Source organism: Pseudoalteromonas sp. MMG033, assembly GCF_057197785.1.
In genome coordinates this window covers 1495001-1552671 of record NZ_CM170070.1, presented here as the reverse complement: position 1 = coordinate 1552671, position 57671 = coordinate 1495001, and the positions used below count along the sequence as shown (strand labels likewise).

Genomic DNA, 57671 nt, shown 5'->3' with positions numbered 1-57671 from the left:
GGATATCTGCAGCCAGTGCCATTTGGATCACATCTTGACGAAACTCAACTTGCTGAACTCGGATCGGCTCCATGGCGGCTGGAAACGTCGCAATCCCGTCAACTCGGGTTCGCACCTTTTCAACCACATCGCTTAAATCAGCGCTGGTGTCAATTTCTAACTGCACACTACCGCTGCCACGGCGCGCTCGATAAACGCCTTTGTCGATTTCAGTCACATCTTTCAAAGATTCTTCGATCTTGATAAGAATGCTTTCTTCAATTTCCTGCGGCGATGCACCGGGGTAACTTGCATTAATGCTGACAAAATTCAGCTCGATACTCGGAAACATTTGTCGCTGAATCGTCAAATAGCTCACAATACCCATTATCAGGATAAAGACCATCATCAGATTCGCCGCGACGGGGTTATGCGCAAAATAGGCAATTAACCCCTTTTGGGATGTTTTGATTTGCTCACTCATAGTTCATTCCCTGCTGTTACAGCTTTCCCGCATTATCAGACTCTGTCTCATTTTCTTTAGGGCCTGCAACTTTAACAGCCATACCGCGTTGCGGGTATTCAGGTAGTGTCACCACAACTTTATCGCGATTAGATAGCCCTTCACCCACTAGGTAGTACATGCCTTCTTCACGGATCACTTGCACAGGACGCGGCTCTAGTTGTGCTTCTTCATTAAGTAACCATACGGTCTGGTTATTCACTAATTCCTGCGGAAGGCGATAGATCTGGCGTAACGTCTCACCCTTAAATTGAACCTGTACATATGTACCAAACTTCACTTTAGGCTTGCTGCTGGTTAAACCGTACGGATCATCAATACGTACCACTAAACTACTCATACGTGTTTGCTGATCAACCACACCAAGATCACGGTGGATATAAGCATCACGAGTAAAGCCATTCACGCCTTTTTGCGTCAATGTGGCCCTTAAACCAGATACTTGTTCAGGTAAAAAGATTGAGTCAAAGCCCGCGATAGGGATCACCACTTCAGCTTGCTCAATGTTGTTTAATTGTGCCACCGGACTGCCAGTACTGACAAATTGGCCTAACCCCACTTCTCTCGATACAATTAATGCATTAAAAGGGGCTACTACATCACAATTATCTAGATCACGCTGCGCTCTTTTTAACGCCGCTTTTGCCGACTTCACCGCGGCATGTGCACTCAGCAACTGAGGCTTGCGCAAAAATAAGTCCGTGTGCTTCTTGTTAGGAAAACGCTTCGCTTCGTCAGCCGCAACATCTGCCAAAGCTTGCTCTTCGATTAACTGAGCTTGCGCACTCGATAAAGCAGCTTCCGCCTGCAACACCGCTGCTTCATAGTTATCTTTTTCAATACGCAGTAATACATCGCCTTTACTGACAATGCCGCCGGTGACAAACTTTGGATGCCAATACTCAATTTCTCCCGACACCTGCACGGATAACATAGTTTGGTCTAATGGCACGACTTCACCATAGCTATTGATCACAACTTGATGATCTTGTGCTTCAATCGCTTCAACTTCAACAATTGGTCGCGTATCCACTACGTCAGACTCATCATCATTTTTGGCCACGGCGTTTATGCCCATAAACCCAATGATACCAATACCCAACGCGGCGAAGGGTAATATCCATTTCAGTATTTTTGCTTGCATGACTGTACCTATTGATAATTTCCTAGCGCTATATTAACAAGATTTCCCCCCCCTAGGGTGTGACATTTGTAAGAATCTGTTACAACCTTTCAATATTTTTTCAACTGACCTCTCAGGTGATTAATCTCTATAATAAACAATACGATAAAAGATAAAATCACAGCACATAGGTAACTGAAAAGCAGGCTGCTTGCCATCGTGGGTAAGAAAGCTCCCAAACCGAGCGTTACACTTGTTGCGATTAACATGGCGGCACCAAAATGCGCCAAACGACTGTGTATTTGCTCGATAATTAACTGCAGGCGCGTTGCACCAACTTGTTGTTTTATCAACAAGACTGGTTGCTGGGCCAAAGCAAGATTACCAAGCAACCCATATAACCCCACAAGTACTTGCATAATCATTAAAAAGCTTAGCCCAAGTCCACTATAAAAGCTCAGTACAGCCGCCTGATTCAATCCAGATAAATGAGTTGCTAAACCGAGCGCCTCGCGGACACTTTGCCCATGTGCCTGTTGCTGTAAAACTTGAGATAGTTCTAATTTTGACATGGATTGATTAGGTTTAAACCTAATCACCATATTCCCCTCAAAGTAATCATGTGGAAAATACACGGTCGCAGGCGCACCTTTGCCGTGACTATAAATATTGTCTACGATACCCAACAACTTAATAGGCTGACCGCTTCGACCATAGAGGCTCAGTCCAATGTTTTCGACCCCAATACCGAGCATCTCTGCAGCAGCACGATTTATGATGACCGATTCTCGTCGAGCGCTATCTAACCGTGTGAAAGTATCGCCTGCAATAAGCGGTATCCCAAGCAGCGTAAAATAACCTTCCCCTACTAACTGTGAATGCATCGTTACCTGTGCAGACTTCACGGGCTGCTTGCCAATTTGAGCCAAATAGCTGGTATCAAAAGGATTTAAGCTACTCAAGGCAACAGCAGCGACTTTAGGGTGAGCGGAAAGTGCTTGAATATTAGATAAAAAGAGTTGTTTGCGCTCTGAGATAGCGGCTTCATCTTGGCGCCAAGACACCTGATGACGGGCAACAAACACGGTACCCTCTACATCGATACCTGAAGGGGTCTGCATTTGACTGCCGAAGTAATTGGCCGACCAAGTACCGATGCACAATACAACCATGCCAATGCTCAACTGAGTGACCAATATACTGACGCTAAACCACTGAGGCAGTTGCTTTTCTTGACCTTTTCCTGCACCTTGCAAATTCTGATAGAGGCTTGTAAATGGCAGTTGCTTAAAACCAAATACAGCAAACCCTAGCGCCAATACGGTGGCAACGGCGAACATCATGACATAGTGAACAAAATTAACCTGTAGCCAATCTAAGTGGGCAATCGATTGCCCACCAAACATCTGGATCGTAAATACCCCCAGCTCAATAAGCACTACAGCGCACATCGCCGAGAGTAGAAACAATACAATTACCTGCCAGTAATGTGCCAGACGCAATGTGGTCAGTGGCGCACCCAGTGTCGCTTTAAGTACAAGTTGTGCTTGTTGCTTTTTGATGTCTAGCAAATAGAACGTCAGCAAATTAATCAAGGTGATCAATAAGAACGCACCGCCGCTCAGCAGCAGCCAATCACTCGACTGCTGTATATCTCCTTTTAAATATTGCTTTAACGCATCATATTCAAAGCGCACATGGTTATTAAGAGCACTGCCAAAATCCACTAATCCAGCACGAAACTGGGTATCTAGATACGCTGTGATATCAGGTGATATGGATTGCCCTATTTGCGCTGTCGCCGAACGTCCAACAACAAACGTATTATACCGCACCGAAATATGCGCTTGTGACATCGCGTGTGTATCTATTGTGTGTCCAAAAGAAACATAGACGTCAGAGTATCGATTAGGCATGTAAATCTGCGGCTCAGTTTGAGTGCAAGCAACCACCCCAACCACCTGAAAGGTCTGCTGATCTAATTGCATACTATACACTTGTTTATGATTCTGCTGCTCTAAAAGCTTTGGCATATAACGCTTAGCAAAGCACTCACTGACAACCGCTTCAAATGGTATAACGCCATCAGCTTGCCCTTGACTAAAGTAGCGCCCCTGTACCAACTCTTGCTCAAACAAGGTAAAAAACGCTGGCTCCGCATAAGTTAGATTTAACTTAGGCTGGCTGGTATGATTCATATACAGTGCATCGCCGTAGTGTAGTGGCGTCGCCATAGATAACCGAGTGTCATGCTGGGCGATATATTGGGCTGCGACATTGGAAAGCGCCTTATCCATCACCACACTGTCTTTATCATCAACCATGCTACCGTGTAACCAAATCAATTGATCAGGCTGTGCATAGGGTAGCGGTGCATATGCATGCCAAGCGATTAAGCTGACCAAGGCACCACCGGCAAGCGCGCTGGCAAGCAGTACCACAAATAACACCGTAAATCTCAGTTTGTTAAATAGCGCTTTAATTGAGCTAATATTTTCCTGCATCATATTCATCTTTTCCAAGCCCTCCTGTGGATCTCAAAAGCCAATTTATAGAGGGCCGAAGACCGTATTTGCCATACCGGATGATCTGCTCACCGTGGTTAACAGTTCACCATCAAATAACTGGACACGACGTGATGCCATATCAGCATAACGCGGATCATGCGTTACCATGCAAATCGTGGTGCCCTGCTGATGCAAGTCACTGATGAGCTTCATCACCGCATCACCACTTTTGGAGTCTAAGTTGCCTGTTGCTTCATCCACCAACAAAATACTGGGTTGCGTCACCAATGCACGTGCGATAGCCACTCGTTGCTGTTGTCCACCTGAGAGCTGATTTGGGCGGTGGGTACTGCGATGAGGTAAACCGACTTTTTCCAAGCAGGATTGCACCCGTTGCTGAGTGTCATGCCGATTGATTTTGGGCACTCTGTAGCGTAATGGCAGCGCCACATTATCGAATACCGACAGTCCATCTACGAGATTAAATGATTGGAAGATGAAGCCAATATGCAGGTTTCTTAATCTAGCCGCCTGATCGAATGTGAGATTATCGACTTGTTGACCCGCCAATAAGTAGCGACCTGATGACGCAGGCTCTAACAGTCCCATCAAAGACAACAAAGTAGACTTACCACATCCAGAAGGACCAGATATGGAAACAAACTCTCCCTTACCCACTGTCATATTGATATTTCTAAGTGCATGAGTTTGAAAATCAGCCGTGGTGAATACCTTACCAATTTCCTGCATTTCAATAATATTTTGCATCTTCCTTCCTACTGAATAACCACGACTTGTCTTGCTTTTGCCAGCGCATCGAGATCTGAAATGACCACGGACTGCCCTGCTTGCAAACCACTTTTTACTTCCACATAACGCTCACTGCGTTGCCCTAACTGCACCTCAACAAGCTCTGTGTGACCAGTCTCAAGCACTTTGTACATATCAATAGACTGTGTACTTAGCCCCATAACCGGCGTGCGAATATAATGGGTGTTGTCTATTGTGTCGATGACAATAGACGCTGTAATGCTTTGCTTGGGCCGCAGATCCAAATGCTCATACTCGGGCAAACTCACTTCTACTTTAACACTGTGCTGAGAGACCACAGGATCAATCCGCAGCACCTCACCGTTTAATACAGCCTCACCAACAAATACATCTACTGACTGGCCAACTTGTACAGCACCAGCTTGAGACTGGCTCACTTGCAACTGTGCTATCAGCCCTGCTTGGTCGCCTAAGGTTGCAATATGATCACCCATCGCAATGCGCGTGCCTAATTCTAAAGACATGCGCTCAATGACACCGTCATTCGGTGCGGTGATCAAGAGCATGGCCACTTTGGAGGCCAATGATGCCAGCTCTTGTTGTGATAAAGCGACCCGCTTTTGCATCACCTGCAATGTGCTTTGGTGCAGTGTTTGTAACTGTGATAAACGCGTCTTAGCATGGTCAATTTGGCCTGTCACACTGCGCAGTTGTGCCTGTGTTTCAAGAAATGATAATTGAGAGATAATCCCCTGCTCAGCAAGGTCTTTTTGCGCTTGAAAACGAAAAGACAGAGTGGCCTGCTGTCCTTCGAGCTGACTAATGGCTGATCGCTCAACCAGCAGCTCCCGCTGCTGGCGCAGATCCAATTGCTGTAGCTCAGCTTGCGCTTCAGCCGTTTGTTGCTGCGCACGCTTATAGTCCAATTCTAAGTCTGCGTTTTCCAAACGGGCAATCACGGTACCCGGCGCTACGACATCACCCGGTTTGTGCTTAATGTCTATCACCACGCCTGGGCTTGTTGCCGTGATAATTTTTTGCTCAGCACTGACCAAGGTGCCAAATGCATCGACGGTTACCGACAACGCACCATACTTGACGGTATCAATCATCAGTGAGTGTCGCTCTAAATATGTTTTTTTATCCAACAGTGATGCCCATAGCGCGGCAATTATCACAGCGCAAGCCAACAAACCGACCGCCCACTTATGGCGTAGAGGAAAAGACGTTGTTTTCGGTACTGGTATATCCATGTAGTTCTTCTCGTAAGTCATGCGTATCAAAAAAGGATACTTACTGAAGATAAGGAATAGCGAAAACCATACCAAAAATAAAAAACAACAATATCAATAAGTTAAAAATTTACAGCATGATATTTACCTCGAAATCGAAGCAATCTCAATTCGATTCCGAAATCGGAAAAATAAGAAGGCTTATCAAAAGCATAAAATCCACATTGCCCATTTTTTCACTTCACGCCTTTGCACCCAGCAATAAAAAGAAGAAGACATGCCGATTACCAACTGGTACGTGTCCGGACCTGTTGATAAAAACTCATTAATTTTAAATTCACACAACACGCGTATCACACGATATATCTAAAATAATTTATCACCGATTGTCTCTTAAAACTGTATATATTTGATGATATTGAGGAATAAAAAGCATAAGCAAACAATGCCATGAAAAGCGGCTTGCTCATATTCTTGTACAACTAGGCGAAGCCTGAATATATAACCGCCACCGAAATCCTTATGTGCTTGAAATTGAATAACAGTATGACCATCCGGTGTTAAAAATAAACACCATAAAAATATTTTATTATCAATTTCTTTACAATTGCGATTTATAAGATTACCTTGTTTGTTGTTGTTTAAATATTACTCAACACAACTAACAAGGAACATAAATGAAAACTCGTTATTTACTATCTGCGCTAGGACTTGCCTCTGCGAGCTGCTTTGCGCAAACCACCGCACTCACCGAAGCACAAATGATGCAATATACTAGCAAAGCCAGTATGGCCACCATTGGCCAACGTGCTGAACTAAATGTGGTGATCCAGCCTCAAGCAACGGCAACAATGACAGCCAACAGTGTCAGCCAAACCATCACCCAGACAGTGACACACCCCAATGCCAGCTATATCAAACTGCATTTCAAAAACATTAATTTGGCCGGTGGTGGCAAGCTAGTGGTGCGCTCAAAAGATGGGAGTGAGCGCTATGAATACACAGAACACAATATGCGTGCAGCAACGCTTTCCCAAGCTGATGATGGTGTCACAAGTTTCTCTGCCATGTCTATCTCTGCTGAAACAGCAGTCGTAGAATACACACCTGGCAACCAAGTTACGACAAACCAAAGTGCCATCATCGACTACTATGACCACGGCACTGAAAACGAACCTCAGCTTGCGCCTGCAACCGATGTTGGGATCAGCTCTACATGTGGTGCGATGGAAAGAAAAGATGTGCAGTGCTGGGCCAATACTCATCCAACCGAATTTGAGCGCAGCCGTCCTGTAGCACGCCTACTGATGAACGGCAGTGGCCTGTGTACTGGCTGGCGTGTAGGTCCAGATAACCGCATGTTTACCAATAACCACTGTGTTGAGAGTGCATCTGAACTCAGCAATACCGAAGTATGGTTTAACTATCAGCACACCTCATGTAATGGCTCAACACGTGAAACCGTTGTCAAAGTAACAGGTAAAGATTTCCTATCGACAGATTACACGCTCGATTATACGCTTTTCACCATCAATGATTTTGCAAAAGCACAGCCGTTTGGCTACTTTGGACTTGATGTACGAAATGCCACACAAGGTGAGCGCATTTACATTCCTCAGCACGGCTCAGGTAATCCAAAAGAGCTGTCTATTGAATCAGATCGCGATACCGACGGGCTCTGCTCTGTCAATAATGCCAATGCCAACGGACGTGGTACAGGCACTGATTTAGGCTATTACTGCGACACCATTGGTGGCTCCTCGGGCTCTCCAGTATTGGCAGCAGCAACCAACAAGGTTATTGCACTGCACCACCTTGGCGGTTGTCATAACAAAGGGGCGAAAGTCAGCCTGATCTGGCCAAAAGTCGCCAGTCATTTCAACAATCAGATCCCGGATGGGGATAACAACAGCGATCCAATGCCAGTCGCTCAGTTCACCGCAGATTGCACAGCATTAAGTTGTACTTTTGATGGCAGCGCATCCAGTTCACCTAATGGCGCAATTAGCCAATATGAATGGAGCTATGGGGATGCATCTAGCAATGGCTTTGGTGCCAATGTAACGCATGATTATGTATCTTACGGTCAGTACACGGTTTCACTAACAGTCACGGATGCAACTGGTGCATCGGCGACAACCTCGAAGCAAATTCAACTGGTTGACCCAAATGACGACCCAGCCAAACTTATCAATGGTGTCGCAAAAGAAGGATTAAGTGGCGATAGACTCGCAACTGCGTTTTATTATTTAGACTTACCTGCAGGCGCGTCTAATGTGCAAATCAGTATTTCTGGCGGTTCAGGGGATGCCGATTTGTATGTTAGAAAAGACAGCAAGCCGACCACCTCAACCTATGATTGCCGTCCTTACAGATGGGGTAATAGCGAGTCTTGTAGTATCACAGGTGGCGCAGGTAAATACTGGGTGATGATACGAGGCTATAGTGCATACGCGAACCTGAAGCTGGTAGCGACCTATACGGAATAAACTCTAGCTATTTTCAAACCAACCAATTAAGCAAGGCGAGCAACAGCTCGCCTTTTTCATGCTCAAAGCTATGTTTTTACCAAGGGTGCCAAAGCCCCAGCCAAGTTCGCCACTCTTTATCATGTTGATGTGCAGACAAACGCGCAAACCCAATATCAAGGCGCATATTTGAAATGCCCGCAGGTGCATAGTTAGCCGCACTTCCCAAGACGCGCTCACTCAACTCAAGTTGCCATTTTACTCCCCAGCTATTGGCTACACGCATGCTGTCTAAGTGGTGCTGCGCATAATATAGACGTGGCCGCCCAGTACGCCAACTGGTTGCAAACTCATAGCCTAAGTAATGGTTTCCAGTATCAAACCAAAAAGGCAGCGCGGCAATAGGCTGCTGACTTGCACCCACGCCTGTATACAGGCTATTAGTCGCAAATCCACCAATCTCCATGACTCTATGCTGGCGATAGCGGTTGTCAGCACGGACATAAACGGGCCAACCCCACAATACTGCTTCACTGTTAAATTGGATGTCATGACCGGCATTCTCTCCCCACACTTTGGCACCATCGAGCGCCGCATTAAAGGCAAACTGCTGTTGATTGTGATGAAAAGACACGCGTTGACCTAGCCAATAACTATACGCAGTCTCGTGATATCGGTGTTTTTCTACCACACCACCTAAATAAGGTTGCCAGCGCCACTTTTGCCAAACATGTGCCAAAGACACATCTAATGTGTTAGACCACCCGTGTTGCGCTTGCAGCCTCTTAGGTTTAATGCTTTGCGCTGCGATATCTAACTGATGCAGTTTCAGCTGATTACGGAGTTTTATGTCATCGCGTTGATACGCAAAATCAGCATACCCCCCGAGTAATACGTCATCAAATAGTGACTTACTCACGCCGACTTGCCAGCTCTGCTGTTTAAGTATGTCCGCCCCAGTGAGTGCGAAGCTCACCAATTGCGTACTGGCTGATGCACTTTGCGCAGAAAGTGCCAATGACCAGTCCTGTGGCTTTGGTGTATACGGCCCAGTAGACCATGATGTGGGTAATTTGTTGACCTGCTCTGGTGCTTTGAACTGCGGTGCAACAAATGGCGCCGGCTTTGTGGCTTTTGATTGTTGAGCTTTAAGTGTATCTATCTCTGTCAAGGCGCTCAGCTTTGTGCCATAAGGTGTGCTTTCAATAAACCAAAGTTGTGAGCCATACTCGCCCACAAGCGCTTCAACAACGTGCTCACCTAAACTTAATTGCACCAATTGCTCATTGGCTAGGTGATAGTAATACACACCTAAAGCCCCTTGATAACCCGCAATGAAATACAAACCCGTGCCTTCATTATCCCATCGCGGTGATGTCACATATTGGGCTTTGTCTGGGACAGGCACTGCAATATGCTCTGCATTCAAGGCATGGCTCTTGGCAACATATAATCGCCATAGACCGGCTTGATCCGTTTTTAAGTAAGCGAGCTGCGCTCCTTTGGGGCTCATGAGCGGATAATCATACACGGTATCCAGCTCATGTGATGACAGTGGCGTCTCCTTTTGATCAGACAAGTTGAGCTGAATTAATTGCGAATAACCATGCTCAACTCGCTCGGCAATGAGTGTTGATGTGTCAACTAGGGTGAAACGACGTATCCCCAGCGTATTCGTTATTTGCACCACTTTGTCCGCTGCAATTTGCCATTTAAACAAAGCATTTTGCCAACCATGGGGGACTTTTTGTCTTGCAACAAAATAGATGGTGTCTTCATCAAACCACTGAGGATGGTAAATTCCGGAAAAATTTACCGGCACCAAAGACGCCAGCTTCTTTCGGGCAAATGAATCAGGCCGTTTATCTGGAATGTCTTCAGGATCAGCCTTGAGCAGTGCCGCTTGACGCTGCTCAAACTCTGCAATAGCAGCCTGATTTTCTTCACTTTGATATACATTTAATGTGATTTCTGATGAAGGACTCGACTCCACGGCCAAAAATTTTTGCTTGTTCGTTGAGAGCTGAACATCACGCGCTGCAAAATCAAATTGCATCACTTCTTGGCTATCCACCAGCGGTGCTTGAGGCGCTGATAACATTACTTGATGGGTATACTCGGCGATAAAACGGCGATAAAGCTGCAGCGCAGATCTGCCAAATACACCAGCAAATGCAGATTCAAAATTACGGCCCTCAACGGCATTAACGCGCGTCCAAACCGCATCTAGGGTCGCTTCATCATATGCTTGCTCCAACCAAGCAAGAAACCGAGCCCCGAGCAAGTAGGCCATGGCACTTGCGCGATAGCTGCCATCTCCATCACTCAATGAATGATAAGGTAGTAATGCCCCTTGGCGTGCATAAGCACGCAACAGTGCTTCACTGTAATTGTCATACAAACGTCCCTTACCTGTTAACTTAGATTCCTGCAACGTTGCATAGCCTTCAGCCACCCAGCGCGGCAACACGGCGCTTGCCAAGTCATAACTGTCACTCAGATCTCGTAGTGTCTGCTTTAATGTATGGCGACTGGGCTGAGACAAATGTACCAGATGAATATATTCGTGAAGCACTAATAACTTCAGCCAGCTTGGGCTATGTGAAATCGCCATATCGGATTGCGGCGGCGTAACATATAAAGCCATAAAAGGACTATCAGAGCTTGGCAGCGCGAAGCCATTGGGTAAGTTAAAGGGGTCTATGACAATGGCATCAACCGTCACATCCAGCGCTCGGTTTTGCTGCGCTAGAACACGCTGTCTCACCGCTTCAAGCTCAATGGCAGCTGCACTCGCCCAAGTATGATGCTGCGGCTGATAGTGCACGCGAAAATGCGGGCTTTGAATTGATTGCCAATCCTGTGTCTTTGCCAAAACGGGCACACATACACAAAACACGAGTGCGATTAAAACACCATATATCCTGCTATACATCGAAAATCCTTGGTACGACCTTACTGTTTAGTAGACCTTATGCCAATTTTCGACATCAAGAAAGAACTAATCGTTGCGCGCCATCGCGCCGAGTGAAGTAAATAAAGTTAAAATTGCACCGACGACAACAAAAGCCACCATGGAAAACAAAGCGCTGAGCCCCAAGGTAAACTTTGCGGTTGCCATGGCCGCAGCAACAGCCCAAACGCTCACTCGACTGAGCCAACGCTTGGTTTGCAAAGGCAATTGAAGATGCTTTAAGGCAAACGTCATAACAAGAAAAGCGATAAACGGATATAACACCAACACAATACACTCCTCAGGTAAGTCAAATGCAGAAACGTCCTGTTAGACTGTCTCTGACTCTCGATTCATGTCAATTATATGGTAATGATAATTATTATCAACTAGGGAGGGTGATTTTTACTTCTGCTCCCTGTAAACCATTGCTTACTATCATACTGCCATCATGCTGCTCAATGATGCGCCTACTCAGGGTTAGACCAATACCTTGACCAGTGCTTTTGGTCGAGTAAAACGGCGTCATAACATTGTCTAAGTTCGCAAATCCCCCTCCTTGATCTGTGATGCTTATCACCACATGTCCCGCTTGATAATGCGCACTAAGACCAATAGTGGAACCTGTGGGGGTGTGACTTAAGTTTGCTTCGGCTGCATTTTTCAGCAAGTTAATCAACACTTGTTCAAACAGCTGGGGATCGCATCGACAGTCACGAACAGTGCAATCAAGCTGTATGATTTGATCATCATACATTTGCCCAAGTAACGCTTTGACAGATATCAATAAGTCATGCAATTCAACCATTCGGCAATGCAGCTCTAGAGGTTTAGACAGCTCACTGAATCGTGAGACAAATTGCTGCAAATGCACACACCTTTGCTCTATCACTTTAAGTGCATGCGCATCTCTTGCTACGCTCACTTTCCCCTGTAAAGTTTGCGCCAAAGAGCTAACAGGTGTCAGCGTATTGTGGATCTCATGACTGATCACACGGATTAACTGCTGCCATGCAGCCAACTCTTGATGGCGAAGTGCACGACGAATATCCGTCGCGATCACAAGGCGATAACGTTTACCCTGCTCATAAAACTCACTGCTGGTTAGCGACCACTGTGTATTTAACCTATCACTGGAAAAGCACCACTGGTTATCTACTGCAAACAAACCCAATGTTTCTGCCGTACGACCGCGTTCATCCTGCCACGGCTTTTGATAAATTAAACTAAACGCAGGGTTGGCATAATTAAGGGTCTCATTTTCATCAAACACCCAAATTGGGCTAGGCAGTTTGTCTATTAGCTGATAAATAATCAACATATGACTAGTATAAAGCGATTTTTGTTGATGCATGCACTCACTCAGCGCCACCAATTCACGTTCAAATCGGGCGATGTGACCCGCTTGGAAGTGAGGGTTTATCTGGTGCGTAAAATCCGCTTGCTGCATGGCTTCGAGTTGAATATTGGCCCGTTTAAAAATACCGACAAGGCGATGTAATACTTGGTTCGATATCCACTGAAAACTGGCAAATATTGCAATGGCTAACGTCGCAGTAAGCCAAACACTTAAAGACAGTTTCAACCCTATGACAACGCACAAACCACCTATCAATGCATTGAGCAATACGAGGTATAACTTGAGCGTTCGCTCAAAGTTACTCAGCATGCTTCAAACCATATTTATCTAATCGGCGGTACAAAGACGACTTGGTAAGCCCCAGTTTTTGGGCTGCTTGGCTGGTCACACCGCCTTCTTGCGCCATCACATCCATGATCATACGTTTTTCCATTTGTGCTAATGTACCTGTTGCTTCAGCTGGACTATCCGCCATTATACCTGCAGTTCTAGGTCGCTGAGCGAGTCGTAACTGGCAATCTTGTAGCGCAATCTGACTCCCTTCACTCATTAGCAAAGCACGCTCCATGACATGACTTAGTTCTCGAATATTGCCTGGCCAAGGGTATGTTTGCAGCGCATGAATCACCTCACCATCCATTGGCTTAGTGGACATGCCATAACGTTTCGCATGCTTTGCCAGTAAGTAGGATGCGAGGGAAATAATATCAGCTTGACGCTCACGCAGTGGCGGCAGTTCAAATACCAAGGTATTCATACGATAAAATAAATCCTGTCTAAAAATCCCCTCTGCAACGTTTTGCGGCAGATCCGCATTGGTGGCACAAATGAGTCGCACATCACTGCAAACCGTTTTGCTGCTCCCCAACACTTCATATTCACCCGTCTCTAATACGCGCAATAGTTTGGCTTGTAGCGGCATTGAGAGAGTCGCAATCTCATCCATAAAAAGCGTGCCGCCCGAAGCCATGGTAAAGCGTCCAACGCGATTTTGCTTTGCGTCTGTAAAAGCGCCTTTGACATGGCCAAATAACTCGCTTTCAAATAATGACTCTGACAGTGCCCCCATATTGACACTCACTAACGGACCACTTGCGCGCGCAGAGTGCTGATGCAGCCATGACACTAAATGACTTTTCCCCACCCCGCTCTCACCACACAATAAAATAGCAGCATCTGAATGCGCCACACGAGATAATTTGCGTTCAAGCGCCTGCATACACGCAGATTGCCAAACAAACTCAATATCTGTTTCCGGCTCTGGTTGCAGTGTTTGGTTTAACTGAGTGTGTTGTTTTTTTTGTAAGGCGAGTTGTTGCTGAATTGAAGCCAGCAATGCGGCATTTTGCCATGGCTTTTCGATAAAATCGCTGGCACCAAGTTGTAGTGCTTTAACTGCCAGTTTAACGCTACCCCACCCGGTTATACATAATACAGCTGGCGCCCCCCGCTGTCCTTGCAACCAAGTTAAAAAATCTAAGCCCTCTTGCCCTGAAGTGGTGTCTCTCGCAAAGTTCATATCAAGTAAAATGATATCGAAAGATGTGACACTCAGTAGCTGCTTCGCCGTACTGGGAGAATCAGCTTCACTGACTTCAAAGCTCTGGTCTTCCAAAAAGTAAGCGGCGCTCAATCGTACTTCGACATTATCGTCAACAATCAAAATGCGGGGCAAAGGCATGGGTGTATCCTAACAGTATTTTTCCGTTAGGATACGATAAATCAAGGCAGGAGGAAAAGCTTAACGCCAGCGGACTGTGGTCGCAAGCGTATGGCTTTGACCAGGCTCGACCGTGATAGTGTCTTCAAGTACATTGGCCGCTTCTAAACACAACATGCCCAAGTATTCTTCATTTTGAAAATTACTCAAACGCTTTGATTTCTCTATCCACGGGTTCCAAAGCACACATGATGTCGAGTTTTCACGCCCAACCTCTATTATGCCTTCAGGCGTATGGATACTCTGCACTGACGCAGCCTGGGTATAAACCATGTCTGTTTCACGCGCAAAACCCACTTTATCTGATTGATCAAATGGCCCTTCGCCAAACTCAATATATTTTGCACCTTGCAGGCCATCAACCGTGGTGTTTTTAATATCCGAAGTTGGAAAATAAGTATGGAGTGCTTGTGTCAGTGAAAAAGGCGTCTGTCCTAGGTTGGTATTGGTCAGTCTGACTTCTAACTGCTCACTTAAAATAAACTCCACTTCCAATTTAGACTCATGTGGCCAAAATTGCTTGTCTACTTGCATCATAGGCAATGACAGCGAAATACGCACAGCGTCTGAGGTTTCAGTTACCTGCTCTGCACGCCAAACTATTTTGCGCGCGAAGCCATGGGCAGGCCAGTCCGCGTTGTCATGCACACCAAACCACGGCCAGCAAATCGGGATCCCACCACGCACAGATTTACCTTCTTGATAATCTTCGTCCGCCGAGACCCACATAAGGTCGTTTTTGCCTGTTGGGATAAACTCTGTAATTTGCGCACCTTGCAAAAAAATCTTCGCCTGACACAGAGGACTTTTCACATCAAAATACTCAAGTCCAGTGTCGGTTCTTGCTAATTTTACTGAGTCGGAAAATTCCATGCTCCACCTTTCATTTTAATTCAACTGTCCTTACATTACCGAGCCACCAGCACAGAGTAAACCTGATTTACCCACTATGAATGATCTTCAACAATTTTGTACAAAATAACAGCGCCTTAGGTCTTTTTAAGACTAAACTTTAAACTTACCAACCAACTCGGTCAGCTGTTTCGACAACCCTGTCATTTTGTCTCCGTTGTCGCAAGTATCGCTCGCGATGAGAGAAACACTGTCTGCCGCATTTTTTATTTCTACCACATTGCGATTAATGTCTTCGGCTACATGCTGCTGCTCTTCTGCAGCAGTGGCTATTTGCGTGTTTAAATCACTGATATTTTGAATCGACTGCGTGATTTCAATAAACTGGTTCTGCGCGGAGTGAGTGAGCTCGACTGTTTTTTCAGTTCTTTCCAAGCTGTTGGTCATATCTGTAGAAACGCCTTCGGTCATCTTACGCAATTTATCTAATTGAGATGCGATTTCTTCCGTCGACTCCGAAGTTCGCTGCGACAAAGCGCGCACTTCATCTGCCACCACGGCAAAGCCGCGTCCGTGCTCTCCAGCCCGGGCAGCTTCAATTGCCGCATTCAACGCCAACAAATTGGTCTGCTCAGCAATGCCCCGTATCACACTTAAAATTGACATGATGTTTTCACTTTCGCTGTCGAGCTTGGTGATATCTGAGGTGGCGCGATTGATAACACCTGACAGTTCAGCCACACTGTCCACCGTCTCGGTGATCACTGTTTGCCCCAACTCCGAGGCATGCTGGGTTTGGGTCGCAAGTTCTGCGGCATTCGCACAGCTGGATGCCACTTCATTCGCCGTGGCGGCCATTTCATTGATGGCCGTTGCCGCCATTTCCAGCGATTGCTGCTGCGCACTGGTAGAGCCTGTCAATTCATCCGCCTGTCCAGCCGTAGTCAGCGCCGTTTGACTCACCTGTTGCGCACAATGATTGATCTGCTGCACCAGCTGCGCTATCAAGTTTAAGAATTGATTGAAGCTCTCTGCGAGTTTACCCGTTTCATCTTTGGTGGTGACCTCCAACCGCTTAGTCAAATCACCACCACCTTGAGAAATAGCGGTCAAACCATCACTTACATTGACAATTGGACCAGACAGTAAGTTAGCGATATACGTCGCCATGGCCACAAAAATAGCCACTAAGATACCGCTGATAATCAACACTGTGAGCTTCATTTGATTGGCTTTGCTCATGACCTCTTGCTGCTCAACAAATGCGATAAATTTCCAGCCAAGCGTCTTGGATGTGTAGATGTTAGAGAAAAATTCTACGCCATCTATGGTGATCTCAAACAACCCATCTGGGCTGCGGTTCAGCTCTGTGTACAAGCCATTTTCAACGTCATCAATGTGTTTAAACGTGTATTCTGGGTGCTTGGCATTAACCAAAATGGTGCCGCTGTCCTCCTCCAGCATCAAATACCCTGTTTCACCTAAACGAATATTCTTGATGATATCTGTCAGCCCTTTAAGCGACACATCCATGCCCTGCACACCCACAAATTCACCGCCTGACTGTACCGCCTTGACGGTGGAGATAATTGCCGTATCATCTGGCTCCCAATAATAGGCGTCGGTTAAACCTGTCTGACCATTCTTTTCTTTACCCGTTGTATACCAAGGACGCCCACGAGGATCATACCTTGCACTGACCTGACCTTTTGGCCACTGAATATAGCCGCCGTCTGGGTTCCCAAAGTAAATATAAGAGATCCCTGGGTGGGATGTACCAAATTGCTGGTACAACTCAAACATGCGCTGTTCGACCTCAGTACCAGAGTCCGGTGTCATTTGCTCGGCAGTGTTATTATCTTTATAAACTGACACCTGACTGCGCCCGTTAAGCACATCTGGGTGATTGGCCAAGTAGGTTACGTTCTTTGCCACCTCATCGAAAAACATACTGATACCATTGTCGATTTGCTGCGCCTCTCGGCTGCTCATTTCAACAAATTTATCTACCGCGAGCTGTCTTGTTTGAGTAATGATAATGACTGCAATAATCAACAGCGGCACCACAATGGCGGCGATGAATGCAAGGCGTAATTTTTGTGAAATTGTCATAGCGAAACTTCCTGTGGGCATTCAAAAAATATAGTTCTAGATCTTCAACTATTCAAAAAGATTAAAAAATTTCTGATAACAACCGTGTCTTGTTAATGGCAAGTCGGAAATACTCAGCTACCCTTTATGACAGATACGCCTGCTTTTAAGGATATGCCCCAATGCCACTCACAGAATATAAATACCTTGGCGCCACCCTGACGCTTTTAACCTTGTCTTTACCCACTGTTGCTAATGCCTCTGAGCTTGCAGAGTTAAAACAGCAACTGCAAAAACTACAGCAGAAAATAGAAAAGCTGGAAGCTCAGCAAAAACGCAAGCCCAAAGTCAGTAAATCGGCGCCCAGTATTAAAGTCGGAGGGGCCGTCAGAACCACACTCAGCCACACATCTTATGATGATGATAATAAAAATCGCGGAGGGGACTTTGAGCTTGATGTATTCAGAATCAATTTTTCGGGCAATATCGGTGGTTTTGGTTTGAACGCAGAGTGGCGTTACTTTGATTATATGACCGCCGTGAAGTATGCCTACTTATATTACGATTTTGCCAAAGACTGGCAAGCGCAAGTTGGCATGACCAAGGTGCCATTTGGCAATTGGCCATATAATTCTCACAGTTGGTTTTTTGGCACAACCTATTATGTGGGCTTAGAAGACGACCATGACATGGGCATCTTATTTAAACGCAAACTGGCAGACAATTGGCAGCTCGATTTGGGTTTTTTCAAAAATGATGAGTTAGGTGGCGTAGATGGGTATGTTGAATCGCGCAGCGATCGCTACTCATATGACATCGTCGGCGCGCGCCCTCAAGCAGAAGGGATTTATGATGACCCAACGCAACCGCTTGGCGAATACAATACCTTCGCAGGTCGCTACGGTTATCATTTTAAGCATAAAGGCGGCACAACGGAGTTCGGTGTCTCCGGTTTAATGGGCAACTTACATAACGGCATAGAAAAAGCGGGCGAGTACCAAGCATGGGCAGTGCATTTGAATGCCAATATTGGCAAATGGAATCTTCAACTACAACATGGTGAATATGACTATGACATCGCAGGCATAGATAGAATTGCGGTGGGTGCCTATGCATTCTATGACTCAATCGCCGCAGAAGCGACCATGTCTAATTTCAATGTCGCCTATAACATGAAGGTCAAATTGGGCCCCATCAATGCACTACAATTTTATAATGACTTTGGCATCATTTATGATAAATCAGACCAAAGTCACGATACCTGGATGAACGTGACTGGGGTCTCTATGTCCGCAGGCGCATTTTTCTCCTATTTGGACTTTGTGAATGCCAAAAACCAGCCCTTCGTTGGTGGCTCTATCGCCGGAGACAGCGATGATACACAAAGACGCTTTAACCTGAATTTTGGTTATTACTTTTAGACTTCCCCTTTAGTGATGGCCAAATATTCCTATTTGGCCGAAAAAAGTAATAAAAGCGGAATTTTTTTATAGAAAAAAGTATGTCTTAAACACTGTTGACCATTTATTTACAGAAAAGAACATAAGCAACTGATTAAGAAGCACAAAATTGTAAATAACGCAAAAAATAAAGCTGTGCAAGCTGACTTTTACATAACAAAATTTAAGCAAACCTCTGACAAAAACCAATCCTTTTCACCGCTGCGATACAATCCAATTACAAACCATAAAAAATTGCAATTTTCCCTAATTTGCACACATAAATATTGTGCGTTAGTCTTGCGCCTTTGTTAATTTTCACCCCTTGGATATTCTAATCAATGTCAAGAAGTACCGGACAGGCTTTGGCCTTAAGTGGCGCGCTTTTAGCCGCTGCACCACATGCATTTTCAGCCGATAATGAGCTTAGTGAATTGAAACAACAGCTCGAAAAATTAGAGCAAAAAATTCAACAATTAGAAGCTAATCAAACTGCTGAAAATACGGTTGAAGCGGATGCAGAATCAGGCATAAAAGTGGGTGGTGCGATACGCGTAAACTACTCGACAAATTCATACGATGAAGATACTAAAAACCGAGGTGGTGACTTAGATTTTGACGTATTTCGCTTTAACCTTTCAGGTGAGGTGGCTGACATTGGCTTAAATGCGGAAATCCGCTTTTTCGACTATATGACGGCGGTTAAATATGCTTATCTAGATTATGACATCACATCACAATGGCAAGCGCAGTTAGGTTTAACGCAAGTGCCTTTTGGCAACGACCCATATAACTCACACAGCTTTTTCATGAGTCCCAATTATTATCTTGGTCTGGAAGACGACTACGACATGGGTTTGGTGATGCGCAGACAAGTGGCAGATAACTGGCAGCTAGATCTGGGCTTTTTCAAAAATGATGAGCTCGGTGGTGTCGACGGTTATGTGGAAGACCGTAAAGATAGATATTCCATCGACATCGTAGGTGTTCGCGCCAATGACGAAGGCATTTATGATGAACCGGCAGCTAAGCTTGGCGAGCACAACACCTTTGTTGCACGTTACGCATATCATGTAGATCACACTGCTGGGTCAACTGCGATTGGTGTATCAGCGCTATCCGGTGGTCTTCACGATGGTCAATACAGTGCCGGTGATTACCATGCTTGGGCGTTCCATATTAACAGTAATATTGGCAACTGGAACCTGCAATTCCAACACAGTCAATACGACTATCAAATCGACGCGAGTCAACGCATTGCTATCGCAGCCAATGCCACTTATGACACTATGCCAACAGAAGCGACATCAACAAGCGCAAACATTGCCTACAACTTGTCAGTAAACTACGGCCCAATCACGCACCTGCAGCTGTACAATGATTTTGGCACCATTTATAACAAATCGGATGATTCTGCTAATTCGTGGATGAATGTCACTGGCATGGCCGTCACAGCGGGCCCTATCTTTTCATACATTGATTTAGTGCACGCAAAGAACCAACCTTTTGTTGGTGGCACGCTATCAGGGCAAAGTGATGACGTAGAGCGACGCTTTAATATTAACATCGGTTACTACTTCTAATTTTGCTCAAAAGACCATGAAAATACACACTATTTTCATGGTCTCTCCAGACAAATTCTCCCCTTCTTTTGCATAATTTACTGCATTTTTCGTCTATAATGGAAAAGCATCTGCTGTTAAAATACCGCCTGTGCACTGACATGTAATTACCAATCAAACTTGCGTAGTTGCGAATTAAGCGACACTTGCAAAAAGGAGAAACAGCTCATTATGAAAAAGCTTTTTAATCGCTGTTTCTGGCTTCATGCTGCTGGGATCATTTTTGTCGGCCTTGGTTTTATTGGTATGGCACTGCCCGTGATGCCCACCACCATTTTTTTTATTCTGGCACTGGCGTGCTTCTCTCGCTCTTCACCCAAATTCGAACACTGGCTGCTTACCCATCCCAAATTTGGCCCGTCGCTAGTTGCTTGGCGAGAGTATCAAGTGGTTCCCCCAAAAGGAAAGTGGGGCGCGGGGATAGGCATGTTAATTGGATACATTATTTTGTGTTTTAGTGCCGCTCCATGGTATGTGCTGGTGTTAGTCGCGGTGATTGAAATTGCGGTACTGGCTTATGTACTCACTCGCCCTTCTCACCCTCCTGCGAGCGCAAACTAATACGATCAAGATCAGGCTCACCTAAAGTAAGCCTGCTATTCATTTAAAAAGTATAACTGAGCGTTAATTTATAATTCCTACCAAGCTCACTTGGATCATTCGCTTCTCCGGCAGGCGCCCTCACATAACGCTCATCCGTCACATTATCAATGCCCGCGCGAACAACCAAATCAGATAAACTACCGCTGCCCTGATATTTAGCCGTCAAATTGTAAACTTGATATGACCCCGTACCATAACCTCGTTCAAGATAGTCTTCTGTTAAGCGAGTTTGAGCACGATATGCCAGCATCTGTGCGCCAATATCCACATTCTCTAATACTGTGTAATGTAGATTTAAATTGAGCTTATCCGCAGGGGCCTCAGAGTAGGGCTGCTTATCAGTTTCAATGGTCCCTAAAAAGAAGTTAGGTACACCATAGGCATTCATATCAATGGCAGAGTATCCAAGATAACCGCTGAATTTACCCAGTTCATAATGCATCTCAACTTCCCAGCCGCGACTCACCAATTTACCGATATTTTTAGCGCTATAATCCCTATGGGTTGCGACAGGCACGCCATTAGCAGGCTTAGGTCCAGGTGCGCCAGGCTGCTTTACTCCTTGGGCATCCAGATAATACATAAACGGCACATTATCGATAAAGTTTTTGATATTGTTATCAAAATAAAGGGCCTTTAGTTCAAATTTATCGCCCCAGCTGAGCGTGTCTAAAAAAATGCCAAATCCGCCTTCTAGGTTTTCAGACTCCTCTGGCTTTAAATCTGGTTGAGGCTCGTTGTAGCAGAATTTGCCACCAATATGACAGCGCCATTCACGCTTTTTATAAAGCTCTTGAACACTGGGAGCACGAAATGCCTCAGCGTATTTAAGATAAAAATTAAAATAATCTGTGACTTTTAACGTCAAACCCAGTTCACTTGATAGTGCGTCATCATCATGATCATCATATTGGGTATACACGTCGCTACTGCGCTTGTAGCCATCATAGCGAAGACCCGCTGTGATCAAGATATCATCGTCCACAAGCGACACTTGGTCGATGACAGATAACGAGATATTGTGCGCATCACTTTCACCATATTCAGAGGTTCTCACCTGATTTTCATCGAACTCAGACTGATCAAACTGCTCAACGTCATAGTTAAATTCAATGGCAACCTGATGGTCAAATGATGTACTTAAATCAAAAAGGTTAGCCAAGCGGGCGCCGTAGCGTTTGGTATGACCAAATTTACTACCTGAATAATCTATTTGCTGCCCTCGGCGCACAATATAGCCTAGGGTATAGTCATCATACGACTTATCGGAATACACCAGTTGCGCATCAAAATCGATATACGGATTGTCAGGCTGATAGACATAAGTCGAGGCAATTTCTAAATAATCATTGCTGAAGTTTTTTGACAAGGTCGGATACATCAATCCTAAACGTGTACTTAAGTTATATGGCTGATCATCAGAACGGGTTTTTGACCAGTCAATCTTACTCTGCACACTATGCGCTTTATCAATAAACCAGGTATTTTTTAACGCGATATTTTGTCGCTCTGAATCATTTTTTATTTTATCTAGTTTTGCAGCATCCGCGATTGGCTGTTCTTCACTGCCCAGCCCCGTACTCCCTACAATGTCAATATCCGAAAAACGAACGGTGCTGAGGTGTAACACCGTATCCATGTCTTCTGACAGCGTAAATAAGGAGCCCGTTAGTTGCGTGCTATCGCCATTGCTTTGATGCGTCGCAGTGACATGGGACCCAAAACCATAAGCGCCATTTAAATAATCACTGGCATCTTTGGTCGTTAAACGAATGCTCCCGCCAATGGCACCCGAACCAACCGTTAGCGAGTCAGCCCCACGCAACACTTGCACTTGCTTTAACTGACTCGGGTCAACACCTAGACTATTGATTGAGGTGAGATTGCTGCCACCATCTGATTCCATCTTTCGCTTAACATTATCCACAGAAACATGGATCCGTTCACCGTACAGGCCACGGATACTGGGCTGAGCCGCCAAAGGCGCAGCGCTACCAGTTAACTCAACTCCGGGGATCTCACGCAATATTTGCGTCAACTCCGCTTGTTGACGGCGTGCCATGGCTTCGCTGTCCAAAACCGTCACAGATCCTGCTGCATCTTTGTTAATCACTGACAATTTATGTCCGTGGACTTCTATTACATCTTCAATATTGCTGGGCTTCGCGGCGTTTGCAAACACCTTTGCAGTGCCTAACGCACACAATAAACCCAAAGAAAGCGCCGAGCGTGTAAATTTCATGTCCTTATACACCTTAAATGATAATAATAATGAATCGCATTTGAAATGCGCCGCTAGAATAATTAAACTAAGCGCTTAAAGCAATAACCAAATAACTAAAAGTTATAAATAAATCGGTACTATTTACCTAGAAAAATAGCGTGAGCAATATTCCAACATCGTCAATTTTGTCGTAACGTATTGTTCTAGTTAATACATTCAAATTAAGGAAAAGATATGAAAGCGGTTCTGGCCCCAATAATGATGATCGGTACGCTGGTGTTTAGCCAAGCGGCGCTTGCTAAAACGTATAATGGCGGCGCGGATATGAGCAAGATAACTCCCATTTCCACGCTGTTAAGTAACGCGCAAAGATATACAACAGAGCCCGCAACGATTAAGGGGACTGTGACACGTGTATGCCAAAAACGTGGTTGTTGGATGCAATTGGCCAGTGACAAAAAATTTCAAACTTTGCGCGTCAAAGTGCGTGATGGTGATATGGTTTTTCCCATGACAGCGCAAGGGAAAACAGCGTTTGCCACGGGTACTTTAAAAGTACATCCCCTCACCCTAGAGCAAACCAATCAAAGGCGTAAAGCACAAAACCTTGATCCCGTTGACACGCCCCAAGTGCTGCACCTCTTTACACCCGTTGCTGTCACCATTGAAGATTAAATCACGCCATGTCATGGTTTAAACTCAATCGCAGCCTGCATCGAGACATCGGCTATTTTTGTATTGGTATGACTTTGGTGTTTGCTATTTCTGGGATCGCGCTGAATCATATTCATCAGTTTAACTCTAACTATCAGGTCATCCGTACCAGCCATGTCATACCGCTCTCTGGGGTAAACATAGAAACCGACGACTTTGAAACAACACTGTTAACCACACTGCAGGTAAGTGACACAATAAAAGCGCGCTTCTGGCAAGATCAAACAACATACAAGCTATTTTTAGAGAAAGATACAACGCTCTACCTATATCCCCAAAAAAATGAAGTGTTAGTTGAACAAGTGAAACCACGTTTTTTACTACGACAACTTAACTTTTTACACCTCAATGAAGCCCGAGCTGCATGGATGTGGTTTTCTGATTTCTATGCAGTTTTACTCATTTATTTGGCCGTCTCTGCCCTGTTTATGGTAAAAGGAAAGCGTGGTGTTTTTGGTCCTCGGGGCTTTTTGGTGTTAGCTGGCTTCGCCGCACCGGCTATATTTATCTTTATTTACTCAACGTAAGTGAGTGTTCGCATACTAAAATCTATCACCTGTAATGCGCTGTAATGGCATAACCCTCTTTAGCAAACTAGATTGATAACACACTGCTGCAAAATTATCAGCAGTGTGATTCTCTTCAATTGGATGGACGCAGGTATGCAAATGACACAATGTGGTATCAATGGCTTATTTCTGATCAACTACTTAATTGGCCAGCAAAACCAATCACCACTGTGCCAGACGTCATTGCTGGTCTATACACCTGATAAAACATTGTCTGGACGCGCAAAGTTATTGTCGTCATCACCTCGTAAGAACGCGTTGATGTTTCACCTCAATGGAGAGTTTCACTATCGCGATACCTCAGATCCACACCCCATTGCGATTAATTTATTAGGTCAGCAAGCACAGCGCTACCCGCATCAACAAAACAGCCCTTACCACTACATAAAACTGAATATATTGTTAAACGAGCACTGGCGCTCTGGTCAGGTAGAGTTGTGTTACCGCGATCTCAGGGCCGATACTTGGCAACATCAGCCGCAATTGAGTATTCACCAAACTCACAATAACAACATTTCAGACCTCGCTCAGCTTGCCCTACAAGTTAAAAGTTAAAGCCAATCGCTACACGATTCCAACTATTTATCTGAAGCGATAGCCCGACAACGGCCAATTGCTGCGCCTGTGTTAATGGCTGCTGTGATTTAGCTGCTAAATCAAACGGCAAAGATTTTGTCACCGCGTTTGCCAACTGCAAAACAGCTTGATCAAATGCGCTCAGTAATGACAAATCAGAAGAAGAGAGTGCCGACAACAATAGGTCAAATTGCTCAGCAGGTGCGCTATTTTGCAAGGCGTCGGTATGCATTATTTGGCAATATTGGCAGCCATTTATTTGCGAGACATATAAGCGCAGCAAATGCACTGTGGCGTCCGGGAGCATTTGCTCCCCAGACTCGCCCAATGTCGCCAAGGCAGATGGTATAAATGAGTAATGTGTAAAAAGTTCGCTTTGAGATATCATAAATTGCTCCTGTTTATTTGATATGTAGGAGCTTACGCCTATTGAACACAGTAAAATTGGATATTTACGACATACTCGCGCTCACACTTTATACATGCTATTTATGCTGCTCCAATTGAAAAGGCGTACACGCAATGATCATCATAGCCCCCAACAAAATAACGATATCAGCGACATTAAACACCCCTGTACGCACTGTGCCGATCCCAAGGTTGATAAAATCAATCACTGCGCCTTGATTGAAAATACGATCGAGTAAATTCCCCAAACCACCCGCAAATATCAATGCGAGGGACGTCAATTGTCGTTTTGATAAATCATGGCTTTTAATCATATAGCCGAGCAATGCCAGCAAAAATAATCCAATAACCCCAACAAATAACACCATCCGCTGGGCAGGAGATAACTCAGCACCCAAAGACAGGAATACGCCTAGGTTTTCGGTATACCCAATGCGTACCACATCTCCCAAATAACTGGTCATCTGCCAAGCAACTAGGCTGTCGCTGGCCCACCACTTGGTGCCTTGATCAAGTATCAAGCAAATGATGCACACCAATAAAATATGTCCCGTTTTGCTTTCTTTCATTTTATTTGCTCCTGCGCTGCGTTTTATCACTATAAAAAGCAGTTAGTGAACATAAAATGACAACTCGATAAATAGGCTAAGTGATTAGGTCACAAAACGGTTAAAGTTAGTGTGTAAATCAATAATGCGTTTGGCAATATTATGATTAGCATCGGCCGTTTCACTTGCCCCTTGCGCTGTCTCTTTTGCCAAATCATTAATATTATTAATGTTTTTATCTATATCAACTGCAACCATAGATTGCTCTTCAGTGGCTGTCGCAATTTGTGTATTTAAGTCATTAATTTGCTCAATCGACTCTGATGCTTCATCAAGCATTTGTTGCGTTTTTTCACTTTTTTCATAGCAGTTATGGGCACTTGCTTTGCCCTTTTCCATACTGCTCACCACTTTGTTGGCTTCCGTTTTTAAGCGATCTAATAAATCTTGAATATCTGCCGTTGATGACTGGGTGCGCGTCGCAAGCGTGCGCACTTCATCCGCGACGACGGCAAAGCCGCGCCCACTTTCTCCCGCCCTTGCCGCTTCAATGGCAGCATTGAGTGCCAACAAATTCGTTTGCTCAGAGATACTTTGAATAGCTTCCAGTACTGAGCTGATATTATTGGTCTCTTCTACCAGCTCGCCTATTTCATCCGATGCCAGGTTAAGCTCTGATACTAGGTTCTCAATAATTTGATTGGTTTGCGTTGCGATACTTTTTCCTGAGTTCACTTTTTCGCGCACCTTGGCTGTGGCTTCAGCCGCATGCGCTGTACTTTTTGACATATCCTGCGTGGTGGTCGTCATTTCATACACTGCGGACGCGACCATCTCCGTTTGATTTTTTTGCTCCGTCACACTTTGCTCTGTTTGGCGCATCACATTCATGGCCAGCTCAGAGGAACTGCCCAAGCTTTTTACGACTTCATTGGTACTTTGAATGGTAGCACGCAGCCCAGAGACAAACTTATTGAACTCCTTGGCCATAATGCCCGTTTCATCTTTTGCGGACTCATCCAGCATCACGGTTAAATCGCCATCTCCACCGGCTATCGATTTTAGCCTGACAATCAGTGCTTCAATCGGTTGCGTGATAGAGCGACCAATGACCATCGCGACGATGATAGCAATCACCACAGCCACAATCGCAGTCACGGAGATAAGCTTGATCGCTAAAATTTCATCACGCTCTGCTTGACGCGTTGCTTTTTGGGTGAACTTTTGAACATCTGCAAGGAGGGCAATTAACTCGTCTTTCAATTGATCTTCTTCCTGCTCAATCAGCTTCACCTGCGGCATCAACTCAATAAGTGGTTTTTGCGATAATTGCCCCATAAGCGCATTTATATCAAGGCTGGCCTTTGCATAATGCTTGCTTATCACATCCAATTCTTGCTGCACCTGCTTAAACTTTTTAGCCGCTTCTTGAGAGTGCGCGAGTGTGATTGCTTCAGTTGCAAAAGCCCGGGTCTCTTTTATTTCTTTACCCACTTTATCCACGGATGTGATGAGCTTTTGCTTAAGTTGACTTATTTTATTGTCATATTCAGCATGGCCGTTATCCGCCAATGATTTATACAAAAGCATGCGCTCAAGTAAAATGGCCTGCTCTAATTGATGCTCTGTGATTTGGGTAAGAAAGTTATTGAGCGGAATATCCTCTTCTGCAATATCAATTAGCTCGTATCCTATTTTTGCCATTTGCACCAAGGCTATGGTACCGACCAACAGCAGCATCGCCAGCTGAATACCACTCATTAAATAGATACGGTGTGCAATGTTTAGTTGATTCATAATCAACACCTTTTGGTTTAGTTATGCAGTTTCAAGCTTCTCAGCACTGTCTAAAATAGTGTAAAAGCTGAATTGAAAATTCTGGGTGATGCTGCAAATAATCAAAGCCGTCTTCTTGATTTAAAAACTCTGACATGCCTTCTTGCTCAATGGCGTCACACTTATCAAGACGCTTAAATCCCATTTGCCACTGTGCAAACATGCGTTTTTCAACCGTCTGCTCATGTAACTTGTTGATCCTTTCATGACGGGGATCCTGGCAAATACATGAATACAATGCCTGTACAGCATCCACCTCACCTTCTAATAATTGGATGAACGTGCCTTTGCCGTCGTACAAGAGCAAGCCGGTGATCTCATTGGCTGTATTACGGGCCCGAAAATTCGCCATCATCTTGAGTAATTCGGGCTCACCGAGCCGGTTTTTAGCCTTGCTGATGTATACCAGTTGAAACATATTGTTTGCTGCTCCACACGTGTTCTCACGAACAATAATTTAATGAACGACCATGGCGCTTTAACAAAGCATGGGTGCTAATGCACTTTAAAAAAGCTAATGGCGCTGCGCATACCAGCGGATAATTCATCTAGCTTTTGCGTCGCATCTCGATTCGTCTCTGTTACTTCAATGGCATTGTCAGACATAGAAGCTATGGAGTTCATCGCTTCAGATACTTCCGAGATCGCCCCCACTTGATCCGCACTGGCTTGCACGACTTCCCTCACCCGCTGAAGTGAATCACTGGCTTGGGCATCGATGCTTTGCAGCAACTCAGTAGCCTCTTGGATAAGCGCTTTACCATTTTCAACTTGAGGCTGAGTTTGCTCCATCGCCTCAACTGAAGCCGAAGTTTCTTTTTGAATTTCACCTATCATGGCCTCGATTTGACCTGTCGCCTCACCAGTGCGCTTCGCAAGCTGCCTTACCTCATCTGCCACCACCGCAAAGCCGCGTCCAGACTCACCCGCTCGTGCCGCTTCTATGGCAGCATTCAATGCCAGTAGGTTGGTTTGTTCTGATATGCCACTAATAACATTGGCAATCCCACCAATTTGCTCGGTATTGGCTTCTAACTTTTTGATCTGTGCAACTGTGCCATTAACCGTCTCTGCAATACGGACAATTTCAGCAGCGCTGGCAGCAATGGCATCGCGGCCTTTGTCTGCAAACTCAACTGTAGACTCAGAGTTTTCCTCTGTTCTGGCTGTCAGTTCACTAACATGATCAATGCTGCTGCGTAGGTGATCCAATCGCACCACTGTCTGCTGCGTTAAAGAAGCCTGTTGCTGTGCTGCAGCATAAATATCATCGGAGCCAGAAGATACAACCTTAGCTTGTTCAGCTAAGTCAGCCGAACCACCCACAATCTTAGAAACAATTTCAGTGAGCTGTAATTTCATATCAAATAATTTAGACAACATGCTGTTGGGGTAGTCAGTGGACATACTCTGAGTAAGATCCCCTTGTGAAATGGCCGACAAGGCCTTTTCAGCTTGGCGTACTTCACCGCCCAGCGCTTCACGAATACTCTTCGCAATCATCAACCCTATAAATACACTCACCGCAATGGCCAGTATGGTTGCACCGACCATGAACTGGCCAAATCCACCGGCGACCGCACGTGCCTCTGGCGTGGCAATTTGGTTAGCTTCTTCTTGATAGTCGATAAATTCATTGATCCGCGCCAGCCAAGTCATAAAGGCAGGTCGTGCTTGCTCAAGCACCGCCTCATCGACGTTTTCACCAGCCCGTTTTTTCTCAATAATCGTTGCCACTAAAGGCCGTGTGGTGACTTTGATGTCTTCAATGCTTTTTAAAATACGTCTTTCATTATCATTAAACGGCACCCCTTTGGATTTCATTTGTGCCATGCTGTTTTCAGCTTCAATATAAAAGCGCTCTAATTCAGCAATCTCACGTTCAAATTGGCTCAGCTCATTGTCAGAGCGGGCGATTGCCACATCTCGAATAGCTATCGCGGTGTCATGCACACTGCCTCTAAAATTAATCGCATATCGCTGTTTTACCGAATTGACATCCGTCATTTGAGCCAAGGTGTCATCTATAAAGTTAACGTCTTTAATCCCTATCCCTGTTAATATGATCATCAAACACAAAATAGCGCCGTACCCGACAGAAAGTCGCTGTCGTATCGTTAATCCCGCTAAAAAGTTCATTTATTCACCTTTTTGTCACTTCCGCTTAGTAAATTTAGGGCCTAATTTAGTCCTGCGCCAATTTCAGCCCTGTAAAAAATTAGCTTTTATTTGTTTTTACTGACAAATAGACCCTATCAAGCGCTTTCTGGTTACAAGGATAAAAAATAAATTATTACTTGCACTCAAGGTACATAAACACTTAACATTAATGATAATCATTATCATATAAATAGACGTCGTGAATTATCTAACACCATCATTAATAACTAGTCTGCTATTTAGCTCTGCGGGCGTTTTCGCAAATACTTCAACTTCAGATAAAACAGCACTTGAGCATATTGAAGTTCAAGGTGTGCAATCTCGGCTGCAAGCACGTGGCATATTAAAAGACAGCATTGCCAGAACAGAGCTGATAGATGCCGAGCAATTAAAAAATATGCAGGCTGCCAATTTAACGGAGGCGATAGATAAGGCACTCGGCATTCGAGTCTCCAACGAATGCTCAATGTGTGGCGCAAAACGCATCATGATCAATGGTATGAAGGGGGAGCACACCAATGTATTGATCGATGGCGTGCCCATGCACACCATGTTATCTGGGTTTTATGGTATGGATAGCATCGCGACATCAGGCATTGGCACCATAGAAATTGCACGCGGTGCAGGTGCATCCTTGACTGCGCCCGAAGCCATTGGCGGGACGGTTAATTTAGTGTCCCAAAAGCCAACTAAAAATGCCGCTGAGCTAGACACCGCGGTCGGCAACCATGGGTATAGAAAAGTATCCATGGTTACTATGGGCGTCAGTGAAGATGAGCGCAGCAGCATCAGTGCCATTGCGCAACAAGATAGTCGTGATCAATTTGACGGTGACCACAATGGCGTCAGTGAATCTCCACTTTTAGACAACCAGTCTATTGCCATCACGCTCACCCATGATTTATCACTCGATACGACTATCAAAGCGCGCTATGGACGCAGTGACTCTGAAGTGTTTGGCGGTCCAGTGCTTGGCGATACCACAAGCTCAATAGCCGAGACGTTGGCCAGTGTCAATCAAGGGGAAGCTGAGCGTTTGTTTGTCGATAACCAAGTCGATGGTCGTTATGTCGGCCACGCTTGGGAAACGGCAGAGTGGGTCGACACACAAAGAGAAGAGTGGTTAGTGTCGCTGCTACACAGTATGAATGATAAGCTCACTGTCGATATCAGTTATGCCAATGTTGAGCATATTCAAGACTCTTTCTATGAAAGCATTGATTATTTTGCGCAAGATGACATGCAATTTATCACTGCCAAACTCTATTATGCACTGAATGATCAGCACCTTATCACCCTGGGAGTCGATCACCGTGATGAGCAAATGCGTAGTCACAGCGCAGCACTAGCCGACAATCCACTCTATATGTCTGACAGCTTTGATTACACCGTATCAGGTTTGTATATTCAGGAAACCTATACCCCGTCCATTGATTTTGAACTGGCCTTGGCGGTACGCTTCGACCGCATCACCGCAGATTTTATCGCCAATCGAGTAACTGATAACGAAATAGATGAAACCTTAGTTTCTCCGCGGCTGGATATACGCTGGTTTCACCACGAAAACTGGACATCACGGCTATCTATAGGGCAAGGCTACCGAGCACCACTGTCTTTTTTCGAAAGCGATCATGGGATATTAGATGCTGAAAAAGGTTACTTAGTCGATGTGCATGATGTCGAACGCTCTGTCGGGTATAACTATTCACTGAACCACAGTGCGAACAAGCTCAATGCAACATTGTCATTGGCCTATACGCAAGTCGATAATCTAGCCACCCTATCTCACAACGAAACTGGCACACCTGTACTAGGCCAATTATCTGAACAGGCTGATGTGTGGGCTTGGGATCTCGCATTGAGCTATCAACTATTAGAGCAACTTCAGCTTGGCGCCAGTATTGAGACTTACAGATACAATGATGAATTTAAGTCCTCCTTTGGCATAGCACCCACCGAAAAGCGCGCCAGTATCAATCTAGAGTTTGTGCAAGCCGCGTGGACAGTCACAGCCAATTACCTATTTGTACCCAGCCGAGACTTGAGTGATTATGGCTATGAGGGTTTCAATGATATCCAGGCACAACAACCTAAAGCCACTGACGTCTCTAGTTATGGGTTGCTAGATTTTAAAGTCACCTATGCACTGACAAATGATATTAAGCTATATGCAGGTATGAATAATGCGCTAGATTACAATCAGGCAGCTGATGAAGCGTCTCCCCTGCTGTTTGACAGCGAAGGTGGATATGACGTCACCTATATTTATGCACCGCTTAGAGGCAGACAAGCATACCTTGGCTTTGACTATGACTTTTAAACCAACCTCAATACTTTGGCTTTTACTTGCAGCGCCTTTTGGCGCTGCGGCCATAAGCCCTTTTTATCTGTTAAATCTGACCCCAATCACCCAAAATGCACCTAGCAGCTTATCAGTCTACCAAGGTCAAGTGCTTGCAATCATGCTTGTACAACCTGATTGCAGCTGGTGTAAAAAGCAATATAAATTACTCGCTCAGCTCGTTGAGCAACAGCCAAAAAACTGCCATAAACTGGCCGTAATGATGATGGCAACAGGGGGCGACAGACACACTCTAAAAAGGGCAATGAAACGTTATCAAAGTCACTTTCCCATCACTACCTTGCCTAATAAATTGGCGCAGTCATTGACCGTAAAAAGCGCACCACAATTGTTTATTTTAGATAGCGAGGGAGTATTAGTGACCTACCACATTGGCTTTATGCCAGAACATGCTTTACGAAGTGCATTGAATGGGTTAATGGCAAATGCGCAATGTCAGGCTTAGCTGGGTTAGTTTGCTTTACCCAGCCAGTTTAAAAAGCCTTTTGCATCGGCGGTATTTGCAAAGTCGATGTAACTTAGGCCTGATTGATGCTTTACTGCCATGCGGCATTTATGCATAGAAATTGATTGGACCGGTAACGTAATCGCCACCTGCTGTCCTTGGTATAAGTAAGACATAATAAAACGCTCATTTTTTAATATTAATATCTCTACGTGCACAATACACAAAGAGATTTATTTACATGATGCCTTATTAAGGTCTGCTGAATAGTGCCCACACTCGGTGGCAACATTTATAACCATGATAATGACATGGTCGTACAATTGATAATTTCAAGACAGACGCATTAAGGCGCTAACTTTAAAACTATGACTGACTGGATCAAGGTAAGACATATTACTGCTTATTTTTGTGAGTTTCATAAGCAAGTTGGTCAGCATACTTTAATTGATTAAACTGTACAAGAGAAAAATGAAGTTTATGTGTCATTTTTACGCAATTCTCTTTTCAAAGTGACTTTTCAATAACCCATGGCGTCAGACTGCAATACTTCACTGTACATAAAATCTGCACCTATGTCTGTAATGACTATACTTAACTATGCTACTAGCCTAATTTTGGAGGATACTTTGTGCACAGACTGGAAAAGGAACTGTACGCGAAGCTAAAAGAACACCCAGAGATTTTCGACTTTGTGGTTGAATCGTCTTTGGATGGTCTGTGGTACTGGGATCTTGATAACCCAGAACAAGAATGGATGAGCCCCAAATTATGGCAGACACTTGGTTACGACCCCAATACCAAAAAACACGAGGTCAGCGAGTGGCATAAAATCATCAATCAAGACGACCTCCAACAAGCCCTTGATAACTTCGAAAAGCACAAAGCAGATCCAAGCCACCCTTATGACCAAGTAGTCAGGTATACCCACGCTACTGGCAAGACAATCTGGATACGGTGTAAAGGATTAATAATCAGAGAGTCGGATGGCCACCCAACTCGCATGATTGGCTCTCACATCGATATCACTGAATTTAAAGAAAGTGAACGTCGGGCTATTGAGGAACTCGAAGCCCGAGAGCAGTTTTTTGCACGGATGTCGCATGAAATCCGCACCCCCCTTTTTGGCATCTTAGGTATTGCCGGGACTTTGAAAAGCGCTGTGGGCAATGAAAAAATAGCACAAGATATCAGTACCATATTGAGCTGTGGCGAACAGTTGCAATCTCTTCTCAATGATATACTCACGCTGTCTAAACTAGACGCTGAAAAACTCTCCACCAGCATCGAAAAGGTCTCGCTAGACAATGTATTCAGCCATATTCACGAACTGTACGATGCTGCGGCAAATGAAAAGCAATTAACCCTCAATGTTGAGACACACAACCTCACTCATGTTTATGTTAAAACAGATAAAGTACGGCTCACCCAAGTTTTGAGTAACCTAGTCAGCAATGCAATCAAATATACTAAGTCAGGTTCGGTGACCATCAGCGCGGCGATCACAGCGCAAGCATGCACAGTCTCTGTCATCGACACGGGTGTTGGCATTAAAGATGTCGATGCGATATTTCAAGCGTATACCCAAGAAGACAACTCTTATGAAGGCATGGTCAGCGGCAGCGGGTTGGGACTAGAGGTTGTCTCTCAACTCTGTGAGTTACTCGATTATCAACTTACCTTTGAATCCCAGCTTGGTGTGGGCACACAAGTCTCTATCTCAATGCCTGTGGAAATCATCAAGCAACACAGCGAACCAGAGCCCATCGCAACCAAGGTACACATTCCCGATATTGACCGTGTTTTGGTGGTTGATGACAACGCACTCAATCTCGTTATCACCAATAAAATGCTCTCGACATTTTGTACCGACATAGAGCAAGCATCTGATGGCTATGAAGCGCTACAAGTTATTAATAACTCGCCGCCTTTTGATCTCATTTTACTCGATATCAATATGCCAAAAATGAATGGCTATGAAGTACTCGCATTGCTCAAGACGATGTCAATGTCAGAATCTACTCGGATCATCATGCTGTCAGCTGATGCTTACGAAGCCACACAGCAAAAATGCCTTGAACTGGGTGCAAATGGGTATTTGACCAAGCCGTTTAATCAGCAAGAGTTAATGGAAGCTCTTGCTACCGCAGACTCGAGTACATAGTGCCAACGCTTATGACAACGACCAAGCTCTCTGCTTTCACAGTACTATTTTTAAATCTGGCTTTTTTAGTGCTGAGTCATTCACTCCATGCGCGCACCTTGACGATTACGATTGGTGAATATCCTCCCTACTCTGGAAAAAGCTTAGCGCACCAGGGACTAGTGCCACAAATCCTTCGAAAAGCCTTTGCCAAGCAAAATATTCAGGTCAAGTTTGTCTTTATGCCTTGGGCACGCAGCTTTAAAGAGTCCGAGAAAATCAACTATGATGCATCTGCATTTTGGTTTTGTACGGATAAGAGGCAGCAAGATTATTTTTGTAGTACAGCATTGTATGAAGAGACCGCAGTGTTTTTTTACAATAAAAATAATCCCGTTCCTCCTTGGCGTTCCCTGCCGGAGCTAGATAAATACCGCATCGGCGCAACTCGCGGCTACAGCTATACACAAGAGTTTTGGCAATTGGCAAATACTGGTTTCTTAGATATCAATGTCATGACCCGAGATGAACAGAATCTTTCAATGCTACTCAAAGGGAGAATTGACCTTTTCCCCATGGGGTTACTGCCTGCAACCTATTTGTTAGAGCAAAAGTACCCAAATGAAAAGCATCAGCTCAGTTACCACACTACACCGCTCATGACAGGGACATTGCACCTGTTATTTCCAAAAGACAAAGACGGGTCAATAGAATTGTTAAAAACCTTTAATGAGGGAATGCAAAAAATCAAAGCGAGCGGTGAATACCAAGCCATATTGACCCAAGCCCAAAGTACTCATGCTATTCACACTCCCTAGTATCAATAATTAGCATTGAAAAATGCTACTGAGGATGTGCTTTACTTCACGACAAGTGAAATATATATCTACTTGATGCGGTCTTTAAGAATAGTTCATATTCTTGGAGTTCATATGCAACATAAAATGCTTATAAATTTGGTGACCGGTTCATTGGCCTTTAGCTTATTTATTTTCGGGTTATCAATGATGCTAGGCGGCAACGATCGCTATGTGCACGCCATGACACAGCTTTATTCCTTAGATAGTATTTTATCACAGATGCATGCGGCACAATTACTCGGTGGTGTGATTGTGATAATTAGCGCAATGCTTATCTTTCAGCACTCCGTGCTAAAAAAAGCAGCTGGCATCGGGTTATTTGTGCTTAGCGCTCTATTTTTACTCTCTTTATTTTCTGAAGCCCGCTGGATATCTTCCCTTGGTGGATTTCCTGTTATTGGTTCCGGACAAGGGATCATCAAATATTTCGCGCTGTTGCCTATTGCAACTTATCTATTTTTACGTGATAAATTGACTGATAATCAACATCTCTGGTTCAACTTTTTCCCTGTCGCACTGGTACTTGTGTGGATAGGCAGCATGAAGTTTTTTGAATTTGAAGCGAAAGGGATAGAGACGCTAGTAAATCACTCGCCATTTATGTCATGGATGTATGACTTGATGTCGCTACAAATGGCATCAAACGTCATTGGCATCTACGACTTATTTATCGCGGGATTACTCGCAGTCGCGCTGGCTCATCAAAGCAAGGTATTAGTGAACATTGCCATTCTTGGCTGCGGTGTGGTCTTTATCATGACACAAACTTTTCTATTCACAACTCCGGGGGCACTCAGTGCAACCACACTGCTAACAGGCACAGGGCAGTTTATTATCAAAGACATTTGGTTTATCTGTAACTTATTAATCATCACATGGATAGCCCATAACCCAAGTATGCAACAACATACTAATCAACAATACTCATCGGTACCTGTGGAGAATTAGGCTTAACCAAATTCACGATGTGCGCGCAATTACGGCCATTTTCTTTGGCCGTATACATTGCTCGATCAGCATGATTCAACGCAATTTCAGCACTTTCATGACTACTCGGGCGCATCACTGCAGCACCAATACTGACAGACACAAACTTATAGGCATCAGAACCTTCATGTCTTATTTTTAGCCCTTGAACGACCTCTAAGCATTGGTCACAGAGCGAATCTACTCGTTCTGTATCTGGCAAAATAAAGACAAACTCTTCACCGCCAATACGTGCAAACACATCACAGGGACGCTTTGCCAAAGCATTCAAGGCTTGCGCAACACTGCGAAGGCATTCATCTCCCATTATGTGCCCATAGCGGTCGTTATATTCTTTAAAATAATCAATATCAACCACCAGCAAACTGATAGGGCTCGCAATACGCGCAGCTCGGCGGAATTCCTTTTGCAGCTGCAAGTCGAAAAAACGTCGATTCGAAACCTGTGTTAAACCATCCACTTGCGTTAGTACCTGCAATTGCGCATTAGCCTTGTCCAGCTCATATGTTTTTGCTCTTACAGCTTGCGCTATGGCCAGCTGCTTACGATATAACAAGCGAACATATAGCACCGTCAGGAGCGTCGATAAAAAACCAATAACCAACACGATATAAGGCACTGCTGAAGTGCGACTTGCGATGAATTGAGAAGAGGGCGTCGCGCTTATTTGCCAATCTCGCCCCCACAATTCAATCCAAACAATAACTGGCGGTATACCCGCCTCTAATGTTCCATCTACATGTAACTCTTGATGCGTCGGTTCAGTCACATCCTTAATTGTAAAAGCAATATCGCCCTCATTTTTACCAAGCTTGGACTGTGCAAGCAAAGCCTGCACTTTAAATACCCCGACAACAAAACCGAGAATGTGCTCTCTTTTTTCAAGCACGGTAACCGGCCTATCAAGATACACCGGCCGCATCGCTAAAAATGCACTGTGTCCTTTGGGGTCTTGAACCAATTTAAGACTTGATGTGGCAAGCGGTAGAGCAAGATCTCTTGAAGCCTGAATAGTGGATTTCCTGTGTGAGTCAGATAATAAATCAAACCCCAGTACAATCTCATTATTGTAAATCGGCTCTACAAACTGAATTGGATAATATTCTGACCGCTCTGTTGCGTACTGCATAGTACCTGAGGGGTGTCGTTCCGTAATTGAAAAGTGGGAGTGGTGTTTTAGACCATCTTGCTCAAACGGCAAACGATTTACATGCTCCACCCTTGGCGCCCACTCCAACGCCTGAATTCCAGGGTGATGCCCGATGAGCTCCGCGGCAACCTTTTTAAATAAAGGCTTGGTTACATTTGGCTGAGTTTCAAATAACATTGCCAAACTATGTAATGTTGCTAAGCGATTCAGTACATTCTGCTTAAAAGAATCAACACGCAAAAGATATTCTTGGTTAAATTCCTGGTTAATTAAACGCTGTTGCTCGGCGTATAAGGCATAACCTAAAAATCCCGTTAAGCTAAATCCAAGTAACACCACAAGTCCTTGCAATAGCCCAGCATAATGACGACGCGTAAAATCCATGCTTACCCCCAATCATCCTTGTCAACTGCAAGTATAGATAAAGGCATCAATAACACCGCATTTTTAATAAAAATTAGTCTCTCACCGATGCATAGCCATATCACAATTCATTCGGCAGATACCCGCTTCTCTGCTATTATCGCTAACTTGCGATATTACTGTCGCTCAACATAAGATTAAAGCAAAGGCCGAGCTGCACTTTGGCCAAACAGAAGAGAACTTGCATGAATTTTTCCCAACTTGGGCTATCTCAAGTACTGTTAGATACACTTCAGTCTAAAGGGTATCAATCACCGACTCCTATCCAACAGCAAGCAATCCCAGCCGTTCTAACTGGTGAGGATGTCATGGCAGCCGCGCAAACAGGCACAGGTAAAACAGCCGCGTTTACCTTACCTTTAATCGAAAAACTGTTAGCCTCTCAACAGCCTCATGCTAATCAGGCCCGTGTTTTAGTCTTAGCGCCAACACGAGAACTCGCGATTCAGATAGCCGAGAGCGTAGAAACTTATAGCGCAGGTACTAGAATTCGTAGCACTGTTGTATATGGCGGGGTAAAAATAAACCCACAGATGATGCGCTTGAGAAAAGGCGTAGACATCTTAATTGCGACACCGGGTAGGCTACTGGATCTATACCAACAAAATGCGGTGAAATTCACAGAGCTCAGTACATTAGTCTTGGACGAAGCAGACCGTATGCTAGATATGGGCTTTATTCATGATTTAAAGAAAATAATCAGCCTATTACCTAAAAAGCGTCAAAACTTACTTTTTTCCGCTACTTTTTCTGACCCTATTCGCGCATTGGCAAAAACACTCTTTGCAGCCCCTGTTGAGATTTCTGTTGCCGCAGAAAACACTGCTGCAAAAACGGTAATTCAAAGTGCATATGCTCTCGATAAATCACAAAAAAACAAGCTTTTAAGTCATTTCGTTTTACATAAAAAGTGGCAGCAGGTCTTGGTTTTTTGTCGTACTAAGCACGGTGCAAATCGCTTAGTTACGTATCTTGAGAAAAATCATATCAGTGCAGCAGCAATACACGGTAATAAATCCCAAGGCGCAAGGGTAAGAGCATTAAATGGCTTTAAAACAGGTGAAATCAATGTGCTTGTTGCCACAGATATTGTGGCTCGTGGTCTTGATATCAGTGAGCTTCCCTATGTAGTCAATTACGATTTGCCTAACACTTATGAAGACTATGTACACAGAATTGGGCGTACTGGTCGTGCAGGTGCAGAGGGCGTAGCTGTGTCATTTGTAACACTTGCGGATGCCGATGATCTGTACGGTATTGAACGCTTTATTGGCGCACTCATCCCTAGGGCAGAAGAACCTGGATTTACCCCTCAAAATCCAGTGCCTGAGAGAGCGTTAGATACCAGGCCTATTAAGCCAAAAAAACCAAAAAAACCAAAAAAAAAGCAGCAAAATGACACAGACAGTGTGCAGCAGTCAGCCAAGTCAAAAGATCCGGTAAAGACAAAAGGTTCTGTCAAAAAAAAACGGCCTCAGCGCAGAGCGAAATCAGCAGCCGACAACTCAACGCACAGTGCTCAGCAACCTGCCAAGTCAAAACCACGTAGTCAAAAGCAGAGCAGTCGCGCCGACCACAAAGCAAGAACATCACACAAATAATGCCACGTCTGAAAAGCTGAATTTATCTCAGCTTTTCTCCCCCTCTAGCTATCACCTGAGTTTATATACATTTATAGATAGCCTTACCTATCAGAACTAAACTGTACGCTAACCTAATAAGAAAAGAAGTAATGTGAAATGAAAAATGGAAGCGATATTAGTAAAAGAATAAAAGCCAGTACCGCTCTCCTTGCGGTCATATGACAACACCAAATTAAAATGAACTTCGCATATGTGGCGACCGTCCCTGAAATTAGCAAATATCCCCAGATTATTCTTTAGTTTAGCCAGTAGGTACCTAGCTTCACCACTTCTCCCGCACGGGAAGGGAAATATACTGCTCTCTTACATGAGCTGGCTTATTCTTCTACTTCTTATTAGCTACAGATTTCCTAGTGGATTCACCAAAACCCTAGCTGACTCACTGCATCCTAGCTGACTCACTGCATCCTAGCTGACTCACTGCATCCTAGCTGACTCACTGCATCCTAGCTGACTCACTGCATCCTAGCTGACTCACTTGCATCCTGGCTGACTCACTTGCATCCTGGCTGACTCATTTGCATCCTGGCTGACTCATTTGCATCCTGGCTGACTCACTTGCATCCTGGCTGACTCATTTGCATCCTGGCTGACTCATTTGCATCCTGGCTGACTCATTTGCATCCTGGCTGACTCATTTGCATCCTGGCTGACTCATTTGCATCCTGGCTGACTCATTTGCATCCTGGCTGACTCATTTGCATCCTGGCTGACTCATTTGCATCCTGGCTGACTCATTTGCATCCTGGCTGACTCATTTGCATCCTGGCTGACTCATTTGCATCCTGGCTGACTCATTTGCATCCTGGCTGACTCATTTGCATCCTGGCTGACTCACTTGCATCAGATCCTGTTAAATTCTATTCAGGTTTGGTGATTCAACCTCCAATATATTTCTGCATCCGTACAAAAAACTGGAGGTGAATCACACTACCAAGTGCCCACTCCTTGCTGCGATAAACAAGTTATAAAAATGGGCATCAAACACCAACAACTAAGTCATTGCTTTTTTATAACTTAAAAAGTAAGCAATAAAATCAGTAATTTATTTATTTTAAATTTTAAACAAGGAGGGAGATAAAACTACTGCTTGCGAGCAATTATTCTTGCAATACAAGCAGTAGTATTAAGAAGAGTCAGTTAAGAAGGCTTATATACGCCCCCTTTTCTTTTACTACTTCCAAATGATGGAACAGGATCATTACACTCACCTGCAACTTTACATTCCTCGGGGGACGTCATGTGTAGGGAATAAACCGGGCTCGACATAACCACAGTAAGAATAGTAAAGCTCAATATTTTTAAGGTATTCATTGTTTTTCTCGTAGTTTGGATTGTAATAATTGGGAATGGAGGTAAATAATTCAATCAAAGAATAATTGCTGAATGGCAGAATCATTAATCTGTACAGAGAGATGCACGACATGCTCCCCACTTTTATCGACTGATATTCTCGGGTACATGCTGTAGAACAAATCCTCGATAACGGCATGCTCTTTTGTCTCTAAATCTACAGAGTGAATATAACTCTTTATAAAATCAATATCGGTCCAAATGACGGTATTGTGCTTAACATACCATCGAGTAATAAACGCATAACTAATTTGATAACCAAGCGGCTCAGCGACAGATTGTAAGGAGTCTAAATAATATAAATCTCCCGCACTGTCAGCGACCACAAAGCTGTCATTCGTCGGCCTAATTGACCTAAAATGTCGAAGAAATACTTCGGTTGCGGCCGTTTCAAGATCATATTTTTGGATCTCCCACTCCCCAGCAACCTTCACACCAAAAAGCACGTATTTACTGTCTTGATAAAATACAGCATCACTCGAGACACTCGAGTCGGCAGTTAAGTAAAGCAATGTACCAGTATGAATATCCAAAATTGCTAAGCGATGATTTTCTTTGACCAATATATGTTGATTGTCTGTGGCGACATCTAATATTTCAAGCAGCTCCGATGTCTGGTAATGCATTGAAATATGGTCATTTTTAATATTAAAGTGACCAACATAATTAATGTTATTCTTTTTAACCCTGACCCACCGCATTTGCTTATCTTGTGGATCAAACATCATGGAAGTGATCTCTGGAACCGTGTTAATGACTCTGCTAGCATCACCTGAATTGTTCAATGAGCGCTCAATATACAACCTGTTGGCACGTTCTTGAGATTTTTTAATCGCAACAATATGGCCATTTTGAGAAGCAGCTAGATACGTGAACAATTCACCTGGATTTTCATGCACTTGTTTACTTTCGGCCGTGTCAACGTTAATAACATGCAGGCCACTAGAATCTAGTAATAAAATCTCCTCATCATTCATCCAAGCAGCATCAGTTAATTGCTGATTTTTTTCACTTAAAACCCTGTCTAACTGAGTAGTAAAATCATGAATAACAAGTTGATATTTTCTAGATTCAGCAACGATGGCCATTAATCGTTGTTTATCAGGAGATACCGCTCCGCCCAGAATATATTCACCACTATGTGTAGGCGTCACAAGCCTAGTCAAATTAAGTGACTCTAGGTCCATCGCATATAGTACAAGTGCCGACTCGGCCTCTTCAGCCAATTGAACAAGTATTTCAGATGGCACCCTTCCAGATGCAACACCATTGATTAGATATTTGTTATCTAGTAACGTCACCATGGCACTTTCAGGATCTGAGACAGTTAGTGGCAGAAGTTTAAGTGCAGAAGCGCCAGTGACTGTGTCAACAAACACCAATACTTTGTCATTTTGTGCAAAACTGATAGAACGCGCATTAGAAGCGCTCGTGGTAAGCTGCCTTGTTATTCCCTCTTGTTTATCAAGAAGGTACACTTGATTGAGGCCGTCTTCACTATACCTGCCAGTAAAGGCGATAAAGCGCCCGTCAGACGAAATAGCCAACGACTTTTTTTCGCCCTTAAATTCGGTAAGGTGCTCTTTTCCAATTAAGTGCGTGTCGTTATAAATATATTTGGAAGCCAAAAAGCTTGCAGCCAGTAAAATAATAAACAGCGACAGTAACATCACTAAAAATGACTTTTTTTGAGGCTTTATATTTTCTTGAATAGGTGAATTAGACTTGAAGCTGGTATTGGAAGTATCGGCACTGGACGTGGGTAGATGCCCATCCTCATCAAACAGCACTTTAGTCTCACAAACTAATTTATATCCTCTCTTTGCGACGGATTTGATATATTTTGGATTATTCAAATCATCATCTGCGAGGATCACACGAAGCTTTTTTACAGTCCCCCTCACAGCAGTGTCTGTTACTACACGATCCGCCCAAACATGATCATGCAACTCTTCGACTGTGACATAGCGGCCACGACAATCGTAGAGGTATAGTAATAACTCCATAACTTTAGGTTCTACTGAAACCTCTTCACCTTTTAAAAAGAGCAGACTTTGCCCTAAATCAATGACAAATTCCCCAAGTGAAGCTCTAATACTATCCTTTTGCAACAAACTATTCCTAACTAAAGTTTAACGCACAAGATGGACTGAAAACTGGCACCAATAATGCTAAATATGTAAATATTTATAAAAGTTTTGACACATCAAGTGTACCAAGGAAAACCTCAATAATTCAACCTAAACAATGATGTGACAAGATGAAAATCTCTTTATAAATATACAGTTATATTTACAACCATCAGTTTAACTTAGTCCCTTAATTTGGAATTTGTACTTAATAAACATCTACTTAAGATTTTATTTAGTGAATGATACGCATTAAAATTTTAAAACTTAAAAATAAATTCTTATTGACACTTTTTCACAAAGAAATACCTTAAGGTCACAACGACCTTAAGGATACAACCTGTTAACATGCAAAAAACAAAATAATTTTATACTCGGGAATATGCAAAAATTTATGCACTTCAGGAGATAGCAGAAAGCTCTCTGGTTGGCTATTTTCCATATAAACTGATTAAACCCTCTGTGAGTAATAGCGCAAATACACTGAAGTGTGACATATTTGGGATCACAGTATGTTGATAATCAAAGCCTTTATATTGGCGTTTATCTAGTATACTAATAAACTCCTTTAAATCCGTCACCATAAAACCTTCTTTACCTCCTATAAAATAGCGCACTGTCGCAGGTAGCACGCTATTGTGCTTTGCATAGTTTTTTTCCATCTCAAATATCACCTTATTGTCATACCAAAATGACGGACTACCTAAGATATAAGAGCTAAACAACTCCGGTTGATGTAGCAAAATATAAGTGCCTAATAATCCGCCATACGAATGACCTACGAAGGTTTTGCGCGAACTATCAATGCGATATTGATTTATTACCAATGGCAATACTTGTGTTTCGATAAACTTGACGTAACTTTTTGCTTGCCCCGACACTTGCTGCGCTTCTCTGGAATGTCCCATGGTCTCTTCAGGCGCAAAAGTAGGTGTATAGTCTCTAGTGCGACTAATCAGTGGGTTGGTTCCTTTAGAGTAAGAGATCCCAACGACAACAACTTCTTCAATATCTCTACCTTCAATTAAATGTAGAATGCCACTGGCAGTTGCAATGGAGTAGCTTGTATCATTAATTAAAACAAGCGGATAATGGCGCTTTGATTTGTTATAACCTTTGGGTAATCGCACATAGAGCTCATAGCTTTGTTGATTAATCTTGGATGTCACCTGTATTGTGTGCGTATTGTTAATGGTAAATGGCTCACTTGCGAACGCTTGCATGACAAACAATAAAGGCAGCAACATAAATACAAATCTTTTATACATTATTGAAAGTTCTCCTTAAGAATATAATTAAAAACGAGTTCTGATGATTCACTCTGCAGCTTATGACGCTGCTGTAATTTCCCCTCAATACGGCTTACCGTATTTAAAAAGGTCGCTAATTCCATACCGGAAAGTGTTTGTTCTGTAAGTTGAGGCATATTGAGTTTCAGTGGATTAACAGCATGTCCGTCCTTGTGCACTTCATAATGAAGGTGTGGGGCTTGTGATAGTCCAGTACTGCCCAAATACCCAATGACTTGCCCTTGCCTGACGATATGCCCCGCTTTTAAGCCTTTAGCGAAGCTTCGTAAATGTGCGTATAGCGTTTGATATCCATTGGCATGCTTTATGGTAACCCGATTACCAAAGCTTCCACCCCAATTTGCTTTGAGTATTTTGCCATCCCCAGCAGCAAAGACAGGCGTACCCACCGTAGCCGCAAAATCGAGTCCTTTATGCAGCCTTGTATAACCGAGTATCGGATGTTTACGATGCCCAAAAGTAGATGATAACCGCGCGCCATTCAGCGGGGTTTTGAGTAAAAAGCTTTGCACAGGCCGCCCATCAGCATAATAAAACCGCTCGTATTTATCGTCACCCTCTTCAAAGAGATAAAGAGCATGTACCTGACCTGCCACCGTTAACTTGATATACCGAACCTTATTTAAATCACTTTCACTTGATAAAGCATGAGGGTTGATAAGCTGAGTAGATTGATAGATAACTTCGAACACATCCGTTTCTTGTAAAGATCTTTGAAAGTCGACTTGATAAGAAAGAATCGCAATAGCTCTTTGAATTACCTCAGCATCCATACCGGCATCCAATGCGCTATTATAAAGACTGCGGCCAATATTTACTTGAATATGTCTATCGACAAACTCAGTCTCAAGCTGTGACTCTTTAACTTGCCAACCTTGCTCCACCAATGTCGCCGTAATAATTGTGGCAAACTTCACACCGATAGAAATGCCTTTAAAGTCACCATTTTCATTTAGTGTCACTTGAATCACTTGGCCCGTAGCTAGCTTATTAAGATCCACCCATGGTTTAACTACACCAATTAACGAAATGACTTGCGATGTCGTTACATCAAAGCGCTTTAGGACACCCAATAGATTGTCTCCTGCATCTACCCTTACTATTTGAGACGGCGTCCTTTCGATCTTGATAGACGCTTCTGTTATTTTACTGGTAGTTTCCTCGATTGGCGTGTAGTCACCTGATGTTTGTTTATATTCGACTTTATCTACATTCTCTGAGGTGCAAGCAACCCCTACAACTAAGGCTGCAGTAATCAATATACTATTTTTTATCATGGTTATTTTAGCTCTAGAATAGCCAACGGATTTATCCGCTGCTCCTGATGTAACAATTCGAAGTGTAAATGCGCTCCGGTCACACGCCCCGTAGCGCCTAAAGTACCTAGCTTACTTCCAGCTTTGATCTGCATGCCTTGTTCAACAGTGATCTTATCCAAGTGTGCATATAAACTTTGGTAACCATTTTTATGCTGCACAAGGACAACATTGCCTAGATTAGCAGATAACGTAGTCGCATCTGCAATAACAACAATACCACTAGAGACCGCTTTGACAGGGGTACCAACAGGCGCAACTAAATCAATTCCACCGTGGGGCTTGGAATATCTAAATTCAGAAATATGTCCATAATATGAACTGATCCGAAAATCAGTAAGTGGGTTCTGCCATTGCTCAGTTGCTGAGTATAATGCTGGCGCCGCTTTTATATTCGCAAAGCCCAATACAATGGAGATAGAAAGTAAAAGGACAACGAGGTATGCAGGCTTATTAGCTTGTGGCTGAATGATCTGTTGCAACCTCAATTTATAATCCTCTAAGCTCAACGCATCTGAGGAAAAGTTTGCCGTGCTGGGTACCGTATTAACCGCAATCGAACGCTTTAATACCGTCATCAAGGTTGTAGCATAGTGCTTTTTATTAATGTCGTAACACATGAGTGTTTTCAAATCACAACGTAATTCCATGGCATGAATAAAGCCTTTTTCCATTTGTTTGATAAACGGGTTAAACCAAAAAACGCATCCCAATATGCTCCAGATTAATAATGCAATATGATCTTTATGATGTATGTGCGTCACTTCATGGCACAATAAGGTGTTCTGTTGCTCAGCGCTCAGCTGCGAAAAATAACTCGGTAGCACAATTTTGCTATTGAACAGCCCAAATACAAAAGGAGAACAGGTTATGGGTATTTGTACACAAGGCACCTTTGACATTGAATGTGCAAATGGCTCTGACGTAGTCAATAAGCGCCGAATACTCAACCAACTCCTACAAAGTCTGCTTAGCTTTCGCATAGCAACAGCTAAATAGACAGCAAAAATAATGTAAAGCAGCACATCAAAGGAAAGCGGTATATCTTGCACAGACAATTGGCCAACCTGATGCTGCTTTTGCTCAATATATCCACCAAACTCAAGCAGCACTTTTGGTACTTTTCCTATTTCAGAGCTTGTGCTCACCGGTAAAATAGGCAATACAGATAATCCCAATATCACCCACCATATTGTCGGTGTAGCTGGGTATTTTACGGCTATATACTTACCAATTTTAAGCAATAAACAACTCGTCAATAGCCACAAAGCTAACATCATGAGCTGGCTGATTAATGACCAATCCATGTTCGTGTACCTATTTCTTATCTTGCTTGTTCAGCTCTTCAAGTAATGATTCGAGTTCATCCAGCTCATCTTCTTGAATTAAACGGCTGTCTGCAAACATTGCGACTGGCAATGGCCCATCCAATTCAAAAACTGACTTCGCAAACTCTTGCGCACATGCCGCCAGCGTTGGCATTTTATCTACTTCAGCGGTGAATATTTTTTTATTGCCTTGCTCGCCCACACTCAGCAAACCTTTGTCAGCCATGCGCTCAAGCGTCTTTCGAGTAGATGAGTAAGTCCATGCAAATTCAGCTTCAATAGCATCATGGATCTCTCTTGCTGACCTTGGCTCTTTTTGCCAAAGTAATTTTAATATAACTAACTCGGTGTTATTTGGTTTCAACATATATCCCTCCTGTGACATATGTCGCACTTTAACACGCCATAAAGTGCGACACAAGTCGCACCTTGCTCGAAAATGAGTTTAATTGCCAGAACAGTCTGTTACGATATATTGAGTTTATCTTTTGTTTGACTTAGAAATGTTTGTGAAACTGGGACTTCTAGGCCATTACTCATTAGTAAAATAAGCCGACGCCCTTCGCGCTTTGTTGCAGTCACTGCGTTGGTGGATACCCACCAAGAGCGGTGAGTCTGAAAACCGGGGTAACCATCCAATTGCTTAAGTGCGTCTTTAAAGCGCGTTAAAAGCATATGGCTTCCTTTGTCTGTGTGGACCTGCAGATAATGATCATCCATTTGCAAGCAGATGAGCTCCCCGCGTTTTTCAATGGGCAATTTACTAATAAAGTCCATCAACATTTTTTGCTGTAAAATCGTCGCCTCTGGTTGCTCTAACTCTAAACGCTGTTGCTGATAGGTGATCATGGCGCTTTGCTGCAGCACATAAGTCTTTGTCACGCTAATTAAGGTGATCACCCCACCTATAAACAAGCAAGCCATAATAGAAAAAGAAACTTTATCCCAATAATCTGATGACAATGAAAAAAACAGGTTAATGATAAATGGTGTGATAAGCCCCATGATTAAACTGGCACATAAAATAGAGACCACCAAAGAGAGAACATTCTTCGCCTTCAAATTAGGCGCGATACTCGACAGCGCCGCTCTACCTAAAGTCAATGCCGGTGCATAAACCAGGTAACCACACATACAAATGCTTATCCAAAAGCCCAGTGCATACACAAAACTAATGTTATCCATACCAAAGGGTTTTAAAAAAGCCAAAAAGCATGCAAATAACAAAACAATAGTGCTATCAGAAGCAATATTACGAATTGTCCACCTTGAGCTTTCATCATGATTTTTATAGTTATTTTTTTTCATTTCACGATTCGCCAAAAAAGTATCTACTGAATAAGTCAAATCTACGAAGTACCTGCCTCATTCACGAAACTCATATTGTTCATGGATAAAATCCATTCTATCGTTTTTATCAATCAGTGCAAATAAGCACAAATAAAACAGATAGATAAGGAAGAACATATGAAGGTATTAATCTCAACGCTGGCCCTATTGTGCACACCAGTCATGGCCAATCACCTTGAAGTACAAATCAATAATGTCAGTAATGAACAGGGCAAAGTGTATATCGAGTTGTTTAAAGGTGAACAGAACTATAACGCAGGTAAAAGCCACCTTCAGACTATCATCTCAGCTAAAGCGGGCACGATAAAGGCTAATTTCTCAGACATAGAAAGTGGGGAGTACGTTATTCGCTTCTTTCATGATGTTAATAGCAATGCAAAATTAGATACGAATTTCTTCGGTATCCCAACTGAAGGAGTTGGCTTTTCAAATAACGCAACCATGCAATTTGGACCACCAAAGTATCAAGACATGGCTATTACCATCAAAAATGGCAACAACCTAGAAATTACCAATATCAGCTACTAAAGGATCATATTATGGACCGTCGGCAATTACTTAAAGGCATGCTTGCAGCGCCCATTGCACATGCGGCTATCTCAACACCTTGCCTAGCTGCTATGCAAGGCAGTGTATCTCATGTAGATCCGCTAAAGGTAAACAAACAACGCTTTCTAGCTGCATTGGAGAAATACCCAGACTTGGTAGGTGTACTTGGCACTGACTCTGACTTTTCACCTAATCAACTGAAAATAGAAGGTCAGTTACCACAAGACCTGAAAGGCTGCTTTTATCGCAACGGTCCAGCTCGGCACCAAAGAGCTGAGCAGAGGTATACCCACTTATTTGAAGGTGATGGCATGATCCATCAGTTTCAATTTGCAGAAGGAAAAGTACATCACCAAGGGAAGTTTACACAAACAAGTAAATTTATAGCTGAAGAGAAAGCCGGTAAATTTTTGTTTTCTGGCCCAGATAGTAAACTGCCGAACAGCCTTGCAATCAACAACCCTGACTCAATTAATACAGCCAATACAAATGTACTGCCAGTTAACGGGGAATTATGGGCGCTATGGGAAGCAGGTTCAGCAACCGCAATTGATGGGAGCACACTCCAAACTAAAGGACTCATTAACCTCGGTGAAGGAACACAACATCAAAACAGTTTGAAAGGCTTGCCCTTCTCTGCACATCCGAGAGTAGAGGCGGATGGCACGATATGGAATTTTGGCTACGCACTCAGTGGTCACATAGTTTTATACCAGTTAAATAGCCAAGGTAAATTACAAAATGTAGGTATGGTCAACAGTGGGTTTACTGGAGGAATGGTGCATGACTTCCTAATCACCGAAAAACATATTCTCCTTTTATTACCTTCTTTAAAACGAGATAGAGCGATAGAAGGACAGTTTTCATCGATTCAATTTGCGCCAGAGCAGACAATGAAAGTACTCATTGTCAGTAAAAGTACTTTGAAGGTCGTGAACACATATAGCTTGGATCCTGGGTTTGTTTTTCATTTTGGCAATGCGTGGGAAGATAAAAATGGCAACATCTCTTTTGATGCGAGCTTATACCCTAATGGGGATGTATTTAATCAGATGACCTCTATGATGCAAGGTGAACGTGATATCCCAATATCACCAGCTAAGACTGTTGTATTTAGCTTATTGCGAAATGGAAAAGTGAGTTCTTATACTATTGATGGGATCAGTGAATTTCCTCGTATCTATAGTGCATTAACTGGAAAAAGAAACCGTAATTTATTTACTTTGTCATCCATCGAAAGCGATGTTTGGAGTGACAGCGTTAGACGAATTAACTTGGACAATGATAGCCTAGATACGTTTACTTACGGTAAGGACTATCTGGTGGAAGAGCATGTGTTAGTGAATGCTAAAGAAAACACCAAAGGTGATTATTTAATTGGTACTGCGCTGCACATTCCAACAAAGCGTACTTGCCTAAATATATTCGACGCACAAAACATATCAGCAGGGCCAATTTGCAGGGCTTGGTTACCCTATGCTATCCCGTTAGGGTTTCATGGCAACTTCTTAGCTAGTTAACATTGATAGGCGGCGTTTTCCGCCTTGCCTAAAACCCAGGGTTCGGACAAATCCCATTATAGGTATAACAGTCACGCCCAGTGCCACAACCAAGGTACACGGCAGTATCACAACCATAAGAGCAGATACCAAATGTTTCAAAATTACCGCCACCTACTTGTGCCGTCTGTTTGGCTGCAAGTTGTTGGGAAGTAGGGCTGAGGTTCTTTACGTTTTTTTTGTTCAACTTTATTTTCATAAATATATCCTTTAAATTGTTGTCGATTATCTCGATACAGTTTTTGTACATCCAATATTTATGAGTCAGTAAAAAATAAATAGTTCCATAATTTGTACATTTCCAAATATATCTATCATCAGGGGCATATCTAAAAGAGTCTTAGTCTGTCTCAACAAAAAATGAATAGCCGGCCAAGCTCATGAGTTTGGAATAAAGGACAGTTCTGCATGGCATTTGACGACTGAAAATCTTTAGCTTCTTTAGCACATGTAAAAGGTACTTTCTGTTGTGAACACTTTATTGGTTGGGTAAGAAAGGTGTAAAAGGTTAGCGACAGCGAACGAAGTGAAAGTTACTCCCTTCACCTTGGGCTTATCGTGCAAAAGGCTAGCGACAACGAACGCAGTGAGTACGCTCTTTTTGCGCAAGGTGAAATAAGCTAGTTTAGCTGTTGCTGAGGGGCTTAAATGCAAAAAAGCCCGACTCTTTCGTATCGGGCTTTCTTTTATTTGGCGCTTTTGGTGCGCTACGCAGTAGAATGCCCTACTTTCACATGGGCGAAATGAGACCGAAGCGAAGCTTCTCAGTTATGGTGTAAAGGGCTAATGACAACGAACGAAGAGAGTACATTCTCTTTACGCAAGGTGAAATAAGCTATTTTAAACATCGCCGATTGACTTATTGGCGCGATGGGATCCAGCTTCAGGGATGAATAGACAACGCAAAACTATCTACAAAGAAATAACGTAATGCACTAAAACATATAACCGTGAAATGAGCGAGTTTAACCGCTGCTAAGGGACTTAACGCAAAAAACCCGCTGCATTTCTGCAACGGGTTTGACGTACATGGATGTACTAATGTCGATTAGATTCATGGATGAATTAAGTGCAAAGTACAGTGACATAGAGCGAAGCGAGTACATTTACTTTGCGCAAGGTGAATATCGTGCGAAAGGTTAATGACACAGCGCGAAGCGCTGGCATTCTTTTTGCGCAAGGTGAAATGAGCCGTTTTAGCTGTTGCTGAGGAAATCTTGAGCTTGCCTTGTCGGCGGTGAAGGATGCTCCCTTCACCTTGCGCTAATTCGTCTCTTTATCAATGTGCATGACCTCTGCAACATTCGAGACGATTTAGCACGAAAGAAGCCCGACTCTTTTGAATCAGGCTTTCTTTTATTTGGCGCTTTTGGTGCGCTACGCAGTAGAATGTCCTACTTTCACATGGGCGAAATGAGACCGAAGCGAAGCTTCGCAGTTATCGTGTAAAGGGCTAATGACAGCGAACGAAGTGAGTACATTCTCTTTGCGCAAGGTGAAATAAGCGATTTTAAACAGCGCCGATTGAAGTATTGGCGCGATGGAACCCAGCTTCAGGGATGAATAGACAACGCAGAACTATCTACAAAGAAATAATACCAATCCGCTTAAATATCTGATCTAATATAGAGCATATAAAATTACAGACTAAATAACGTTGAACCCAAGTATATCTGAACAGCTTTTAGCGCTTTCTCGAAAAGAACCCAACGCACGTAAACGTATGCGATTACTTGCTGTGTCATTATTTTATGAAGGTCATAGCAGAACCGACATTGCAAAACGCCTTAATATAGCACGGAGTAGTGTTAATAAATGGGTCTCTAGTTACCTAGAGCATGGGCTCGATGGCTTAGACAATAAGCCTATTCAAGGACGTCCATCCAGACTGCAACAGTCTCAGCTTGATCAACTGTCTGAATTTATTAAACGCACAAACACGGAGCTTCAAGGTGGCCGTCTAACCGGTGAGGACATTGTGCATTACATTAGCAGTGAATTTGGTGTTCATTACCACTTAAATCATGTCTATAAAATCCTAAAGCAGCTTGGCTTTAGTTGGATCACAAGTCGTTCAAAACACCCTAAGCAGTCATTACAAAGCCAAGAAGCTTTTAAAAAACTTCCAACTGGAAACGATCCTTCACACACCAGGACACTTACCTCTTGATCGTATCGACGTATGGTTTCAGGATGAAGCTCGATTTGGCCAGCAAAATCCGACTACACGCATTTGGGCTAAGACGGGTACTCGGCCAAGGATTGTGAAACAACAACAGTTTGAATACGGGTATTTATTTGGTGCAGTATGTCCTGCCACGGGCCAAACAGAAGCGCTAGTAAGTCCATTCGTAAATAAAGAAGCGATGACGCAGCACATGCGTCAAATATCACAAGCTACACCAATTGGTAGGCATGCAGTAGTGATAATAGATGGCGCAGGCTGGCATACACATGATACTGCGTCAGAATTCAGCAACTTAACGCTAATAAAGCTTCCTCCTTACTCACCTGAGTTAAATCCAATAGAACAAGTATGGAGCTGGATAAGGCAACATTGCTTATCCAATAGAATATTTTCGGGCTATGTAGAAATAGTTGACGAAGTTTCAAAAGCTTGGAATCAATTTATTTCAATACCTGAACGAGTTAAGAAAATGTGCAGTCGTGAATGGATAAAGCTGATTTAATCTTTATGCGGAATGGTATAACGTAATGCAATGAAACATATAACCGTGAAATAAACCAGTTTAACCGCTGCTAAGGGACTTAACGCAAAAAACCCGTCGCATTTCTGCAACGGGTTTCTTTAATTGGGCCCTGGCAATGTCCTACTTTCACATGGGAAACCCCACACTATCATCGGCGCTATTTCGTTTCACTACTGAGTTCGGCATGGGCGGGGCTGGCCTTCCAGTCAGGTGGTTCCAAAATGTTAAGCTATAAACGAAAAAAGCCCGACTCTTTCGAATCGGGCTTTCTTTTATTTGGCGCTTGGCAATGTCCTACTTTCACATGGGAAACCCCACACTATCATCGGCGCTATTTCGTTTCACTACTGAGTTCGGCATGGAGTCAGGTGGTTCCAAAATGCTATGGTTACCAAGCAAATTCTGTAAAATCTGGAAAACTAAATTAAATTCTTATCGTCTACTTTCTATTCTTAACTTCTAACAAGTCAAACCACTTTGGCGTTGTATGGTTAAGCCTCACGGGTAATTAGTACGAGTTAGCTCAATGCCTCACAGCACTTCCACATCTCGCCTATCAACGTTGTAGTCTTCAACGGCCCTTCAGTTAACTTAAAGTTAAAGTGAGAACTCATCTCGAGGCTCGCTTCCCGCTTAGATGCTTTCAGCGGTTATCGATTCCGAACGTAGCTACCGGGCAATGCTATTGGCATAACAACCCGAACACCAGCGGTTCGTCCACTCCGGTCCTCTCGTACTAGGAGCAGCCCCTCTCAATTCTCAAACGCCCACGGCAGATAGGGACCGAACTGTCTCACGACGTTCTAAACCCAGCTCGCGTACCACTTTAAATGGCGAACAGCCATACCCTTGGGACCGACTTCAGCCCCAGGATGTGATGAGCCGACATCGAGGTGCCAAACACCGCCGTCGATATGAACTCTTGGGCGGTATCAGCCTGTTATCCCCGGAGTACCTTTTATCCGTTGAGCGATGGCCCTTCCATTCAGAACCACCGGATCACTATGACCTACTTTCGTACCTGCTCGACGTGTCTGTCTCGCAGTTAAGCTGGCTTCTACCATTACACTAACCGTACGATGTCCGACCGTACTTAGCCAACCTTCGTGCTCCTCCGTTACTCTTTGGGAGGAGACCGCCCCAGTCAAACTACCCACCAGGCACTGTCCTCAACCCCGATTAGGGGCCTAAGTTAGAACATCAACACTACAAGGGTGGTATTTCAAGGTCGGCTCCACACAATCTAGCGACTGTGCTTCAAAGCCTCCCACCTATCCTACACATGTAGGGTCAATGTTCAGTGCCAAGCTGTAGTAAAGGTTCACGGGGTCTTTCCGTCTAGCCGCGGGTACACAGCATCTTCACTGCGATTTCAATTTCACTGAGTCTCGGGTGGAGACAGCGTGGCCATGGTTACACCATTCGTGCAGGTCGGAACTTACCCGACAAGGAATTTCGCTACCTTAGGACCGTTATAGTTACGGCCGCCGTTTACCGGGGCTTCGATCAAGAGCTTCGCCTAAGCTAACCCCATCAATTAACCTTCCGGCACCGGGCAGGTGTCACACCGTATACGTCATCTTACGATTTTGCACAGTGCTGTGTTTTTAATAAACAGTCCCAGCCACCTGGTCACTGCGGCTCTCGTCTGCTTATGGAGCAAGTCCTTCACAAACAAGAGCGTACCTTCTCCCGAAGTTACGGTACAATTTTGCCTAGTTCCTTCACCCGAGTTCTCTCAAGCGCCTTAGTATTCTCTACCTGACCACCTGTGTCGGTTTAGGGTACGATTCGATATAAACTGAAGCTTAGAGGCTTTTCCTGGAAGTAGGGCATCAACAACTTCACCACCGTAGTGGCTCGTCTCGACTCTCAGCCTTAGCGACCCGGATTTTCCTAAGTCACCAGCCTACAGCCTTTCACATGGACAACCAACGCCATGCTTGCCTAGCCTGCTCCGTCCCCCCATCGCATTTATACCAAGTACGGGAATATTAACCCGTTTCCCATCGACTACGCTCTTCAGCCTCGCCTTAGGGGTCGACTCACCCTACCCTGATTAACATGGGATAGGAACCCTTGGTCTTCCGGCGTGCGGGTTTTTCACCCGCATTATCGTTACTCATGTCAGCATTCGCACTTCTGATATGTCCAGCATGCCTCCCGGCACACCTTCAGCCACTTACAGAACGCTCCCCTACCCCGCATACTAAGTATGCAGCCGTAGCTTCGGTGGTATGTTTAGCCCCGTTACATCTTCCGCGCAGGCCGACTCGACTAGTGAGCTATTACGCTTTCTTTAAAGGATGGCTGCTTCTAAGCCAACCTCCTAGCTGTTTTAGCCTTCCCACATCGTTTCCCACTTAACATACACTTTGGGACCTTAGCTGACGGTCTGGGTTGTTTCCCTCTCCACGATGGACGTTAGCACCCACCGTGTGTCTCCCGGATATTACTTTACGGTATTCGGAGTTTGCAAAGGGTTGGTAAGTCGGGATGACCCCCTAGCCTTAACAGTGCTCTACCCCCGTAAGTATTCGTCCGAGGCTCTACCTAAATAGATTTCGGGGAGAACCAGCTATCTCCCGGTTTGATTAGCCTTTCACTCCTAGCCACAGGTCATCCCCTAACTTTTCAACGTTAGTGGGTTCGGTCCTCCAGTCAGTGTTACCTGACCTTCAACCTGCCCATGGCTAGATCACCGGGTTTCGGGTCTATACCCTGCAACTTAAGCGCCCAGTTAAGACTCGCTTTCGCTACGGCTCCCCTAAATGGTTAACCTTGCTACAGAATATAAGTCGCTGACCCATTATACAAAAGGTACGCAGTCACCCTCGAAGGGCTCCTACTGCTTGTACGTACACGGTTTCAAGTTCTATTTCACTCCCCTCACAGGGGTTCTTTTCGCCTTTCCCTCACGGTACTGGTTCACTATCGGTCAGTTGGGAGTATTTAGCCTTGGAGGATGGTCCCCCCATATTCAGTCAAAGTTTCACGTGCTCCGACCTACTCGATTTCACTTCAGATAAATTTTCGTGTACGGGACTGTCACCCTGTGTCGTCCAACTTTCCAGAAGGTTCCACTAATTACACTGAAGCTTAAGGGCTAATCCGATTTCGCTCGCCGCTACTTTCGGAATCTCGGTTGATTTCTTTTCCTCGGGGTACTTAGATGTTTCAGTTCTCCCGGTTTGCCTCTTACAGCTATGTATTCACTGTAAGATACCGCTAAGCGGTGGGTTTCCCCATTCGGAAATCTAAGTCTCAAGTGCCTCTTACTGGCTTGACTTAGCTTATCGCAAGTTAGTACGTCCTTCATCGCCTCCAACTGCCAAGGCATCCACCGTGTACGCTTAGTCACTTAACCATACAACCCAAAATGGTTTGTATCGTCAAAGACAGTTTTAACTTCGCCAGAAGTTAAGTAATACTAAAGTAGACGCTAATTAATCAACTAAATGATTAATCGGCATTTTCTTTCGAAAACTCTGAATAACAATTACTTGTTATTCGAGAATTTAATTATCAGCTTTCCAAATTTTTAAAGAGCAAGAGAATAACTTCTCAGAGTTAAAAACTCTCAGTTTATTTAAATGTAAACTAAGTAAGAGTGCTTATCTTTAAGAAGTGATAGTAAAGTGGTGGAGCTAAGCAGGATCGAACTGCTGACCTCCTGCGTGCAAGGCAGGCGCTCTCCCAGCTGAGCTATAGCCCCACATTACTAGGAATACATTGTTTAACATCCACATGCTTTGTTTTTAGACAAGGCATGTAT

At 43.9% G+C, this 57671-nt stretch carries 42 protein-coding genes, 1 tRNA gene and 2 rRNA genes (1 of these 45 cut by a window edge); 16 read left to right on the top strand and 29 right to left on the bottom strand.

Translation table 11 applies throughout. From position 1 onward, the window contains the following. The 5 genes from AC2CZC_RS06800 to AC2CZC_RS06780 form a co-directional block, all read right to left on the bottom strand. Positions 1 to 463, bottom strand: the 5' portion of a protein-coding gene (locus AC2CZC_RS06800) for an efflux RND transporter permease subunit (RefSeq protein ID WP_484584281.1). It extends 2678 nt beyond the left edge of the window; 463 of the gene's 3141 nt are visible here — the first part of the coding sequence; the start codon lies at positions 461 to 463; the stop codon falls past the left edge of the window. A 16-nt stretch (positions 464 to 479) separates the two neighbouring features. Continuing rightward, positions 480 to 1646, bottom strand: coding sequence for an efflux RND transporter periplasmic adaptor subunit (locus tag AC2CZC_RS06795; protein ID WP_484584280.1), 1167 nt, complete (start codon positions 1644 to 1646; stop codon positions 480 to 482). Between the two features lie 89 nt (positions 1647 to 1735). Continuing rightward, positions 1736 to 4132 carry an ABC transporter permease gene (locus AC2CZC_RS06790; RefSeq protein ID WP_484584279.1) on the bottom strand — a complete coding sequence of 799 codons (2397 nt, stop codon included), beginning with the start codon at positions 4130 to 4132 and terminating at the stop codon, positions 1736 to 1738. A 42-nt stretch (positions 4133 to 4174) separates the two neighbouring features. Beyond that, positions 4175 to 4900 carry an ABC transporter ATP-binding protein gene (locus AC2CZC_RS06785; protein ID WP_484584278.1) on the bottom strand — a complete coding sequence of 242 codons (726 nt, stop codon included), beginning with the start codon at positions 4898 to 4900 and terminating at the stop codon, positions 4175 to 4177. Between the two features lie 8 nt (positions 4901 to 4908). Beyond that, positions 4909 to 6156 carry an efflux RND transporter periplasmic adaptor subunit gene (locus tag AC2CZC_RS06780; protein ID WP_484584277.1) on the bottom strand — a complete coding sequence of 416 codons (1248 nt, stop codon included), beginning with the start codon at positions 6154 to 6156 and terminating at the stop codon, positions 4909 to 4911. A 656-nt stretch (positions 6157 to 6812) separates the two neighbouring features. Here AC2CZC_RS06780 and AC2CZC_RS06775 point away from each other — a divergent pair. Next, positions 6813 to 8624: a PKD domain-containing protein gene (locus AC2CZC_RS06775; protein ID WP_484584276.1), complete on the top strand. Its 1812-nt coding sequence runs from the start codon at positions 6813 to 6815 to the stop codon at positions 8622 to 8624. A gap of 76 nt (positions 8625 to 8700) precedes the next feature. Here the strand turns inward: AC2CZC_RS06775 and AC2CZC_RS06770 are convergent, their stop codons facing one another. From AC2CZC_RS06770 to AC2CZC_RS06745, 6 genes are all read right to left on the bottom strand, one after another. Further along, a complete protein-coding gene (locus AC2CZC_RS06770) occupies positions 8701 to 11538 on the bottom strand; it encodes a TolB family protein (protein WP_484584275.1) in 2838 nt (945 codons plus the stop codon). A 66-nt stretch (positions 11539 to 11604) separates the two neighbouring features. Then, on the bottom strand, positions 11605 to 11847 hold the full coding sequence (locus tag AC2CZC_RS06765; RefSeq protein WP_063359972.1) for a hypothetical protein: 243 nt from the start codon (positions 11845 to 11847) through the stop codon (positions 11605 to 11607). A 94-nt stretch (positions 11848 to 11941) separates the two neighbouring features. Then, entirely contained in the window at positions 11942 to 13225 is a 1284-nt protein-coding gene (locus AC2CZC_RS06760) for a sensor histidine kinase (protein ID WP_484584274.1), read from the bottom strand. After that, positions 13215 to 14597, bottom strand: a complete 1383-nt coding sequence (locus AC2CZC_RS06755) for a sigma-54-dependent transcriptional regulator (RefSeq protein ID WP_484584273.1) — start codon at positions 14595 to 14597, stop codon at positions 13215 to 13217. Before AC2CZC_RS06755 ends, AC2CZC_RS06760 begins: the two co-directional genes overlap by 11 nt. A gap of 60 nt (positions 14598 to 14657) precedes the next feature. Continuing rightward, positions 14658 to 15509 carry a D-hexose-6-phosphate mutarotase gene (locus AC2CZC_RS06750; protein WP_484584272.1) on the bottom strand — a complete coding sequence of 284 codons (852 nt, stop codon included), beginning with the start codon at positions 15507 to 15509 and terminating at the stop codon, positions 14658 to 14660. Positions 15510 to 15641: 132 nt separating this feature from the next. Beyond that, positions 15642 to 17600 carry a methyl-accepting chemotaxis protein gene (locus AC2CZC_RS06745; RefSeq protein ID WP_484584271.1) on the bottom strand — a complete coding sequence of 653 codons (1959 nt, stop codon included), beginning with the start codon at positions 17598 to 17600 and terminating at the stop codon, positions 15642 to 15644. A gap of 161 nt (positions 17601 to 17761) precedes the next feature. Between AC2CZC_RS06745 and AC2CZC_RS06740 the strand changes: the two genes are divergently transcribed. The 3 genes from AC2CZC_RS06740 (at position 17762) to AC2CZC_RS06730 (ending at position 21201) form a co-directional block, all read left to right on the top strand. Further along, positions 17762 to 19000, top strand: a complete 1239-nt coding sequence (locus AC2CZC_RS06740) for a carbohydrate porin (protein WP_484584270.1) — start codon at positions 17762 to 17764, stop codon at positions 18998 to 19000. A gap of 359 nt (positions 19001 to 19359) precedes the next feature. Further along, positions 19360 to 20601: a carbohydrate porin gene (locus tag AC2CZC_RS06735; protein ID WP_484584269.1), complete on the top strand. Its 1242-nt coding sequence runs from the start codon at positions 19360 to 19362 to the stop codon at positions 20599 to 20601. Between the two features lie 210 nt (positions 20602 to 20811). Continuing rightward, on the top strand, positions 20812 to 21201 hold the full coding sequence (locus tag AC2CZC_RS06730; RefSeq protein WP_063359965.1) for a YbaN family protein: 390 nt from the start codon (positions 20812 to 20814) through the stop codon (positions 21199 to 21201). 43 nt (positions 21202 to 21244) lie between these two features. On the opposite strand, the gene AC2CZC_RS06725 is transcribed toward AC2CZC_RS06730, so the two are convergent. Further along, positions 21245 to 23485 carry a TonB-dependent receptor domain-containing protein gene (locus AC2CZC_RS06725; protein ID WP_484584268.1) on the bottom strand — a complete coding sequence of 747 codons (2241 nt, stop codon included), beginning with the start codon at positions 23483 to 23485 and terminating at the stop codon, positions 21245 to 21247. 216 nt (positions 23486 to 23701) lie between these two features. Between AC2CZC_RS06725 and AC2CZC_RS06720 the strand changes: the two genes are divergently transcribed. The 3 genes from AC2CZC_RS06720 (at position 23702) to AC2CZC_RS06710 (ending at position 25305) form a co-directional block, all read left to right on the top strand. Next, positions 23702 to 24142 (top strand): DUF4920 domain-containing protein, encoded by a 441-nt coding sequence (locus AC2CZC_RS06720; RefSeq protein WP_484584267.1) that lies wholly within the window; start codon positions 23702 to 23704, stop codon positions 24140 to 24142. An 8-nt stretch (positions 24143 to 24150) separates the two neighbouring features. After that, positions 24151 to 24708 carry a PepSY-associated TM helix domain-containing protein gene (locus tag AC2CZC_RS06715; RefSeq protein ID WP_484584266.1) on the top strand — a complete coding sequence of 186 codons (558 nt, stop codon included), beginning with the start codon at positions 24151 to 24153 and terminating at the stop codon, positions 24706 to 24708. Positions 24709 to 24843: 135 nt separating this feature from the next. Next, on the top strand, positions 24844 to 25305 hold the full coding sequence (locus tag AC2CZC_RS06710; RefSeq protein ID WP_484584265.1) for a DUF1842 domain-containing protein: 462 nt from the start codon (positions 24844 to 24846) through the stop codon (positions 25303 to 25305). Here AC2CZC_RS06710 and AC2CZC_RS06705 read toward each other — a convergent pair. The 5 genes from AC2CZC_RS06705 to AC2CZC_RS06685 all read right to left on the bottom strand — a co-directional run bounded on the left by AC2CZC_RS06705 (position 25295) and on the right by AC2CZC_RS06685 (position 30257). Continuing rightward, positions 25295 to 25714 carry a carboxymuconolactone decarboxylase family protein gene (locus AC2CZC_RS06705; protein WP_484584264.1) on the bottom strand — a complete coding sequence of 140 codons (420 nt, stop codon included), beginning with the start codon at positions 25712 to 25714 and terminating at the stop codon, positions 25295 to 25297. The two genes, AC2CZC_RS06710 and AC2CZC_RS06705, sit on opposite strands and share 11 nt — an antisense overlap. Before the next feature lie 97 nt (positions 25715 to 25811). Beyond that, positions 25812 to 26303 (bottom strand): signal peptidase II, encoded by a 492-nt coding sequence (gene lspA / locus AC2CZC_RS06700; protein ID WP_484584263.1) that lies wholly within the window; start codon positions 26301 to 26303, stop codon positions 25812 to 25814. A gap of 84 nt (positions 26304 to 26387) precedes the next feature. Next, positions 26388 to 28079, bottom strand: coding sequence for a methyl-accepting chemotaxis protein (locus tag AC2CZC_RS06695; RefSeq protein ID WP_484584262.1), 1692 nt, complete (start codon positions 28077 to 28079; stop codon positions 26388 to 26390). A gap of 40 nt (positions 28080 to 28119) precedes the next feature. Further along, positions 28120 to 28536: a BLUF domain-containing protein gene (locus tag AC2CZC_RS06690; protein WP_484584261.1), complete on the bottom strand. Its 417-nt coding sequence runs from the start codon at positions 28534 to 28536 to the stop codon at positions 28120 to 28122. 77 nt (positions 28537 to 28613) lie between these two features. Next, positions 28614 to 30257 (bottom strand): methyl-accepting chemotaxis protein, encoded by a 1644-nt coding sequence (locus AC2CZC_RS06685; protein WP_484584260.1) that lies wholly within the window; start codon positions 30255 to 30257, stop codon positions 28614 to 28616. A gap of 220 nt (positions 30258 to 30477) precedes the next feature. On the opposite strand from AC2CZC_RS06685, the gene AC2CZC_RS06680 reads away from it, so the two are divergent. After that, complete coding sequence (locus tag AC2CZC_RS06680) at positions 30478 to 32598, top strand: TonB-dependent receptor plug domain-containing protein (protein WP_484584259.1); 2121 nt, start codon at positions 30478 to 30480, stop codon at positions 32596 to 32598. Further along, positions 32588 to 33085 carry a TlpA family protein disulfide reductase gene (locus tag AC2CZC_RS06675; protein WP_484584258.1) on the top strand — a complete coding sequence of 166 codons (498 nt, stop codon included), beginning with the start codon at positions 32588 to 32590 and terminating at the stop codon, positions 33083 to 33085. The genes AC2CZC_RS06680 and AC2CZC_RS06675 overlap by 11 nt, the downstream gene beginning before the upstream one ends. A 5-nt stretch (positions 33086 to 33090) precedes the next feature. On the opposite strand, the gene AC2CZC_RS06670 is transcribed toward AC2CZC_RS06675, so the two are convergent. Next, positions 33091 to 33261: a hypothetical protein gene (locus AC2CZC_RS06670; RefSeq protein WP_155401336.1), complete on the bottom strand. Its 171-nt coding sequence runs from the start codon at positions 33259 to 33261 to the stop codon at positions 33091 to 33093. Between the two features lie 455 nt (positions 33262 to 33716). Between AC2CZC_RS06670 and AC2CZC_RS06665 the strand changes: the two genes are divergently transcribed. The 3 genes from AC2CZC_RS06665 (at position 33717) to AC2CZC_RS06655 (ending at position 37036) form a co-directional block, all read left to right on the top strand. After that, the gene (locus tag AC2CZC_RS06665) at positions 33717 to 35249 is read left to right on the top strand and encodes a response regulator (RefSeq protein WP_484584257.1); all 1533 of its coding nucleotides are present in this window, start codon (positions 33717 to 33719) and stop codon (positions 35247 to 35249) included. An 11-nt stretch (positions 35250 to 35260) separates the two neighbouring features. After that, positions 35261 to 36046, top strand: a complete 786-nt coding sequence (locus AC2CZC_RS06660) for a substrate-binding periplasmic protein (protein ID WP_484584256.1) — start codon at positions 35261 to 35263, stop codon at positions 36044 to 36046. 114 nt (positions 36047 to 36160) lie between these two features. Then, a complete protein-coding gene (locus tag AC2CZC_RS06655) occupies positions 36161 to 37036 on the top strand; it encodes a DUF417 family protein (protein ID WP_484584255.1) in 876 nt (291 codons plus the stop codon). Here the strand turns inward: AC2CZC_RS06655 and AC2CZC_RS06650 are convergent. Then, entirely contained in the window at positions 36999 to 38609 is a 1611-nt protein-coding gene (locus tag AC2CZC_RS06650) for a CHASE domain-containing protein (RefSeq protein ID WP_484584254.1), read from the bottom strand. The genes AC2CZC_RS06655 and AC2CZC_RS06650 overlap by 38 nt on opposite strands. 224 nt (positions 38610 to 38833) lie before the next feature. On the opposite strand from AC2CZC_RS06650, the gene AC2CZC_RS06645 reads away from it, so the two are divergent. Beyond that, complete coding sequence (locus AC2CZC_RS06645; protein WP_484584253.1) at positions 38834 to 40249, top strand: DEAD/DEAH box helicase; 1416 nt, start codon at positions 38834 to 38836, stop codon at positions 40247 to 40249. A gap of 1406 nt (positions 40250 to 41655) precedes the next feature. On the opposite strand, the gene AC2CZC_RS06640 is transcribed toward AC2CZC_RS06645, so the two are convergent. The 6 genes from AC2CZC_RS06640 to AC2CZC_RS06615 form a co-directional block, all read right to left on the bottom strand. Then, positions 41656 to 43755 (bottom strand): winged helix-turn-helix domain-containing protein, encoded by a 2100-nt coding sequence (locus AC2CZC_RS06640; protein ID WP_484584252.1) that lies wholly within the window; start codon positions 43753 to 43755, stop codon positions 41656 to 41658. A 449-nt stretch (positions 43756 to 44204) separates the two neighbouring features. Then, positions 44205 to 45041 (bottom strand): alpha/beta hydrolase, encoded by an 837-nt coding sequence (locus AC2CZC_RS06635; protein WP_484584251.1) that lies wholly within the window; start codon positions 45039 to 45041, stop codon positions 44205 to 44207. Next, positions 45041 to 46360 (bottom strand): peptidoglycan DD-metalloendopeptidase family protein, encoded by a 1320-nt coding sequence (locus AC2CZC_RS06630; RefSeq protein WP_484584250.1) that lies wholly within the window; start codon positions 46358 to 46360, stop codon positions 45041 to 45043. Before AC2CZC_RS06630 ends, AC2CZC_RS06635 begins: the two co-directional genes overlap by 1 nt. Before the next feature lie 2 nt (positions 46361 to 46362). Continuing rightward, on the bottom strand, positions 46363 to 47706 hold the full coding sequence (locus AC2CZC_RS06625) for a peptidoglycan DD-metalloendopeptidase family protein (RefSeq protein ID WP_484584249.1): 1344 nt from the start codon (positions 47704 to 47706) through the stop codon (positions 46363 to 46365). Positions 47707 to 47716: 10 nt separating this feature from the next. Then, the gene (locus tag AC2CZC_RS06620; protein ID WP_484584248.1) at positions 47717 to 48094 is read right to left on the bottom strand and encodes a BlaI/MecI/CopY family transcriptional regulator; all 378 of its coding nucleotides are present in this window, start codon (positions 48092 to 48094) and stop codon (positions 47717 to 47719) included. Positions 48095 to 48192: 98 nt separating this feature from the next. Next, positions 48193 to 49035 (bottom strand): LytTR family DNA-binding domain-containing protein, encoded by an 843-nt coding sequence (locus AC2CZC_RS06615; RefSeq protein ID WP_484584247.1) that lies wholly within the window; start codon positions 49033 to 49035, stop codon positions 48193 to 48195. A gap of 159 nt (positions 49036 to 49194) precedes the next feature. Between AC2CZC_RS06615 and AC2CZC_RS06610 the strand changes: the two genes are divergently transcribed. Further along, positions 49195 to 49605, top strand: a complete 411-nt coding sequence (locus AC2CZC_RS06610) for a DUF2141 domain-containing protein (protein WP_484584246.1) — start codon at positions 49195 to 49197, stop codon at positions 49603 to 49605. Positions 49606 to 49616: 11 nt separating this feature from the next. Beyond that, positions 49617 to 51146 (top strand): carotenoid oxygenase family protein, encoded by a 1530-nt coding sequence (locus AC2CZC_RS06605; RefSeq protein WP_484584245.1) that lies wholly within the window; start codon positions 49617 to 49619, stop codon positions 51144 to 51146. Between the two features lie 28 nt (positions 51147 to 51174). Here AC2CZC_RS06605 and AC2CZC_RS06600 read toward each other — a convergent pair whose 3' ends face one another. Further along, on the bottom strand, positions 51175 to 51384 hold the full coding sequence (locus AC2CZC_RS06600) for a hypothetical protein (protein ID WP_484584244.1): 210 nt from the start codon (positions 51382 to 51384) through the stop codon (positions 51175 to 51177). Positions 51385 to 52908: 1524 nt separating this feature from the next. Between AC2CZC_RS06600 and AC2CZC_RS06595 the strand changes: the two genes are divergently transcribed. Continuing rightward, a protein-coding gene (locus AC2CZC_RS06595; protein ID WP_484584823.1) for an IS630 family transposase occupies positions 52909 to 53875 on the top strand; the annotation gives its coding sequence in 2 pieces (ribosomal slippage) (positions 52909 to 53307 and positions 53309 to 53875; 966 coding nt in all). 302 nt (positions 53876 to 54177) lie between these two features. Here AC2CZC_RS06595 and rrf read toward each other — a convergent pair. The 3 genes from rrf to AC2CZC_RS06580 form a co-directional block, all read right to left on the bottom strand. Continuing rightward, a 5S ribosomal RNA gene (gene rrf / locus AC2CZC_RS06590) occupies positions 54178 to 54292 on the bottom strand. A gap of 91 nt (positions 54293 to 54383) precedes the next feature. Continuing rightward, a 23S ribosomal RNA gene (locus tag AC2CZC_RS06585) occupies positions 54384 to 57263 on the bottom strand. 272 nt (positions 57264 to 57535) lie between these two features. Continuing rightward, positions 57536 to 57611: transfer RNA gene (locus tag AC2CZC_RS06580), tRNA-Ala, on the bottom strand. Positions 57612 to 57671: the final 60 nt, after the last annotated feature.

Bases quoted from the DNA above. Each gene is read 5' to 3' on its own strand.
- AC2CZC_RS06795 (WP_484584280.1), bottom strand. From the start codon at position 1,646: ATGCAAGCAAAAATACTGAAATGGATATTACCCTTCGCCGCGTTGGGT.
- AC2CZC_RS06790 (WP_484584279.1), bottom strand. From the start codon at position 4,132: ATGATGCAGGAAAATATTAGCTCAATTAAAGCGCTATTTAACAAACTG.
- AC2CZC_RS06785 (WP_484584278.1), bottom strand. From the start codon at position 4,900: ATGCAAAATATTATTGAAATGCAGGAAATTGGTAAGGTATTCACCACG.
- AC2CZC_RS06780 (WP_484584277.1), bottom strand. From the start codon at position 6,156: ATGGATATACCAGTACCGAAAACAACGTCTTTTCCTCTACGCCATAAG.
- AC2CZC_RS06775 (WP_484584276.1), top strand. From the start codon at position 6,813: ATGAAAACTCGTTATTTACTATCTGCGCTAGGACTTGCCTCTGCGAGC.
- AC2CZC_RS06770 (WP_484584275.1), bottom strand. From the start codon at position 11,538: ATGTATAGCAGGATATATGGTGTTTTAATCGCACTCGTGTTTTGTGTA.
- AC2CZC_RS06760 (WP_484584274.1), bottom strand. From the start codon at position 13,225: ATGCTGAGTAACTTTGAGCGAACGCTCAAGTTATACCTCGTATTGCTC.
- AC2CZC_RS06755 (WP_484584273.1), bottom strand. From the start codon at position 14,597: ATGCCTTTGCCCCGCATTTTGATTGTTGACGATAATGTCGAAGTACGA.
- AC2CZC_RS06750 (WP_484584272.1), bottom strand. From the start codon at position 15,509: ATGGAATTTTCCGACTCAGTAAAATTAGCAAGAACCGACACTGGACTT.
- AC2CZC_RS06745 (WP_484584271.1), bottom strand. From the start codon at position 17,600: ATGACAATTTCACAAAAATTACGCCTTGCATTCATCGCCGCCATTGTG.
- AC2CZC_RS06740 (WP_484584270.1), top strand. From the start codon at position 17,762: ATGCCACTCACAGAATATAAATACCTTGGCGCCACCCTGACGCTTTTA.
- AC2CZC_RS06735 (WP_484584269.1), top strand. From the start codon at position 19,360: ATGTCAAGAAGTACCGGACAGGCTTTGGCCTTAAGTGGCGCGCTTTTA.
- AC2CZC_RS06730 (WP_063359965.1), top strand. From the start codon at position 20,812: ATGAAAAAGCTTTTTAATCGCTGTTTCTGGCTTCATGCTGCTGGGATC.
- AC2CZC_RS06725 (WP_484584268.1), bottom strand. From the start codon at position 23,485: ATGAAATTTACACGCTCGGCGCTTTCTTTGGGTTTATTGTGTGCGTTA.
- AC2CZC_RS06720 (WP_484584267.1), top strand. From the start codon at position 23,702: ATGAAAGCGGTTCTGGCCCCAATAATGATGATCGGTACGCTGGTGTTT.
- AC2CZC_RS06715 (WP_484584266.1), top strand. From the start codon at position 24,151: ATGTCATGGTTTAAACTCAATCGCAGCCTGCATCGAGACATCGGCTAT.
- AC2CZC_RS06710 (WP_484584265.1), top strand. From the start codon at position 24,844: ATGCAAATGACACAATGTGGTATCAATGGCTTATTTCTGATCAACTAC.
- AC2CZC_RS06705 (WP_484584264.1), bottom strand. From the start codon at position 25,714: ATGATATCTCAAAGCGAACTTTTTACACATTACTCATTTATACCATCT.
- lspA (WP_484584263.1), bottom strand. From the start codon at position 26,303: ATGAAAGAAAGCAAAACGGGACATATTTTATTGGTGTGCATCATTTGC.
- AC2CZC_RS06695 (WP_484584262.1), bottom strand. From the start codon at position 28,079: ATGAATCAACTAAACATTGCACACCGTATCTATTTAATGAGTGGTATT.
- AC2CZC_RS06690 (WP_484584261.1), bottom strand. From the start codon at position 28,536: ATGTTTCAACTGGTATACATCAGCAAGGCTAAAAACCGGCTCGGTGAG.
- AC2CZC_RS06685 (WP_484584260.1), bottom strand. From the start codon at position 30,257: ATGAACTTTTTAGCGGGATTAACGATACGACAGCGACTTTCTGTCGGG.
- AC2CZC_RS06675 (WP_484584258.1), top strand. From the start codon at position 32,588: ATGACTTTTAAACCAACCTCAATACTTTGGCTTTTACTTGCAGCGCCT.
- AC2CZC_RS06670 (WP_155401336.1), bottom strand. From the start codon at position 33,261: ATGTCTTACTTATACCAAGGACAGCAGGTGGCGATTACGTTACCGGTC.
- AC2CZC_RS06660 (WP_484584256.1), top strand. From the start codon at position 35,261: ATGACAACGACCAAGCTCTCTGCTTTCACAGTACTATTTTTAAATCTG.
- AC2CZC_RS06655 (WP_484584255.1), top strand. From the start codon at position 36,161: ATGCAACATAAAATGCTTATAAATTTGGTGACCGGTTCATTGGCCTTT.
- AC2CZC_RS06650 (WP_484584254.1), bottom strand. From the start codon at position 38,609: ATGGATTTTACGCGTCGTCATTATGCTGGGCTATTGCAAGGACTTGTG.
- AC2CZC_RS06645 (WP_484584253.1), top strand. From the start codon at position 38,834: ATGAATTTTTCCCAACTTGGGCTATCTCAAGTACTGTTAGATACACTT.
- AC2CZC_RS06635 (WP_484584251.1), bottom strand. From the start codon at position 45,041: ATGTATAAAAGATTTGTATTTATGTTGCTGCCTTTATTGTTTGTCATG.
- AC2CZC_RS06630 (WP_484584250.1), bottom strand. From the start codon at position 46,360: ATGATAAAAAATAGTATATTGATTACTGCAGCCTTAGTTGTAGGGGTT.
- AC2CZC_RS06625 (WP_484584249.1), bottom strand. From the start codon at position 47,706: ATGGATTGGTCATTAATCAGCCAGCTCATGATGTTAGCTTTGTGGCTA.
- AC2CZC_RS06620 (WP_484584248.1), bottom strand. From the start codon at position 48,094: ATGTTGAAACCAAATAACACCGAGTTAGTTATATTAAAATTACTTTGG.
- AC2CZC_RS06615 (WP_484584247.1), bottom strand. From the start codon at position 49,035: ATGAAAAAAAATAACTATAAAAATCATGATGAAAGCTCAAGGTGGACA.
- AC2CZC_RS06610 (WP_484584246.1), top strand. From the start codon at position 49,195: ATGAAGGTATTAATCTCAACGCTGGCCCTATTGTGCACACCAGTCATG.
- AC2CZC_RS06605 (WP_484584245.1), top strand. From the start codon at position 49,617: ATGGACCGTCGGCAATTACTTAAAGGCATGCTTGCAGCGCCCATTGCA.
- AC2CZC_RS06600 (WP_484584244.1), bottom strand. From the start codon at position 51,384: ATGAAAATAAAGTTGAACAAAAAAAACGTAAAGAACCTCAGCCCTACT.